Source organism: Chryseobacterium luteum (genome assembly GCF_000737785.1).
Taxonomy (GTDB): Bacteria; Bacteroidota; Bacteroidia; order Flavobacteriales; family Weeksellaceae; genus Chryseobacterium; species Chryseobacterium luteum.
On the sequence record NZ_JPRO01000016.1, the window covers coordinates 57,672 to 100,977 of the forward strand.

Sequence of the window (43,306 nt, forward strand, 5' to 3'; positions counted from 1 at the left end):
GATATTCTGATGAGTTTTATCCGACCTCTACCGGTGATAACTTTATAAAAGCAGGAATGCCGACTATTTTATTTGAAGGCGGGCATTTTGTGGACGATTATACAAGAAAGGGAACCCGGAAATATTATACACTTGCTTTATATTATGCATTAAAAGCAATCAGTGAGCTGAACTCTGATATTGAAGGCTGGGAAAAATATCTTGAAATTCCGGAAAACCAGGAAACGCATTATGACATTATTTACAGAAATGTAAAGTTGAATACAGGCCACGAGTGCATTCTGGACGTTGCAGTTCAGTACCGCGAAATGATAGAAAAAGGAAAGGATGAAATATCTTTTGTTCCTTTTGTAATGGAAGTGGGAGATGTGAAAAAAAGAAAAGGCTGGTTGGAAATAGACTGTACAGGAAAGAAATTTGTAGCCGCTACCAAATATCCGAAACTGGATTCTCCCGCAGAATTTACAATAGAAGATTAAATATTTTTGTTACGAATAACCGAGCTCATATTTTCCTCACAGATTTTGAAAATAAGCATATAGAAGATAATAAACGCATCTGCTCAATCAGAGCATAAAACAAAACGTCCTCAAAAAGCATTACTCTTTGAGGACGTTATTATTTTTATAGAAAACTAGTTCACTACTTTGATTCCATTGGCTACAAACCTGATCTCTTCTTTGGGAGCCGTGATGGCATCAATTTCAGCCTGAGGCTTCTTGGCATCCTCGGCGTAATGTTTCTGCTCGTCCACTGAAGTTACCTTTCTCTCTGCAGTGCCTTCCAATACAACATTTTTACCTTTTAAAGCTGTCGGAACAAAGAATGCATAATCCTTCATTTTCACGAAAAACTGAGAATTGTCTTCAGTTTGGATAGTAAGCCAGCATCCCTTTTTCTCGCATACATCAGTTACTTTTCCTTTAACAGCTATGCCTTCCACTTTTTTATTGTCTTTCTTAAGCTTTTTACTCAGCTTATCTACGGTGATGGCTTTAGACTCCGAAGTTACTCCAGCTCCATATGCATCACCCACAACGGCATTTCCTGTTGGTGGTCCGGATTTTTCCTGTGCGAAAGCTAAAGCAGAAATACTTACAGCTGCCGCGAATAATATAGCCTTTAATTTCATTTTTAATATTTTTTTCAAAAGTACTAATTAAAATTGAATAACAATTCGATAAAAACTTGATAAAAAACAGTTGGTGCGGTAAATTTTAAACAAATTTCAGAATCAGTCTCAGATTTGTTTATATTTGATGTCTATACTTGACTATGCAGAAAAAACTGAAACTTTGGGATGCCATTATGCTGGTAATGGGATCAATGATCGGGAGCGGAATTTTTATTGTAAGTGCCGATATGATGCGGAATCTGGGATCGGGTTTCTGGCTGGTCATAGTCTGGATCGTTACCGGAGTGATGACAGTAGCAGCGGCAATCAGCTATGGAGAACTTTCAGCCCTGTTTCCAAAAGCAGGCGGGCAGTATACCTATCTTAAAGAGATCTTTGGAAAAAGAATGGGATTTCTTTACGGATGGGGCCTGTTTACAGTGATCCAGACGGGTACCATTGCGGCAGTAGCGATGGCTTTCGGTAAATTTACAGCTTATCTTGTTCCTTCATTGAATGATGCATCACCGCTTTTCCAGAGCGGAGAATTCAAAATTACCTGGATACAGATCCTTGCCATTGCGGTTATCCTTTTACTTACATACATTAATACCAGGGGAGTACAGAGTGGAAAACTGCTTCAGAATGTATTCACCGGGTCAAAAATTATAGCCTTGGTAGGCTTGATCGCTGCCGGATTTATTCTGGTTGATTTCTCGCATCTGTCTGAAAATTTCAGTCTTGGTTTTGATTCATTCAATAATTTTAAAAAAGACCTTAGCGGTAATTTTCTTAAAGAAGGCTGGGAGCCGATCGGTGGAATGGCCTTGCTTGGAGGGATTGCAGCGGCTATGGTAGGCTCTGTTTTCAGTTCTGTGGCCTGGGAAAGTGTCACTTTTGTTTCCGGAGAAGTGGAAAACCCGAAGAAAAATATTGTTAAATCCATGATCTATGGAACTTCCGCAGTTATGATCCTTTATCTGGCGGTCAATTATGTATACCTGAATGCCCTGGATAGAGACAGTATTGCTTTTGCAGCGAATGACAGGGTTGCTGTTGCGGCATCACAGAATATTTTCGGAAATGCGGGTACAGTTATTATTGCAGTTCTTGTAATGGTTTCTACATTCGGGTGTAACAACGGACTTATCCTGGCAGGAGCCAGAGTATTTCAGACCATGGCCAAAGACGGAATGTTTTTTAAATCAGCAGAGAAGAATAATAAAAATGAGGTTCCGGAAAATGCATTATGGATGCAGGGAATCTGGGCATCGGTATTATGTCTTAGCGGGCAGTACGGTAATCTCCTGGATATGATTTCTTTTGTAATCGTCTTGTTTTATATGATTACCGTTTTCGGGGTTATCTATTTAAGATTTAAAAAACCGGATCTTGAAAGACCTTATAAAACCTGGCTGTATCCGGTAACTCCTATTATCTATCTTCTGATAGGGACAGGATTTTGCGTGCTTCTTCTGATATACAAACAGCAGTATACCTGGCCCGGATTTTTAATGGTGCTCCTGGGACTTCCGGTGTATTATTTTATCAACAGGAAAAAACAGACGGATCAATAGGATAAAATTTGATTGTATCTATATTACTTTAGGGCTCCCGCACGAATCGCGGAGCCCTTTTTTTCAATAATATTTTAATGTCTTTTCCCTTTTATTTCATGAAAATGCGTATTTTGGTATTCTTTTTAAGTAATACCGGATTATGAAGTAAAATAAGAAGCTGACTATGGATACACCAAATTACAGAATGCCTTTTGTGCCTTCAACATTAATGACAGAAGGAGGAAGCATTGATACCTGCGACATGGGCGAAAGCATTGCGCACAATATCATGCTCCTGATCACCACCAAAAAAGGCGAAAACAGATATGATGAAAATTATGGAAACGACGTTTGGAATCTGGAATTCGACAATGGAGTCACCAGTGCCGTCTGGGAGAGCGTTTTCATTAAAAGCCTCAGAAGGCAGATTCAGGAATATGAGCCCCGCATCGTAAATCCACAGGTTGATGCCCACATTCAATTTGTAGAGCACAGCTACGATACCAAAGAACATACAGAAATCAAAAAGAAAGTAAGAATTGCCATCAATGCAAAAATGGAGGCAACAGGAGAGCGTTTCAGCTTTTCTACAGAATTATTTTTAAGTCCGATGTCTATTGACTAATTGTTTTTTTAACTGCAAGAAAAATTTATGAACTTAGATCAAAATATATATTCCAAAGAATCTGTAAAGGCAAGAATGCTTCAGAATGCCACCAAAGTATGGGGACTGAAAAGCCCACAATCTCTGGACCCTTTTGTAAAATTGCTGATAGACGCATTCAGCACGGAAGTTTTTAAAGCCAATAACGAGATTCAGACGGTTAATGCAAGAATACTGGAGAAGCTGGCCAAACTTCTGACACCCTCTATTTATACCCATCCGATTCCGGCCCATGCGGTGGCTTTTACACTGCCTTATGAATCTTCGGAAGTCCTGTTGGAGCATACGGAGTTTTTTTTCAGGAAACAGATGACATCAACGGTAAAATCCGAATCGGACAAACAGCTTAATATTCCTTTTACGCCTGTAGGGAATGTAAGAATCAATAAAATACAGACCGCATTGATGTTTGTAGGAAATACCTGCTACAGCATCGATGACAGTCTTAATAAAATCCCAGTAGCAAGATTCCAGGGAAGACCTGAAGATTACAGAAAGGTCACGATCGGGGTGGATGTCAGCAGATACGTAAGTGAAAATTTTCCTAAATATATCAGTGTATTCTGCTCAAATCCTGCATTTGAACATATGGATTTTGTTTATAAACTTCTTCCTTACATTACAGTTACCAGTAACGGAAATCCTCTGTTCGTAAGAGAAGGTCTGAGCTACCTCAGCAACAGCCAGCAGGACGGATATGAGCAGATGTTTAAGGAGCAGTCGATCCGGAATAAAGCTATTGAAGATATTAAAAGCATTTACCGGCATAAATTCATTGAGATCACAGGACTTTCCGGCAGCCTGTTTTCGGAACCCGGAGTACTTCCGCAAAATCTGGACTTTCTTAACGGAAAAGAAGACATCAGAAAACAGCTTGGAGACAAGCGGTATCTATGGCTTACCTTTGAATTTCCACCACAGTTTTCTGCTGAAATCCTGGATAATTTCTCCTTTGTAATGAATGCTTTCCCTATTTACAACAGAGGCTGGAAAAAAACAGAATACAGCCTGGATATTATGGGAAACAATATCCCTCTGGTTACAGACGAAGGAGAGCATTTCCTGTATGTAGATGAAGTTCAGGATGGAGACGGAAGAAGATATACGGAAATCCCTTTTACTCCTACGGATGATCTTAAAAAAGGTCTGTATACCGTAAGAAAAGGTGGAATGGAACGTTTTACCAATAGAAATGCTGTAGACATGATCGCCAATGTACTGGAACTTACAAGAGATGAGATTGCTGCATTTTCGCTTTTAAACAGGGATAATGTAAAAGGAGTCCTCAGTGAAATGTCCGACAAAATGAAAACGATGGTGCAGAAAGTGAACAACGCGAAAAGAAACATCAGGCAGGAACTGAATTATGTAATCATGGAGCCTGTAGAAAAAACAGACCATACTTATGCTTCTTTCTGGGTTACACACTGCACGCTGGCCAATCATATGCGTCCGGGAACAGAGCTTTCTAATCAGCTGAAATCACAGACCGTGGTACTTCTTACAGAAACTATAGGCGGCTCCGAGGAACAGAAAGGAACAGACAGCATTCAGGCTTACAGATATGCCCTAACCACAAGGGACAAGATCATTTCTCTGGAAGACGTTAAAAACTACTGCAGAATGGTCCTGAAGGATGAGGTGAAAGAAGTAAGGGTAAGAAGAGGAACTATGATCAGCAACCGTCCAAAAGAAGGTTTTGTAAGAACCGTTGAGATAGAAATCATTCCACAGAACTATTCTTTCTACGGAAGAGCTTACTGGGAAAACATGGCCAATATCCTTAGAAACCAAATCATTTCAAAAGCTATTGACGGCATCGAATATGTAGTGAAAATAAGCAATGAAGATATTGATCTTGACGAAATATAAATTACAACTAAACCTAAACTATAAAATATGAGAAAGATTATCGTCCTTGCAATGGCCCTGACCTTTACATCAGTCAGTGTTATCAGCTGTAAAAAAGACGGCAGCAAACTGGGGAAATCCATTTTGAATCTTGGTGGAGCAGATGAAGCGAATACTATCATTGATTTCAACAACAACTTTTTAGATTCTTACAAGAGCACATCTAAACATATAGAAAGCATCCTGAGATATGCAGATGGAGCCGTAGCAAAAGCAAAAGGAGGAACTGCCATGATAATGCCTGTGATCGGTTCTATGGATTATGCATTCAGCAAAATCAAAGAAGTGCCGTCAGGTTTTGGAAAAGACAAGGCTGCAATAGAAGCCGATTTTAATACCTATAAAGCCAAAAAAGATATTATAGAGAAAAAGTTCGAAGAGCTTAAATCCTATATGAATTCTGAAGACTATAAAGATGACAAAGGTGCAAAAGCTGATGCCATAACAAAGGATATTGAGACTGAAGCCCAGGCTCTGTTTACTTCAGGAGAAAATATTATAGCGAAGATTAAGCCGGCAACGGATGCTGCGGAAGAAGTAATTCTGAAAGATCATCCTATGAAAGAGTATATCATCTCTTCAAAAAACGTGATGAACTCTCTGGATTCTAATATTAATGTTCTGGACAAACAGTATTCAGGAAAGTTCGACGAAGCGGAAGCCCAGAAAAAATATGACGAGCTTGCCAAAACGGTAGAAGCCAATTCAAAATTAAATTTCAGTGTGAAAGATCCACAGTATTCTTACAAGAAATCACAGTTTGAAAGCTTCAATAAAGCTTCTTCCAGCTTTTTGGATACCTATAGGAAACTGATCCGTAATGCTAAAGGTGCGGGAAAAATTTCTGACAGTGATATCCAGCAGATCGATTCCTCTTATGAATCTGTTCTGAACTCCTACAATTCATTCGTGAAATAAGGATTGAAATATAGCTGTAACAAAAGACTGATGCAATGTATCAGTCTTTTTATTTGCAGTAAATGAAATTATATAAGCTATTAAGCAATATCATCCGGAGCACAAAGATTAATTATATCAGAAATACTTAAAAATTTAACTAAAATTAAACTTTAATAAAAATTTTCCACCTCATACAATTCCATAAAATTCCGTAATTTTGCACATTGTGATTTTCAGGCAGAATCACTCCAAATTATGAGTAAATCGACAGAATATATAGAAGTTTACGGAGCACGTGAACACAACCTTAAAAATATCAATGTCAAGATCCCGCGCAATGAACTGGTAGTGATTACCGGGCTTTCAGGCAGCGGGAAATCATCTTTGGCTTTTGACACCATCTTTGCCGAAGGACAGCGTCGTTATATCGAAACCTTTTCGGCTTATGCACGCCAGTTTCTGGGCGGTCTGGAACGGCCGGATGTAGATAAGATAGAAGGCCTTTCACCTGTAATTGCCATTGAGCAGAAAACCACCAATAAAAATCCGAGATCTACCGTAGGAACCGTTACCGAGCTGTATGATTATCTGCGTCTTTTATATGCAAGAGTTTCCGATGCATATTCTATGTCCACAGGAAAGAGATTGGTAAGCTATACGGAAGACCAGATTTTAGATACAATCAAAGAAAATTACAAAGGCGAGAAAATAATGCTTCTTGCACCGGTAGTGCGGTCCAGAAAAGGTCATTACCATGAGCTTTTCGTGCAGATGGCAAAAAAAGGCTACGGCCAGGCAAGAATTGACGGAGAGTTGCAGGATATCGAATACGATCTGAAACTTGACAGGTACAAAACCCACGATATTGATATTGTGATCGATAGATGGATCATCGGTGAAAATGCCTCAGAGACCAGAATGGAAAAATCCCTTCGCACCGCAATGGAAATGGGTGAAGGAGTTATCGGGATACAGAAGCTGGGAAGCACCAACATAGAATATTTCTCGAAAAACCTGATGGATGCGGAAACAGGACATTCACTGGCACTTCCGGAACCCAATACATTCTCTTTCAACTCCCCTAAAGGAAGCTGTCCGGAGTGTAAAGGTTTGGGAACGATCAAAAAGATCAATACAGATTATTTTATTGAGAATCCTAAACTGTCCATCAATCAGGGCGGACTGCTGCCATTGGAAGACATTAAATCCAACAAATGGATTCTTTCGCAGATTAAAAATATTCTCGAAATCTTCGGACTGAGCATGGCAACCCCTATGCAGGATATTCCGGAAGAAGCTTTGGACTATATCTACAACGGATGTCACAAAGAATTCAATAAAGATCTCAAATACGCAGGAATTACCAAAAAGATAAAAATAAGCTTCGATGGCCTTATTACCTTTATGGAAGAAATCATTGATGAGAGGGAATCCTACGAGGCAGTATTGCTGGAAAGGCACTTCACCACTGAAGAAACCTGCCCGGAATGCGGTGGAACCCGTCTTCAGCCTGCAAGCTTAAGTTTTAAAATAGACGGGAAAAATATTGCTGAAGTAAATGCTTTAAGTTTATCTGATTTAAAAGAATGGTTATCCGATATTAAAGATAAATTCTCAGAAAAACATAAAATCATTGCCTACGAAATCTTAAAAGAGATTGAAACAAGACTTCAGTTCCTTCTGGATGTAGGGTTGGATTATCTTAGTTTAAGCAGAAGCTCTAAAACCCTTTCAGGAGGAGAATCCCAGAGAATCCGTCTCGCTACCCAGATCGGGTCGCAGCTTGTGAATGTATTGTATATCCTGGATGAACCAAGTATCGGATTGCACCAGAGAGACAATGAAAGACTCATCAGCTCATTGAAGAACCTTAGGGATATAGGTAACTCAGTTATTGTTGTGGAGCATGACAAAGATATGATTCTGGAAGCCGATGAGGTGCTGGACATCGGTCCCAGAGCAGGAAAATTCGGTGGAGAAATTCTGTGGCAGGGAAAACCGAAAGACCTGTTAAAAGCAGATACCATCACGGCACAGTATATCAACGGAAAAAGAAAAATAGAAGTTCCTGCGGAAAGAAGAGCAGGAAACGGTAAAAATATCCTGTTAAAAGGGGCTACAGGAAATAACCTGAAAAATGTTACCCTTGATGTTCCATTGGGAAAATTAGTGGTGGTAACGGGAATTTCAGGAAGCGGAAAATCTTCCCTGATCAATGGGACTCTTTATCCAATTCTTAACAAGCATTTCTACAGGGCAGTTCAGGAACCTCTTCCATATAAAAAGATCGAAGGTCTTGATAATATTGATAAAATTGTAGATGTAGACCAGACTCCGATCGGAAGAACGCCACGCTCAAACCCTGCAACCTACACAGGAATGTTTACAGACATCCGGAACCTGTTCGCAGAACTTCCGGAGAGTAAGATCCGCGGTTATAAGCCGGGAAGGTTCTCTTTCAACGTAAAAGGCGGAAGATGCGAAACCTGCCAGGGCGGAGGACTGAAAGTCATTGAAATGAACTTCCTTCCCGATGTATATGTACACTGCGAAACCTGTAACGGAAAACGTTTCAACAGAGAAACCCTGGAAGTACGTTACAAAGGAAAATCTATTTCGGATGTGCTGGATATGACCATTGATGAAGCGGTAGACTTTTTCCAGCCGATCCCTAAGATCTTTGCCAAGGTAAAGACCCTTCAGGATGTCGGATTGGGATATATTACCCTGGGGCAGCAGTCAACAACACTTTCAGGAGGAGAAGCACAGCGTATCAAGCTTGCTACAGAACTTTCAAAAAGACAGACCGGAAATACATTGTATATTTTAGATGAACCGACAACCGGACTTCACTTTGAAGATGTAAAGATCCTGATGGAGGCCATCAACCAGCTTGTGGAATTAGGAAACTCATTCATCATCATCGAACATAATATGGATGTCATTAAACTCGCCGACCATATTATTGATGTTGGTCCGGAAGGAGGAAAACATGGTGGTCAGATCGTAGCCCAGGGAACTCCTGAGGAGATTGTGAAGTCTAAGAAGAGTTTGACCGGGAAGTTTTTGAAGAGGGAATTAGAATAAATAATTAAAAATAGAATATAGAAAGCCACAATGTATGTTGTGGCTTTTTACTTATTCAGTATTTCATTAAAGATATTTTCCAGCTGGATCCAGTAATCTTCCTGCATCCAGCTATATTTTTTATAACTGATGCTGATCAGAATACGATGCAGTCTGTTTCCCTTTCTCAGATGATCCGTAATGGCTTCGATGAGCCACTCTTCATTAAATCCGGCCCATTCACCTGCAGGCTGTAGCAGATTGGGCTGCAGAACAGGAAATACTTCGTACATATTAATAGTTTTGACTTCCTCAAAAGGATATGGGCTCTCAATAATAGTTTTGGCAATATATCGAAAATCCGAATCCTGAAGTTCTGTGTCCGGATAAAAATCAGAAAGAGCGATCCATACAGGTTTTCGCTCTTTAATATTGATGGGTTTTATCATCGATCGTTCTTTGGCTAATGAATGATCAGGCCAATTATAGAGAAGATATATAAACTTCTATTTTTGTACCGTCATAGTTAAATGTTCCATCCGGATTACGTTTGCCAAGAACCCATTTCATGTCTGCCGGAACAGACCATGCCGTTCCTAGCGAAAATCCGTTCACAGACCGTATCTCTGCACCGTTTCCTGTCGTAATGGCGGAATGAAACCATTTTTTATCCCGGATTCTGTAAAAGCCAATTGCCTTTCCCTTCGGAATAATAGAGTAGCCGTTCCATTTTTCTCCTGCCGGATAGTTGAATTTATTCAGCCAGCCGGATCCGCGCAGGCCGGCCAATTCGTCTGCACTTATGGACGCACCCCGCATATAGAGGGCATACGCTACCACATCATGGCATATTCCTGTGCTGTAATTCATAATATCATCCTGGCCGGAGAGAAGACCATTGGAAATCAATGATTTTTTTATAGGTTCCAATTGCCCGGCATGGGCTCCCTTTGCTGTGATAATTTCCATATTTTTATTTATTTGGTGTGATGTTTTTGGTAGTTGAAAGATACAGAATAATTTCTAAATACTGTTTTCGTTATAATTTACAGTGCTTTCGGGACAGATATATCTTCACATAATCTAAAAATAATGAAAATTCTGATCATTAAATTGTAATAAAAACCTGGGAAATTCGTTATACATTTATCAAACATAAAATTAAAACAGTATGAAAAATTTAAAGAAACTGACAAAAGCAGATTTAAAGTCTGTATACGGTGGCCAGCCCAAGAAATACTGCGTATACTGTGAACGCATGAATAAGCTGGTATGTAGTGAAGTTCCAATTGCTCAATGTCCTTAAAAAAATGAAGCTGCCTCAAAGCAGCTTTTTTTATGACATAATTTCGTTCTCTATTTTGGGTAAATTTTTCACACGTTTTCAGTTAATTTGAATTCCTAAACGGTCAAATCCGATGTTATCCCTGGCTTTATTTTGCTAAATAAAATTGATCGGTCCATATGAATTCAGGACACGCATCTGATGAGGTGGCGGAAGACTTTATTACAGCAGATTTTATTTTGTAAGTATTTTCCACTCATACCATAAAATTTTATACATTTGATTATAAAATATGATCCGTGAATCCCATTCTTGATGTCGTAGTACGCTCCCTTTGCGTTTACCTTTTTATGGTGATTGCCATCCGTCTCTTCGGTAAAAACCAGCTTTCCCAGCTCAATGCAGGAGATGTCGTATTGCTTCTCCTTATTTCCAACGCCGTTCAGAATGCAATGGTAGGCCCGGATACCTCTTTGCAGGGTGGTCTTGTTGCAGCACTTGTCCTGTTTGCGGCTAACTTTATTCTCAAAAGGCTTATGTTTTCCAACCGTAAATTCGAAACATTTATGGAAGAAGATCCCGTGATCCTGATCAGGGACGGAGTCATAGATCAGACTGCTTTGAACAGGGTAAAGATCACCCGCGACGAACTCGAAGAATCAATAAGAGAGCACGGCGTGGAAAATATAAGAGATGTAAAACTTTCTATTCTTGAAGTAGACGGCAATATAAGTGTAATTTCAGAAGATGAAAAAGAAAAACAGACCCACTATTCAAGAATCAAAAGAAAGAACAAAAGAAAATACCATTAAATAGTATGAATTACGAACTAAGAGAAATGCTTCCCGGCGATGAAACAAAAGTACTGGAAATTTACAGGCAGGGACTGGATGGAGGGATGGCCACCTTTGAAACAGAAGTTCCTACTGCCGAAGCATTGAATATGGATTATTTCAACGACTGCCGCTGGGTACTGGAAAATGAAAACAGCGAAATAGTAGGATGGTGCGCCTTGAAGCTGGTAAGCAAAAGAGAATGTTATAAAGGAGTAGCTGAAGTGAGCATTTATTTCGACAATTTGTACCAAGGGAAAGGGTTAGGATCAGTTCTGCTGAAAAAGATGATTCTTGACAGTGAGAGCCACGGCTTCTGGACTCTGCAGGCCAGTATCTTTCCCGAAAATGAAGCTTCCATAAGATTCCACCAGAAAAACGGTTTCAGAACTGTAGGAATCAGAAAAAAGATCGGAAAGCTCAACGGACAATGGAAGGATGTTATCCTCCTTGAAAAACGAAGCGAAAGTCTGGATTAAGTACCAAAATACTGAATAATTAAACCTTAAAACTCTATACCCTCTAACCCTCCAACCAAAAAAAACTCCGCCACATTTTTGGCATTAACCTTGTTATTTCCATACCGAAATTTGAAAAAGTGGAAATTAATGAAAGGTTTAATTAAAATTGCAGGAGTGGCAACCGTCCTGCTTATGATGACATCGTGTGTAGTGCATGATCATCATCCAGGGAGACTTCCGCCGGGGCATGCAAAAAAAGTGCATGGAGGAAGCGCAAGGCATTATGCACCGGGACAGGTGAAAAAAAGAGTGTATTATTATGATAACGACGACAGAGGTCACCGTCATAAGCACAGAGGACACAAACATCACAGAGATTGAAAAAATAAAAAAGCCCTGAAAATTTTCAGGGCTTTTGATTGATATTTAAAATCTAGATTTTTTAGGGTTCAGAAATGTATTGAAGATCATTACTTCCGTACCGAACTTTTTCTCAATTCTTTCAGAAATATTCAGCATTTCACTTTTGATAAAATCTTCCCTGATATCATCATTATCAAACATCAGAAGAAGGTTATAATTTTTACCCTCTTCAATATAATCACTGTGCACATCAGAAAGAATATATTTATTCACGTCCAGAAGGTTTTCTGCCATCAGGATCAGTGTATCGTCGATATAATTTTCCCATTCTTCAATATTGTTTTTCGTACAGTGGAAAGTTATACTCAATAAGCTCATATTTTATGAATTTTTAAGATTTTGTGGATAAATTCTAGCACAAAAATCGGTAAAAATTTCGTAAATTAGCCCGTTAATAAAAATTGGAGATAAATAATTTTCAGACGCACAGCTAAAGGTCTGACTGTCATTATAATAAAATTTGTTTATGCAAAAAGAAGGAGAAAGACTGATTCCTATCAACATTGTTGATGAAATGAAATCGTCTTATATCGATTATTCGATGTCGGTTATCGTTTCAAGAGCGTTGCCGGATGTAAGAGACGGCCTGAAACCGGTCCATAGAAGAGTACTTTACGGTATGTATGGATTGGGGGTTTTTTCTAATAGAAAATATTTAAAATCTGCAAGAATCGTTGGGGACGTTTTGGGTAAATATCACCCGCACGGAGACTCCTCAGTATATGATGCAATGGTGAGAATGGCTCAGGAATGGAGCCTTCGTTATCCTCAGGTAGACGGGCAGGGTAACTTCGGTTCAATGGACGGGGATCCGCCTGCAGCAATGCGTTATACCGAGGCAAGGCTGAAAAAGATCTCTGATGAGATTCTTTCAGATCTGGACAAAGAAACTGTTGATTTTCAGAATAACTTTGACGACAGTATGACGGAACCTACCGTTATGCCTACAAAAGTTCCCACTCTATTAGTAAACGGAACATCGGGTATCGCTGTAGGTATGGCGACCAATATGGCACCGCATAACCTTTCGGAATCCATTGATGCGATCACTGCTTATATCAATAACAGAGAAATCACGATCGATGAATTAATGCAGCACATCACAGCACCGGATTTCCCTACGGGAGGTATTATATACGGTTACGACGGTGTAAGGGATGCCTTCCATACAGGAAGAGGAAGAGTAGTGCTGAGAGCAAAAGTGAATTTCGAAGAAATCGGAAACAGAAATGCCATTATCGTTACCGAAGTTCCTTACCAGGTGAATAAGGCAGACATGATCGCCAGAACCGCTGAACTTGTAAAAGATGATAAAATTGTAGGTATTCACGAGATCAGAGACGAATCGGACAGAAATGGTCTGCGTGTCGTTTATGAACTGAAAAATGATGCCATTCCTAATGTTGTCTTAAACTTACTATATAAATATACAGCGCTTCAGACTTCTTTCAGTGTCAACAATATTGCATTGGTTAAAGGAAGACCTGAACAGCTGAATTTAAAGGATATCATTCACCATTTCGTGGAGCACAGACACGAAGTGATCGTGAGAAGAACTCAGTATGAGCTTAAGAAAGCCAAAGAGAGAGCTCACATCCTGGAGGGTTTCATGAAAGTGATCGGGTCTCAGGATTCTTTAGACAGAGCCATTTCTATCATCCGTCACAGTGCTAACCCTCAGGCTGCCAAAGAAGGCCTGATCGAGGCATTTGAACTTTCTGAAATCCAGGCTCAGGCTATTCTTGATCTTAGACTGGCACGTCTTACAGGAATGGAGCTTGATAAGATCCGTGACGAATATGACGCGATCATGAAAGAGATCATGAACCTTGAAGATATCTTAGCGAACGAACCGAGAAGATTTGAGATCATCAAAGAAGAATTGCTTGAAATCAAAGAAAAATACGGAGATGAAAGAAGAACTGCCATTGATTTCTCAGGAGGAGAAATGTCTATTGAGGACATTATTCCGAACGAAGCAGTAGTTCTTACCATTTCACACGCAGGATACGTTAAGAGAACCTCACTTTCCGAATACAAAATTCAGAGCAGAGGCGGTGTGGGCAACAGAGCGGCAACCACAAGGGATGAAGACTTCCTTGAATATATTGTTTCTGCGACCAACCACCAGTATATGCTGTTCTTCACAGAAAAAGGAAGATGTTACTGGCTGAGGGTATTTGAAATTCCTGAAGGGTCAAAAACATCCAAAGGAAGAGCCGTACAAAACCTGATCAACATCGAACAGGATGACAAGATCAAAGCCTATATCAGAACCAACAACCTGAAAGACGCTGAATACGTAAACCAGATGAGCGTAGTGATGGTGACCAAAAACGGAACCATCAAGAAAACGTCTCTTGAAGCTTATTCAAGACCTAGGGTTAATGGGGTTAATGCTATCGAGATCAGAGATAATGACCAGCTGCTAGGTGCATACCTTACCAATGGTACGTCTCAGATCATGATTGCGACCAAGAATGGTAAATGTATCCGTTTCCCTGAAGAAAAAGTAAGAGAAGTAGGTAGAGGATCTATCGGGGTGCGTGGTATCGCTATGGATGAAAATGATGAAGCAATTGGTATGATTGTTGTGAATGATGTGGAAAAAGAAACCGTTCTTGTCGTTTCCGAAAAAGGATACGGTAAAAGAACTGCGGTAGAAGACTACAGAATCACCAACAGAGGAGGAAAAGGAGTTATTACCCTGAACATTACCGAAAAAACAGGAAATCTGATCGCCATTCAGAATGTAACAGACGAAGACGGATTGATGATTATCAACAAGTCTGGTGTTGCCATCAGAATGAATATGGATGAAATGAGAGTAATGGGAAGAAATACTCAGGGAGTGAAAATGATCAACCTTAAGAAAAATGACGAAATTGCAGCCATTGCAAAAGTAGAAATGGATAAAGATGTGGTAGAAGAAGGTTCTGAAGAAAATGAAGAAGGAACAGGAATTGTAGCTGATAACCCGGAAAACAGTACAGAAACTCAGGCTGAAAAAGAAAACCCGGCTGAAGAAAATGAGAATTCTGATTCTGAAGAATAAAATTACAATTAATATAATATAGTTATTATGAAGAAACTCATTTTAGGTATAGCCATCGTAGCTTCTGCTTTCGTTTTCGGTCAGAAGGGCGATGTGAATGCCAAGCTGCAGGAAACGAACAAAGCTGCAATGGATGCATATAATGCAAAAAACTATACCGTTGCCGCACCTAAGTTTTTAGAAGTTTATAACTTATTGAAAACAAGTGGGCAGGATGATAAGATATATATGTATTACGCAGGGCTAAGCTATGCTTTGGCAAATAACAGTGATGAAGCCATCAAAATATATACAGATCTTATCAATTCCGGTTTTACAGGTGTTCAGACAACGTATACTGCAAAAGAGAAAAAATCCGGTAATGTGATTCCTTTGGACAAAACGACCTGGGATCTTATGAAAAAGAATGCTGATTATTCAGACTTCAAGACTGAGCAGACAGCAAGTGTTGAACCGGATCTGTATGAAACATTAACGACTTTGCTTATGAATGCAAAGAAGCCTAATGAAGCATTAGTGATCATTGAAAAAGGATTGGCAAAATTTCCAAATAATGCTAAACTTAAAGAAGCTCAGGCTACAGCTTACTATGATTCCGGAAATACAGAAAAATTCATCGGAGCACTTAAAGAGCAGCTGGCTAAAAACCCTACTGATGCTACCAACTGGTACAATCTTGGAGTAATGCAGTCTAAAAATCCTGCAACAGTGGAAGATGCAATTGCGTCATTCAAGAAAGCTATCGAGATTAAACCTGACTTTGACAACGCTTACCAGAACCTTGTTTATATAGTAATTGGAGACGATTCAAAAACTGTAGAGCAGATCAATGCCACAAGAAAGGAAAAGCCTGAAGAAGCCACTAAGCTTATCGATGCAAGAAAAGAAAGATTTGCTAAGGCACTTCCATATGCTGAGGCATGGTACAAAGCTGCACCGGAAAATCTTGATGCCCTTACTGCATTGAAAGAGACCTATATTATAACAAAAAATATAGATAAAATTAAAGATCTGAAAGCTAAAGAAGCTGAGCTTAAAGCAAAAGCAAAATAATAATTCTTTAGTTAAATCATAAATGAAACCGGAGCAGAAATGTTCCGGTTTCTTTGTTTTTAAAATTGAAAATACATCTCTCTTGTTTACCTTCATTATCCTTAAATTTCAGCTTAAAAATTCTCTGTAATTCCGTATCTTTGAGAAAAATTTTTACAAGATGATTGAGTGGAAAACCGCTAAAGAATACGAAGATATTACCTACAAAAAATGTAACGGGGTAGCAAGAATTGCTTTCAACAGACCGGAAGTAAGAAATGCCTTCAGACCCAAAACAACTTCAGAACTGTACGACGCTTTTTACGACGCTTATGAAGACTCTTCCATAGGAGTTGTCCTGCTTTCAGGAGAAGGACCAAGTGCCAAAGACGGAGGCTGGGCTTTCTGCAGCGGAGGAGACCAGAAAGCAAGAGGTCATCAGGGATACGTAGGCGAAGACGGAAGACACCGTCTGAATATTCTTGAAGTTCAGCGTCTGATCCGTTTCATGCCGAAAGTAGTGATCGCTGTTGTTCCCGGATGGGCAGTAGGCGGAGGACATTCGCTTCATGTGGTATGCGATCTTACTTTAGCGAGTAAAGAGCACGCTATATTCAAACAGACCGATGCTGATGTAACGAGTTTTGACGGAGGTTACGGATCTGCCTACCTTGCAAAAATGGTTGGTCAGAAAAAAGCCCGTGAAATATTCTTTTTAGGAAGAAACTATTCCGCTCAGGAAGCTTTGGACATGGGAATGGTGAATGCCGTGATCCCGCATGCAGAATTAGAAGATACAGCCTACGAATGGGCTCAGGAAATTTTAGCTAAATCTCCATTATCCATCAGAATGCTGAAATTCGCAATGAACCTGACGGATGACGGAATGGTTGGTCAGCAGGTATTCGCAGGAGAGGCAACCCGTCTGGCTTATATGACGGAAGAAGCTCAGGAAGGAAGAAACGCATTCCTTGAAAAAAGAAAACCGGACTTCGGAGAAAATCAGTGGATCTCTTAAATATCAGTGATGAGTAATAAGCAACCGTCAATATTTTTACCGTTACTTATTACCCATTACCCATTACTTATACATTATGTCGGATTGGATAAAAGCCGCAAGGCTAAGAACTTTACCGCTTTCCTTAAGCGGAATTATCATGGGAGCCTTCATTGCAAAATGGAGACTTTACGGAGAAGGTGGAACATGGGACTGGAAAATTTTTGCTCTGGCACTTCTGGTAACCCTTTTGTACCAGATTTTATCAAATTATGCCAATGACTACGGTGACGGCGTAAAAGGAACTGATGCCAAAAGAATCAATGAAGCGGAATCAAGGGCTGTCGCGTCAGGTAAAATTACGGCAAAGCAAATGAAAAATGCGGTGATTCTTTTCTCTGCATTATCCTTTATTGCCACCATTGCACTTTTATATATTGCTTTCATCCCGCATCATATGAATGAATTTTATATTTTCATAGGATTGGGAGTGGCCTGTATTTTGGCGGCAATTGGCTATACAGTTGGAAAAAAACCTTACGGATATATGGGATTGGGAGATCTTTTTGTATTTATATTTTTTGGTTTGGTTTCGGTTTGCGGGAGTTATTTTCTCTTTACCAAAACCTTCAGCTGGGACATGCTGTTGCCCGGAACAGCAGTAGGAATGATGAGTATGGCTGTTCTTAATCTCAACAATATGAGGGATATAGAAAGCGACAGGCTGTCAGGGAAAAAGAGCTTCGCATTGAGGATAGGTTTCAAAAATGCAATGATTTATGAGATGGTCCTGTTGCAGCTTCCATTGGTCTTAATTCTTATATTTTTAGCATTAAACGGTTTCATACAGTCTCAAAACTATTACGTTTTCATTGTGATGATCTTACTGATTCCTTTTGCTAAACTCAGAAGGAAAATCATGTCTGTAAAAGAGCCTAAAGAACTGGATCCATTCCTGAAACAGGTGGGGATTCTCACCTTTACAATGGCGGTTCTTACAGCAATTGGACTTAATTTTTTTAAATAAATTCCCGTTGCTATGAGTTCAGATATTTACGTTGAAGCTCAGATGCTTATCAGAAAACCGGTTAAAGATGTTTTTGAAGCATTCATCAATCCTGAAGTCACCACTAATTTCTGGTTTACAAAATCCACCGGAAAATTACAAGAAGGTAAGACGGTTATCTGGGAGTGGAAAATGTATGGAGCCAAATCTGAAGTAAAAGTTCACCAGATTGCTCCAAACAGGCTGATAAAAACAGAGTGGGGCGATCCGGCAGTTCAGGTGGATTATGAATTTAAAGAAATGGAGAAAGGAACTTTGGTGGTCATTAAAAGCTATGGATTCAGCCAGACGGGTGAAGATCTTTTAAAAATAATTAATGACAATACAGGTGGTTTTACAACAGTTCTCGATGGTTGCAAAGCCTATTTGGAACACGGAATTAATTTGAAATTGATTGAGGATAAATTTCCACAGAAATAATCTGACATAAAACCTTGCTGAGTATTAACGCCTTTGCGAATTTAAAAACATTTAGTTTATTAAAAAATCTTAGCACTCTTTGCGTTTAAATAAAACACAAATAACACCAATATTTACACAAATTTTCACTAATATTTTATAGTGTTATTCGTGAAAAATATTTGAACTATTTGTGTTTAAATGTTTAAAAATTAATTAAAAAATCAATTAAAAATGAAAATACAATTTTTAGGACAAAACTGTTTTTTGTTTACGTACAAAGACAAAACAATTTTAAGTGATCCTTTTTACAATTACAAAAAGGTGGAATCCGGCTTTGATATATCGGCTCAGAAGATCGATTATATCCTACTGACCCATGCTCACGGCGATCATATTGCCGATGTGGAAGAAGTACTGCAGTTCCATCCGGAAGCAACAATTATAGCTGTTCCTGAGATCTGTGCGTACTTTAAAACTGCAAAGAATAAAGATGATGTAAACTTAGGAGGATCGGCAAAAATCGACGATCTTAAGATTTCTATGGTGCCGGCTCATCATACAAGTTCGTTCCCGGATGGAAGCTATGGAGGCGTTCCTGTAGGATATATTTTCAGACTTCCCGAAGGTAAGAACATCTATATGGCCGGAGATACCGGAGTAATGGCAGATATGGAACTTTTCCCAAGACTTTTCGGGAATATTGACCTGTCTATCCTTCCCATCGGAAGCCACTACACGATGTGTCCCAGAAAAGCCTCTTTTGCAGCAGCAGAATTATTGAAGACTCCAAAAGTAATCGGCTGCCACTTCGATACATTCCCTGCTATTGAGATCAATCATGAAAGTGCATTAAAGCATTTTGCTGATAAAAATGTAGAACTGGTTCTTCCTAAACTGGGAGAGGCGTTTGAATTTTAAATAAAAATGAAGGGTAATCCGGAAATTAGAATGAAAATGCTGAAAAGTATAGAAACAAAAAAAGATAATCTTCCAATTACCTTACTTCAACTTAAATCAAAAAAAATGGCAAGCTACCTAAATCACACCGCTACGACCAATTACCTTTGCTGTGTTCCCACCCTGGAGGGTTCTCAGGAGCTGGTTGTTTAGGACTTGCCGTTGCAAAGGTAGGAATAATTTATAAACTTCAAAATATAATTAAAGAAAATTAGTCGAAAAAATGCAGTAATAAAGCTAAACAGCTGGAATTTAGAGCAATAATTTTTCAACTTTTTCTAAAAAATCTAACATGACGAAAAGTCCATCAACATTAGGAATTATACTTTTTATCGCTACAATGATCATTTTTTTTGTAGCCTATTACTTTTTCTCAGGAATCAGTTACTTTGATATCTCTTTGAAAATCAATGCTTTTGTTCTTCCCATTTTATATGCCGGAGGCGCCTTTTGGTCCGTAAAATCGTTCTGGAACAAAAACAGGGTGGTAACTTTTAAAGACGCGTTCTCAAGAGCATTCATCCCGATGTTTATCGGAGGAATTCTTTCCATTTTCAGCATCTATGCCTTCCTGAATTTCGCAGATCCGGATGCTAAAAAACTGCTTAACTACCAGTATGTGCAGAGACAGAAAACAGAATTAGACACCGAATATCACTCTGCAAGAAAGATCATGAAACATCAGAAAGACATTGACGAATTAGACAAAAAATACAAGGAAAGACTGCCCAGCTTTTCTCCGGAAGCTGTTAAAGGGAAAGATATGCTTACTGCAAGTCATTTTTCAGGATATTTTGCGGCAATTCTTATATTTTACGTAGTTTTGTCAGTGTTTTTCGGAGCGTTTTTCAGAACGAGAACCGTGTACCAGGAAACAGAAAATCAAGAATAATTTTTATTAAAATTAAATGAATTTATCTATAGTTATTCCGTTATTAAACGAAGAGGACTCTCTGGAAGAGCTTTTTTCAAGGATTGATAATGTCTGTTATTCCAACAGCTTATCCTATGAAATTTGGTTTGTGGATGACGGAAGTACAGATCTGTCGTGGAGCATTATCGAAAATATGAAGGTCCAGTACCCTCAGATCCACGCCATAAAGTTTTCCAGAAATTACGGAAAATCCCAGGCACTTCATGCCGCTTTTGAAAGAACCAACGGGGACGTGGTCATTACCATGGACGCTGATTTACAGGATTTTCCTGAAGAAATTCCTGAGCTTTACAAAATGGTGACTGAAGATAATTACGACATTGTTTCAGGCTGGAAAAAGAAGCGTTTTGATAATGTAATGACGAAAAATGTGCCGTCAAAACTGTTCAACGCAGCTGCAAGAAAAGTTTCAGGAGTTTATCTTCATGATTTCAACTGCGGGCTTAAAGCATATAAAAGACAGGTCGTAAAATCAATCGATGTGTATGGAGATATGCACCGTTATATTCCCGTATTGGCTGCCAACGCCGGATTCAGAAGAATTACGGAAAAAGAAGTACAGCATCAGGCAAGGCCTTACGGAACCTCAAAATTCGGAACCGAAAGATTTATCCGGGGTTTTCTGGATTTGGTAACCCTTTGGTTTGTAAGCCGGTTCGGAGGAAGACCCATGCATTTCTTTGGGGCGGTAGGAACTGTAATGTTTATCGTAGGATTTCTTTCTGCGCTTTGGTTAGGAATTTCAAAACTAATTGATGTGGCAAGAGGAATTTACGGACATCTGATCACCAATAATCCGTGGTTTTTTATCGCTTTGACGATGATGCTTATGGGAACATTGCTTTTCATAGCCGGATTCTTAGGCGAAATGATCATCAGAACCAACAGGGAACATAAGAATTATAATATTGATGAAGTGATTTAATTCATCAAACAGATAATTATTTGCATAAAAAATCCCCGGGAGTTCTACACTTTTCGGGGATTTTTTTGTTCCGTTTTCTTTATTATAAATATGCACAAATTAAAACCTCTTCAAAAAATAAAAATCAATACACGATCAATTTTATCGCAGATAAAATCTTTGCGCCTTAACAGCATAAAGCAGATAAAAACCTTGCGTCCTTGCGAAGAACCAATACATTGCCATTTTCTAAAGAATAAAATTGAATATTGTGAGCATTTTGTCATCGGAACAGTAAGCCTGTTAGGAATTTTAATCCTATTTTTGTTTAATGATATGGTAAGTCTTATCAGTCTGTGGATACCTGTAGAGAAGATTTCGGTATTTTTAGACAAAGCGTTATTTATTCTTTTCATTCTCTTTCCGGCAGTTACGTATTGGAATGCATTTAAAATTCATTCTCAAAACCGACCTGTTTGAAGAGCATCAGTACTTTATGATTTGATGCGAATGGAAAGTCTTGCCATCATTACGGTTTTATATAAAGTATTTTTAAATTGAACATGAAAAAAATAGGGTACGCATGCCTGCTTGTAGTGGCAGTTTCCTGCGGAAAAGTTTCTCCGAAAGGAAAGATTGAAAGGAAAGATGTAGATGTTTCAGAGTTTGTGAATCTGGATCTGGAAGGGAAATTCCGTGTATTTTATGCCAGGGGAAATAAGAATTTTGTAGAAATCGAGACCTATCCCAATGTGGCTGATAACCTGGATGTTGATGTTAATGACAAGACCCTTTTTATCAAAGAAAAAAGAGGCACAAAAGGGGTGGATTTCTATAACGTGACAATCTATTCCAAATATAACCTTGAAAAAGTTTCGGTTGCAGATTCTGTAGAAATGAATATTTCAAGTGAAATTAAGACCGATAATTTTAGGCTTAATTTAAAAAATTATGCTACTTTTATGGGTTCAGTGAACACAAGAAGAGCAGAAGTGGAGATGCAGAACAGAAGCCGGGCCAATTTTTTGGGACTGACTAAAGATGCGATGATAAAGATCTCAGACACAGCAAGTTTAATTGCCCCTTACTGGAAAATAGAAAATCTGAATATTGATTCTAAAAACGGAAACTATGCAGAAGTTAATGTAAAAGATTCTTTAAAAGGACATGTGCAGAATACAGCAAAATTTGTTTATTATAATGACCCGATTCGTGCATTTAAAATAGATAAGACGACTCGTGTGGAAAATAAGAAATTAGAGTAATTAGCAGGAAGAGGGAAGTTATCATAAGAAAAGAAATGAATGAGTTTCAAATTTGAGAAATTGATTATCTGCCAAAAATCTATGGATTTCAAAATAAATAAAAAGTAAATAGTAAGTGGAAAGCTGAAATTGAGACATAAATTTCTCCCATCTTCCAAACAAAATATAAAAAACAGAACAGTAAAATAAAAGCAGAAAATATAAATTTGGAATGAGACTTCCTTCCATCTTCAGACTTCCTGCTTCCAAACCTAAATACAAATATGACAACATTAGAAAAAGCGAAACTTTGGTTAAGTAATACATTCGATAAGGAAACAAGAGATGCGGTACAGGTTCTGATAGACGGTAATTCTCCGGATCTGGAAGATTCTTTCTACAGAGAACTTGAATTCGGAACAGGAGGGATGAGAGGTGTCATGGGAGTAGGAACCAACCGCTTGAATAAATATACATTAGGACAGGCTACACAGGGATTGGCCAATTATATGCTTCAGCAGTTTAAAGGAGAAGAGATCAAAGTGGCCATCGCTTATGATGTTCGCCACAATTCAAAAGAATTCGGGAAACTGGTTGCGGATGTTCTAACAGCAAACGGAATTAAAGTGCTTCTTTTCAAAGATCACAGACCGACTCCTGAATTGTCTTTCACTGTAAGAGACAAAAAATGCAATGGGGGAATTGTATTAACAGCATCCCACAATCCGCCTGAATACAACGGTTATAAAGTTTACTGGAATGACGGGGCACAGATCGTTCCGCCACACGATGAAGCGATTATCAAAGAAGTATATTCTGTGAAATTCGACGAAATTAAATTCGACGGAAATGACGATCTGATCGAATGGATCGGAGAAGAACAGGATGACGTTTATATCGATGCCTGTATTGAAAACTCAACGTATCAGAACGTTGGAAAAGAAAATTTGAATATTGTTTTCACCTCTATCCACGGAACAACCTATACCACAATTCCGAAGGCTTTGGAAAAAGCAGGATTCAAAAAAGTAGATCTGGTAAAAGAACAGATGATTCCTAGCGGTAATTTTACCACGGTAGAATCTCCGAATCCGGAAGAGCCGGCAGCCCTGGAAATGGCTATGGATCTGGCAAGAATTACCAACGCAGATATCGTTATCGGAACAGACCCGGATGGCGACAGATTGGGGATTGCGGTAAGAAATCTTGACGGAGAAATGCAGCTTCTGAACGGTAACCAGACCAATACAATTCTTACTTTCTACATTTTAAACGAGTGGAGAAAGCAGGGAAGAATTACAGGAAAAGAATTTATCGGATCTACGATCGTGACTTCGGATATTTTCTTTGATATTGCACAGAAATTCGGAGTTAACTGCAAAGCAGGACTTACAGGATTCAAATGGATAGGAAAAATGATCCGTGAATCAGAAGGAAAAGAAAAATTTATCTGCGGCGGCGAAGAAAGTTTCGGTTTCATGACCGGAGATTTTGTCCGTGATAAAGATTCTTGCGGAAGTATCGTTTTAGCCTGCGAAATTGCAGCATGGTGTAAATCTAACGGTAAAACAATGTACCAGTACATGATCGAAATCTATGAAGATCTCGGAATGTATTACGAAGGCCTGGTAAACATCGTCAGAAAAGGAAAAGAAGGTGCTGAAGAAATCCAGAATATGATGAAAAATTTCCGCGAAAACCCACCGAAAGAATTGGCCGGATCATTAGTGGAAGAAGTGAAGGATTTTAAAGAACAGACCAGTTTTTCCATTTCAAAGAACGAAACAAAAGTAATGAACGATATTCCGAAATCGAATGTACTGATTTACTATACCCAGGATGGAACCAAAGTCTGTGTAAGACCTTCAGGAACAGAACCGAAAATTAAATTCTATATTTCTGTAAAAGATACCGTTACTTCTGAAGCCGATTTTATAGATAAATTAAAATCATTAGAAGCAAAAATCGAAGAAGTAAGAAAAGATCTGAAATTAGACTAATCTGAAAATGATAAAAAAGAGCTTGGCAGTATGTATGCTTTCTGTACTTGTTTTTTCCTGCAAAAAAGAAGCTCCTGAAATGCCGGAAACGAAAATGGCACATGATTCTATTGCAAAGACGGAAGTAAAAGAAGATATCTTTAAGCCAATTGATACAGCTTATTCTCCTGCCTATAAAACGGAGGATTACATGAAGGCACTGCAGTATTACCGGACTGAAGCAGAAAAAGAAATAGCAGCCGGAAGCCCTGAACAGAATAACAAGGTTTATGAAGGTTATGTTGAAGTAAGAAATAAATATATTCAGGGTCTCAGCAGACTTCATACCGATATTCTGGATAAATACGTCAATTATTATGACTCTGACAGTGAAAGCTACAAATTTCCGGAACAGATAAAAGACTTGGCAGCCCGGTTTAAAAAAGAAGGACTTGAATTTAGAGAAGTAGGAGAAGGGATGACGGAAATTTGGTCGGTTCCCAATTACTATTATTTAATATTTAAGAATAAAGTCACTCCCGATTACAATGCCTATATTGCTCAGATGGCAATAGAAGCAAAGGATAATTATGCTGTAGATGCCGGACTGGTTATTAGTTGGAAAGAATTGGGAAACAGACTGATATTCTGGGAGAATTTCATGAAGAAATACCCTCAAAGCCCACTGCTGAAAACCGTTAAGAAAGATTATAATAACTATCTGTACGATTATCTGTATGGGATGGACAATACTCCGACCTATGAAAGAGCAGACGGAAAGTTATACGATGAAAACAGAAATGAATACAACAGGATTATAAAAAAATATCCCGGTTCATATACCGCAAAAAGAGCTCAGGAATTTCTGAATCTTTTCGATTCCAAGATCCCTGTGGATCAGATTCGTGAGAAAATGAATGTGGTAAGCAATTATTAGTAAATTTAAATAAAAATAAAGTGAAAGTTTCAAAATTAGCGGCGAACCTGATTGGTTCCGAAATTGTAAAAATTGGTAATGAAGTTAATGATTTAAAAGCAAAAGGAGCGGAGATAGCTAATCTTACTATTGGTGACCTGAATTCTAATCTATATCCTATTCCGGCACTGCTGAAGGAAGAGATTCAGAAAGCATATCAGAATAATCTAACGAATTATCCGCCAGCCAACGGACTTTTATCTTTAAGAAAAGAAGTTTCTAAAGACCTGAAAAACAGATGGAACCTGGATTACTCTCCCAACGATATTTTAATTACTGCCGGATCAAGACCATTGATCTATGCGGTTTATAAAACCATCGTAGACGAAGGTGACAAAGTAGTATATCCTACACCATCATGGAACAACAATCACTATGCTTACCTTACTTCAGCAGAAGCAGTAGAAGTGAAGACCACTCCTGAAAATAATTTTCTTCCGACAGCGGACGATTTAAGACCACATTTAGGAGGCGCAGTTCTTTTAGCCCTTTGCTCACCGCTGAATCCTACCGGAACAATGTTTACCAAAGAACAGCTTTCAGATATCTGCGAACTGGTTCTTGAAGAAAACAAAAAAAGAGGGGAATATGAAAAACCATTGTACCTGATGTATGATCAGATCTATTCTAACCTTACTTTCGGGGCACAGCACGTAGATCCGGTTTCTCTTTTCCCTGAACTGAAAGAATACACCATTTATATCGACGGGATCTCTAAATGCCTTGCTGCAACCGGAGTACGCGTAGGTTGGGGATTCGGTCCCGCTCATATTCTGGATAAAATGAAAGCTCTTCTGACACACGTTGGAGCATGGGCACCTAAGCCGGAACAGGAAGCTACCGCAAAATTCTTTGAAAACCCTGACAATGTGAATGTTTTCGTAGAAGACTTCAAAGGAAAGCTGGAAGAAAGTTTAAAAGTTCTTCACAGCGGAATCCAGGATTTAAAAGGAAAAGGACTGGCAGTGGAAAGCATCGAACCGATGGGAGCGCTGTATCTTACGATCAGATTGGATTATATCGGAAAAACAAAACCTGACGGATCTGTTATTGAAAGCTCTTCTGATCTGGTATTCTACTTAATTAATGATGCAGGAGTTGCTTTAGTTCCATTCTCAGCGTTTGGAGAAGCAAAATCTGAGCCTTGGTTCCGTGCTTCTGTGGGAGGTTTAGCGGTTGACGAGATCAAAGTAATGCTTCCGAAGCTTGAAAATGCATTGAACAATCTTAAATAGTTTTAATGTAACTGTATAACAATGTATCAATGTAACAATTCCGGTACTTACACTATTGGTAAACTGTTAGATTGATACATTGTTACATTAAAAATAAAATATAAATCGGGTTAAATGAAATTTCCCAAAAGACTATTTCTGGAAACCAAACTTTTAAGCTATTCAACATAACTTATAAATTATAATCAATGAAAATCATAGCTGTTATTCCTGCCCGTTACGAAGCAAGCCGTTTTCCGGCAAAACTGATGCAGATGTTAGGTGAAAAAACAGTAATCATGACAACCTATCAGAACGTTGCAGAAACAGGACTGTTTGATGAAGTATTTGTCGCTACGGATTCTGAAATTATTTTTGATGAAATCGTTAAGAATGGTGGAAAAGCCGTCATGACCGGACAGCATGAAACAGGGAGCGACCGCATTGCGGAGGCCGTACAGAACATCGACTGTGATATTGTGATCAATGTTCAGGGAGATGAGCCTTTCCTCAAATTAGAGCCTTTAAAACAGCTTATCAACGTTTTTAAAGAAGACGACAACCAGGAAATTTCATTGGCTTCCTTAAAAATAAAACTGACAGAAAAAGAAGAAATCGAGAATCCGAATAATGTCAAAGTAATTACGGATAATAATGGCTTTGCATTGTATTTCAGCCGTTCTGTGATTCCTTTCCACAGGGAAGTTTCTTATGATGTAAGTTATTTTAAGCATATCGGAGTGTACGCTTTCAGAAAACACGCATTACTTCAGTTCTCCAAACTGGAAATGAAACCACTGGAAATATCAGAAAAGATAGAATGTATCCGTTATCTTGAATATGGAATGAAAATCAAACTGATAGAAACCAATTTCATCGGAGTTGGAATTGATACTCCCGAAGATCTGGAGAAAGCACGGAAATTAATTTAAAAATACAAGTGAAAAGCATGACTATTGCTCACCGCTTTTGTTTTTTTGCCCAATTCCCCTTATATTTGAAGTAATATACAAGCTATAAATGAGGATCTTATTTTTAATATTGATATTTTGCTGTTCAAATCTGAAATGCCAGAATTTGAATAATAAAAAATTCTATGCCGAAATAAAGCACGGGTGTATTGCAACAACAAATAGAGCCATCGATGTCTATACATTTTTTGTGCTGGAATTTAAAAATAATAAAATATATCCATCGTATCTCGTCATATCATCCAAACAGCAGATTGTAGAAGACCCTGTTAATTATAAATTTGAAAATAAAATACTATATCTTGCAAAACCATTAGAGCTTGAAGAAGGTCTGGTATCAGTTTTAACTTACGTCAATGGAAATCTGGTATCCAAAAAGAAACAAAATGAAGCACAATATGTTTTTAAACCTTCTTTAGACCATTATTTTAAAAGAAATAAATGAAAAAAATAATATATCTGGTCCTTTTAACGTTCGCAGCCTCATTGTACTCTCAGACTGCAAAAGAAATTATAGACAAAAATATAGAACTGTCGGGAGGATTAACGAATTGGAAACTCTTGAATTCAGTATTGCTGCAGGGCAAAGTGATCCTGGGAGTCAAAGATGAATACCCTATAAAAATTTACCAGCAGCGTCCCAATCTTACCAAAACAGTGATCAGCATCAGTGGAAAGGAAACGGCAATTGAAGGCTTTGACGGAACCAAAGGATATGCAATGAATTATGCAGCCAACAAACTTCAGGTGTACCCTGAATATGTACCTGAAAGCTTTGATAATGATTTCATTGACTGGGAAAACAAAGGTTTTGATGCCAGATACCTGGGAAAAGAAAAAGTAGGCGAAATCTACTGCCACAAAGTAGAGCTTACCAAAAATGTAAATAAAAACATCTATTATTTTGATGTGAAAAGCTATATGCTTTTAAAAGAAGTCAAAAAGGATGAAACATTGGTGTATGCCGATTACAAGAAAGTAGGAAACCTTTCAATGCCCTTTAGGATTGAATCTTCAAGTACTAAAAAGGATGGCGATTTCGTTATGATCTTAAACCGGATAGACGCTAATAAAGTTTTCCCGGCCAATACATTTAAATTTTAATCAATAGAGAGATAATGCCTGTTTAAAGCATTCGGGGATTATATTTTGAAAATAATTGCGGCAAAACCGCCAACCAAAATTTATAAGAATGAAAAAGATTTTCTTATTGCTGCTTTCTTTTGTGGCATTTTTACAGAACTGTACCAACCAGAAAAGTGAGATTTCTCAATCTAAAACCAAAGAACTTATGGGAAAAACAATATATGATTTCAAAGTTGAAAGCCTGGATGGCAAAGAGATCAATTTTGCAGATTTTAAAGGAAAAAAGATCCTTATTGTCAATACGGCATCAGAATGTGGATTCACACCGCAGTATGCAGATCTGGAAAAAGTGTATGAAGAATACAAGGACAAACTGGTTATTGTAGGATTTCCTGCCAATAATTTCGGAGGTCAGGAGCCCGGAACCAATACCGAGATAGGTGCTTTCTGCCAGAAAAATTATGGAGTAACATTTCCTTTGGCGGCTAAAGTTTCTGTAAAAGGCGATGATACAGCTCCAATATTTAAATATTTAACGGAAAAAGATTTAAACGGGGTAAAAAATACTACTATCCTTTGGAATTTTACGAAATTCTTAATTGATGAAAACGGAAAACTGATCGATACCTTCGTAAGTACTACAAAACCTACGGATGAAGCGATTACCAAGTATTTGAAATAAAATCAAAAATATATTTTTAAAAAAGTGGGTAATTATTACCCACTTTTTTTATTGGTATTAAAAATATAACCTACAATTATTATATTAAATTATGAGCCAGGGAAAATTCATACCAGAAGAATCAACAGATTATTATTTCTTTTCTGTAAATTATTGGGGATATTTCTTTGTTGTGGAATTATATTTTTAATAACCCTATTTGTATTTTTAAAAAGAAACAAAAAATAATTAAACTGAATTAATTGTATTACTCATTACTTTTCTCCGCAAAACAGAATATATTCCCCAGCTTGATACTGGAATAGCCATTACTTTTTATCTTGGAAGAATTGATCATCGCTTTAGCTAAAACCTCTGTAGGCAAAGGTTTCTGACTTTCCAGAAGTCCCAGCTTATTGGCAAATTTTATAATCCTGCTGCCCAGAACTTCCCCTGTTCTTTCAGAGTCTTTTCTTTCCAGCATTCCCGGTTTAAAAATTGTGATCTTATTGAAGTGAAGCTGCTTCACAGCCTCTTCCAACTCACCTTTCATTTTAGAATAGAAAATTTTAGATGCGGGATTGGCTCCATAAGCTGAAACCAGCACATAATCTTCCACGTCATTTTCCTTCGCTGCTTTGGCAAATTCATACTGATAATCGAAATCCACTTTTCTTTGAGCTTCCTTACTTCCGGCATCTTTCAGTGTTGTTCCCAAACATGAAAATGCAATGTCGCCCTTCACTTTATCTTTCCATTCTTCAGGCTTTTCAAAATTGACTACATGAACTTTCAGCCTGTCATTCTGTATATCCACAGGTTTTCTTACAAAGATATCGACTTCCTCAAACTCCTTGTCGTTAAGCAGTTGCTTCACCAGATCTTTTCCTGTAGCGCCCGTCGCGCCAATTACCAAAGCTTTCATAATAGTTGTGATTTGTGTGGATCGTATTTTCTTTCTTAAATTTACTAAATTTGAATTAAAGTTTAGTGTTTAAAGAAGGAAAAGATATTTCCTTCAATATATATACATTATTCAAAAATCACTTATTGCCAATTACTTATTACTTATAAAGATATGGATGCCAACGAAATTTTAGACTACTGTCTTGCCAAAAAAGGAGTTACAGAAACTTTTCCCTTTGATAACGAAACCCTTGTGATGAAAGTAGGAACGAAAATGTTTTTATTAATAGGACTTGAAAGGCAGCCGTTGGGGATCAACGTAAAGACCGATCCTGAATGGAGTGCAGAACTCCGCGAACAGCATCCACAGATCACAGGCGCGTTTCATATGAACAAAACCCATTGGAATTCCGTATTGCTGGAAGGCTTAAAAAGAGACCTGATCTTTAAATTAATAGACCATTCTTATGAATTGGTGTTTAATTCATTAACAAAGAAAGCGAAAGAAGAAATTGTAAATAGCTAGAATTGAAACTCCCGGGTCAGTCTTTTATCTTCATCCAATCGTTCGATCAGTTTTTCAAGACCTTCAAATTTGATTTCGTCATGAAGAAAGCCCCTGAACTTCACCGTGATCTTTTCATCATAAATATCGCCTTCAAAATCAAGGATATAAACTTCAACGGTTAGTTTTTCTCCGTTCACGGTAGGATTCGTACCGATGCTAAGCATTCCTTTATACTGTCTGCCTTTCACTTCGGTTTCTACAATATAAGCACCCTTTTTAGGAAGAAGTTTAATAGATTCGGTTTCAATATTGGCTGTAGGATAACCAATTGTTCTTCCAATTTTTTTACCGTGAACAACGGTTCCGGAAACAGAGTAGGAGTAACCAAGCATTTCATTGGCTTCCTTGATATTGCCTGCCAGAAGAGCATTGCGTACTTTGGTGGAGCTGATATTGTTTTCGTGGATATTGATGGCTTCCATCTGTTCAACAACAAAATCCAATTCTTTTGAAAGTTCCTGAAGCAGCTCAAAATTTCCGCTTTTATTTTTTCCGAATGAATGGTCGTAGCCTATAATAAGGTATTTTACGTTCAGTTTATCAATCAGGATCTGGCGTACAAACTCTTCCCCCGTAAGGTTTCTGAATTCTTCATCAAATTCTTTCAGGAATAAATGATGAATGCCGTATTTTTCCATCAACTGTTTCTTTTCATCCAGCGTATTGAGAAGCTTGAGATCTTCATTCGGGTTAAAAACAAAACGCGGATGTGGCCAGAAAGTAAGTATCGCTGTTTCCAGATTATTCTCTGAACCTGCATTAATCAGCTCATCGATGATACTTTTGTGCCCGAGATGTACTCCGTCAAACATTCCTAAAGATAATGCTAAAGGCTTTTGAGAGGAATAATCTTTAAAATTCTTGAAAACTTTCAAAACGGAAAAATTTGACTGCAAATATAGAAATAATGTAACAATATAACAATGTAATAGTATAACAATAAAATTGCCTATTATACTGAGTTATTATTGGTAAATCGCTATATTGTTATATAGCTGCATTTTTTAAAAAAGTATGATAAAAATCTTTTTTTTACCAATTGTAGGTTTATGAAGAATCATTATATTTGCACCAAGAAAAAATTTAGCAATGGCAAACCAAATTAAAGGTAAAATTTCTCAAATTATTGGTCCGGTAATCGACGTTGTCTTCACAGATGTGGAAGCAATTCCAAGTATTTATGACGCGTTAGAAATTACAAAAGGAAACGGTGAAAAAGTAGTCTTGGAAGTAGAGCAGCATATTGGTGAAGATACAGTAAGATGTATCGCAATGGATGCTACAGACGGTCTTCAGAGAGGGCAGGAAGTAATCGGATACGGAAATCCTATTACAATGCCAATTGGTGAAGCTGTAAACGGAAGACTATTCAACGTTGTTGGGGATGCTATCGACGGACTTCAAAATATTTCTAAAGAAGGTGGTCTGCCAATTCACAGACCAGCTCCAAAATTTGATCAACTTTCAACTTCTGCAGAAGTTTTATTTACAGGTATCAAAGTAATCGACCTTATCGAGCCTTACGCAAAAGGAGGTAAGATCGGATTGTTCGGTGGTGCAGGTGTAGGTAAAACAGTATTGATCCAGGAGTTGATTAACAATATTGCAAAAGGACACGGAGGTCTTTCAGTTTTTGCCGGAGTAGGTGAAAGAACGAGAGAAGGAAATGACCTTTTGAGAGAGATGCTTGAATCAGGAATTATCAAATATGGTGATGATTTCATGCACTCTATGGAAAACGGAGGTTGGGATCTTTCTAAAGTAGACATGGAAGCTATGAAAGAATCTAAAGCTGCATTCGTTTTCGGACAGATGAACGAGCCGCCGGGTGCAAGAGCTAGAGTAGCCCTTTCCGGTCTTACATTAGCTGAGTACTACAGAGACGGTGGTGAAAGCGGACAAGGTAGAGACGTACTTTTCTTCGTAGATAACATCTTCCGTTTTACACAGGCTGGTTCTGAGGTGTCTGCACTTCTTGGCCGTATGCCTTCAGCGGTAGGTTACCAACCGACTCTTGCTTCTGAGATGGGAGCGATGCAGGAAAGAATTACTTCCACTAAAAACGGTTCAATTACTTCAGTACAGGCGGTTTACGTACCTGCGGATGACTTAACTGACCCGGCTCCTGCAACAACGTTTGCCCACCTGGATGCCACTACGGTACTGGACAGAAAAATTGCTTCATTAGGTATTTATCCAGCAGTAGATCCATTGGCTTCTACGTCAAGAATCCTTGCTCCGGAAATTATCGGTGCTGAACATTATGACTGTGCCCAGAGAGTAAAAGAAATTCTTCAGAGATACAAAGCGCTTCAGGATATCATCGCAATTCTTGGTATGGAAGAACTTTCTGAAGAAGATAAATTGGTAGTTTACCGTGCCAGAAAAGTTCAGAGATTCTTATCTCAGCCTTTCCACGTAGCAGAACAGTTTACAGGTATTCCGGGATCATTGGTAGATATCAAGGATACTATCAAAGGATTCAACATGATCATGGATGGTGAATTAGACCATTTACCGGAAGCTGCTTTCAACCTGAAAGGAACTATCGAAGAAGCTATTGAGGCTGGACAAAAAATGTTAGCTGAAAACGCATAACTAGATAAATAGAATAAAGAAAAAAGAGTAAAGACACTGTCTCTTTCTTTTTTCTTTTCTCTTTTCTCTTTAATCTAAGAAATATGAATATAAAAATTTTAACACCAGAATACGTAATTTTTGAAGGAGAAGTAGACTCTGTATTGTTGCCGGGAAAAGGTGGTGAATTCCACATTATGAAAAACCACGCAGCAATTGTTTCTTCTTTGATCGGCGGTAAAGTAAAGCTTTTCACAACTTCAGTTGGGGAACCGTATGCTAAAAACTTTACCAAAGAAAATGAGAAAGACTCTGTTTTTTCTTATCCTATCAAAAGCGGTGTTGTAGAATTTAATCATGATAAAGGAATCATCCTTTGTGAATAATTAAATGAAAAGCTAAATATATTTTCAAGAAAGTGTAACTTTGGTTACACTTTTTTTATGTTGTGTAAAAGTCTGATTGTATGAAGAAAAGCATAATCATATTCTTTACCCTTCTGGGAATCCTTTGTAATGCCCAGGGCTTCAAAACCAAAAGAGGTATCATAAGTCTCGAAGGTGTTCATGTTGCCAAGATCTCCAACAAATCCAGTGTCTATACATTCATGGATCTGAATGATACTCCGATATATACTATAGAGTTTGTAGATAAAAGTATAGTAGACTCTGTAAGAGACAGTTATATAAAGTTGAACAGGGTGTACAACCGTGAGAAAACAATAGAGATGGACTATATTTCCCCGTCAGCATTTTCCGGAGAAGAGAAATCTGCGGTATATACTTCCATAAAAGGGTTGAAGATCATAGATAACAAAGGAATTAATATAAAGAACCTGGACGAAATTTTCAAAAACGTCCCGAAAAGGAAGCTGGATACCAAAACTAAAGATGCCTATACCACCCGGAGTAAAATTGATAAAATGAATATTGAGGTCAATAAGGTAGGAGAGATCATAAGTAACGGCGTTCCTGTTGGATACTTTACCAACCTTCCCGTAAGTTTCGGTTCTGAAGATACCATTACAGACAAAACTTTTGTAGATATCGAAATATATGATGCTAAAAGTAAATACATTGGGAAATATATTACGACCACCAAGCAGATTAAAACAGCCAACGGAAAAGTTTTTACCATCTACAGAGAAATGTCCGGCAGGGCTTCATTATTAAAATTTCCGACCTATAAAGCTATTGCGGAACGAATGGCAATTTTGGATCCTAATTTTATTAAAGTTCAGGAAAAAATAATTGTGGGTGATGTGGTGAAAGACAGTGCCGGAAAATAAAAATTATTGAGTTTAGATAAAGTTATAAATCCTGAAGATTTAATTTTCTGGATTTTTTATTAATACATTTTAAAAATTACAGACTGAGTATCACTCCGTTTTCCTTAAGCTGCTGAATAGGTTTTGAAAACCAGAATAATTCAAAATCTTCAAAATTTTCTTCAAATTGATTCTTAAGCTGCTGGGCTGTAACTTTTTTCGGGTTTTCTATAGAATTTTCTTTCAGTACATTCATCAGCCATTCTGCTTTATCCTGCTCCAGATCTATCTTTACAATATTGGTTTTTAAGTGGAATGTAAGGAGTGTATACGGGCCAGAGTATTTTTTTTTATTTTTTAAGCGATTCTCAGCGATTACGTTTTTGGTTAAAAAAACAACCTTGGAATTACCTTTAAAGCCGAATTGTGCATCATCCAGAAGACAGTCATGAATATAATCAGGATGAATGGTAGTTCGCGGAATTTTAAAATCAAACCATTTCTGAAGCGGAAATTCAAAATTGATTCCGTGCATATAATTGAAAAGAGATTTTTTTAAACCAAAGCTGAATTGACTGTGATCGATTCCGGTTTTGTCTTTAAAATCAATATCGTTGTTGGCAAACAGAATTTCTTCCTTCACAGGAATCACTCCGAATTCTTCAGGATTAATTCCGACAGGCGAATGTGCCGTCATAGCAAACTGGTGCCAGAAAGCACTTTGCAGAATTCCCATTTCAAACATCTGTCTTACCATTTCCAAAGAGTCCACGGTTTCCTGGATAGTCTGGGTTGGGTAGCCATACATCAGATAAGCGTGAACCATAATTCCTGCTTCGGTGAAGTTTCTTGTTACTCTGGCAACCTGGTCTACGGAAACCCCTTTGTCTATCAATTGTAACAACCGGTCGCTGGCCACTTCAAGTCCTCCGGAAACCGCAACACATCCGGAAAGTTTTAGGAGGTAGCATAAATCGCGGGTGAAACTTTTTTCAAACCGGATATTGGTCCACCAGGTAACGACCAGGTTTCTGCGGAGAATTTCCAGTGCGACTTCCCGCATCAAGGCCGGGGGCGCAGCTTCATCCACAAAATGAAATCCTGTCTCACCGGTTGTTCTGATGAGCTCTTCCATTCTGTCGACCAGGATTTTGGCAGAAACAGGTTCATAAATTTTAATATAGTCTAAAGAAATGTCACAGAATGTACATTTCCCCCAATAACAGCCGTGAGCCATTGTCAGTTTGTTCCATCTTCCGTCACTCCATAAACTGTGCATCGGATTGGCAATTTCAATCACCGAAATATATTGATCCAGTTTTAAATCCGTATAATCCGGTGTGCCGATATCTGCCTGTTTATAATCGTGTCTTTTAGAATTATTTTTATAAGTAACTTCTTGGTTTTCGATTAAGAATGTTCTCTTATAATCTGCAGTTTCTACTGAAGTATTCAAACTTTCGTAAAGAAGCTCAAGAGGAAGTTCACCGTCATCAAGAGTGATAAAATCAAAGAATTCAAAAACCCTTTTGTCCTTTACTTCCCGTAATTCCGTATTGGGAAACCCTCCACCCATTGCAGTTTTGATGTGAGGATAATTTTTTTTAATGAACTGAGCACATCTGAAACCGGCATATAAATTTCCGGGAAAAGGAATTGAAAAGCAGACCAGTTTTGGCTGGACCAATTCTAAATTTTCCTGAAGAATTTTCAGGGTAAAACTGTCAATAAAGGTTTGATTATCTGATAGTTTTGAATACAGTTCATCAAAAGAATTCGCGCTTTTTCCAAGACGTTCCGCATATCTGCTGAATCCGAAATCCGAATCAACATTTTCTATGATATAATCTGAAATATCCTCTAAATATAGGGTGGCCAGATGTTTAGCTTTATCCTGGAGTCCCATATTTCCGAATGCAAAATCCATATCATCCAGCTGGTTGAAACGGGAGGCTTCAGGGAGAAAGTTCATGCTGCAGATCTGCCTCGCCAGGGTGGGATTTTTCCCCTGTAAAAAGGGAATCACCTGATCTATTGTTTTTAAATACTCCTCTCTTAGTGCATAGATTCGTTGTGAATTTTCAGATATTTCCTGGAGATTTACTTTTGTATTGAAAATTTTCTCAATTCCGGTTTTCGAGAATAACTCCAAAATAACATCAAGCCCCAGGTCAATCTGGTAGCTGGAAATTTTTTTGGTATTCAGAAAGCCTTTTATATAAGCTGTTGCCGGATAGGGAGTATTGAGCTGGGTAAAAGGTGGAGTAATGAGAAGAAGATCTTTCAAAAGTAATTTTTTGCAAATTTATGGGTTTAAATGGAAAAGAAAGAAAGTTTTCGAATGATTTAAGAAATTAAAATTTAAGATTTTTTAATTGGTGTATACTTGAAAAGTGCAGTTTAAAAAGTTTGTTTAATCTTTTGCCACGAATACACAAATATTATTTTTGTAAGCATTAAAAAAATTAGTGCATTCGTGGCAAAAGATTGAACAAAAAAACCGCTAGAAAATCCTAACGGTTCTTATTATATTTAAATGAAAATCGAAAAATGCTATTATTGAAAAGAATCAAAATGGTTTTAATTCTGTGTTTGAAACACAACTGAGCCACAAAATGAAGATTAGAAAATTAACTACTGAATTGTACCCGATAATAAGTTTTTAATCAGATGCAGTTTAAAAAGTTTGTTTAATCTTTTGCCACGAATACTCAAATATTATTTTTGTAAGCGCTAAAAAAAATTCGTGCATTCGTGGCAAAACGCTGAACAAAAAAACCGCTAGAAAATTCTAACGGTTCTATTATATTTAATTGAAAATCGAAATTACATTTGCTTGTACTCGATATTCATTTGTTTTTCCATTTCTGCATATACACCTGAAACTAATTTTTCTTTGATGCCTTCAAAAGCTGCCAAAGTTTCATTAATTTCCGAATCAGTGTGTGAAGCCGTCGGGATTAATCTTAACAGGATCATACCTTTAGGAATCACCGGGTATACCACAACTGATGTGAATACACCGTAATTTTCTCTTAAATCTTTCGCTAAAAGGGTAGCTTCAATCGTAGTTCCCTCTATGAAAACAGGTGTAACGCAAGTATTGGTATTTCCAAGGTTGAAACCTCTTTCCTTCAGACCATTTTGAAGCTTGCTTACATTTTCCCATAATTTAGCTTTAATTTCGGGACGGGTTCTTAGAAGCTCCAGTCTTTTTAAACCTCCGATTACCATTGGCATTGTTAAAGATTTCGCAAAGATCTGAGAACGAAGATTGTATTTTAAGAACCGGATGATAGTTTCATCTCCTGAAAGAAATGCTCCGAAACCTGCCATAGATTTCGCGAAAGTAGAGAAATATACATCAATCTGATCCTGACAGCCCTGCTCTTCACCTGCTCCGGCACCGGTTTTACCCAAAGTTCCGAAACCATGTGCATCATCTACCAAAAGTCTGAAATTGAATTTTGATTTTAAGTCACAGATTTCTTTCAGTTTCCCCTGCATTCCTCTCATTCCGAAAACACCTTCGGTAATCACTAAAATTCCACCTCCGTTTTCTTCTGCTACTTTGGTTGCTCTGGCTAAGTTTTTTTCTAAACTTGCAATGTCATTATGTTTGAAAGTAAAACTTTTTCCCATGTGAAGACGAACTCCGTCTACAATACACGCATGAGAATCGGCATCATATACAATTACGTCATGTCTCGTAACCAATGCATCAATAGCTGAAACCATTCCCTGATAACCGAAATTCAGTAAATAAGCAGCTCCTTTCTGAGTAAATTCTGCCAATTCTTTTTCCAGCTGCTGATGCTGCTGGGTTTCACCGGACATGGCTCTTGCACCCATCGGATAAAACATTCCGAATTCCGCAGCGGCTTTTGCATCGGCTTCCAGAACTTCCGGATGGTTGCAAAGCCCTAAATAATCGTTTGCACTCCAGAAAATTACATCTTTACCTTGAAATTTCATTCTTGGGCCAATTGGACCTTCCAGTTTTGGGAAAACAAAATACCCTTCAGCATAATCAGCGAATTGTCCCAATGGACCTGGATTTTGTTTGATGCGGTCAAAAATATCTAACATTTTGTATAGTAATTTTTAAGTGAAAAAGTCTTTTCTGCAAAACACAAAAGACTTTATTTGTATCGTGATTTATTTATTTCTACTTGATAAATTCAGTTTTGAAAACTTCATCGTAGTTATGTACGCAGTTATTTACAAAACCCTGTTCGGCCATCCATTTGTCGCTGTATACCTTAGTAATATACCGTGATCCGTGGTCAGGATAGATCAGGACAACAATGTCATCCTTGGTTAGTTCATGGGACTGTGCATACTGGATCAGCGCCTGAGTTACGGCTCCTGTGGTATATCCTCCCATGATAGCTTCTTTAAGGGCTATTTCACGGGTTCTGTAGGCAGACATTTCATCATTTACTCTTACAAACTCATCTACCTTGTCAAAAAGCAGGGCAGAAGGGATTAAATTTTTTCCCATTCCTTCAATCTGATAAGGATGAACATCTTCTTTATGGATCTCACCTGTTTCATGATAGCTCTTCAGGATAGAGCCGTCAGCATCCACACCGATAATCTTGATATCCGGGTTTTTCTCTTTTAAGAATTTACCCGAACCGGACAATGTTCCACCCGTTCCAGTGCAGGCAAAAAGGTGGGTAACCTTACCTTGTGTCTGCTCCCAAATTTCAGGACCGGTAGTCTGGTAATGCGCATCAATATTCAATTCATTAAAATATTGATTGATGTAAACTGAATTGGGTGTTTCTGAAGCTATTCTTTTAGCTACTTCATAATAAGATCTCGGGTCATCTGCAGCCACGTTGGCAGGACAAATGTATACCGTAGCCCCTAACGCCTTCAAATAGGCAATTTTTTCGGACTTCGTTTTGTCGCTTACCGCCAGAATACATTTATATCCCTTAATAATACAAACCATTGCTATAGAAAATCCGGTATTTCCTGAAGTAGTTTCTACAACTACAGAATCTTCCTTTAATAAACCTTTTTGTTCAGCATTTTCTATAATATGAAGTGCTATTCTATCTTTTGTGGAATGTCCAGGATTATATGATTCTAACTTGGCATAAACGGTTGCAGGAATATCTTTTGTAACAGTATTAAGCTTCACCATAGGAGTATTTCCTATTAGGCCAAGAATATTATCGTAAACATTACTCATTATTTGTTATTTTCAATAAAAATCTGACCGCAAAAATACAAAAAAATAAATAATTACTAAACTTTTGTTTGATTTCAAGCCAGCGATTCAGCAAAATTTATTTTCTGATTTGCAATCTTAGCTGAAGTACAATCGCAAATACTACGCCAAATTTTTTAAATTTTGTTAAAAACACCACAGAATGGTATAAAAGCCTTATTTTCGCGTAATTGATTTAATACTATGAAAAATTGGACTTTTAGGCAATGGAACACCGTTTTGGGATGGGTGATTTTCGTCATTGCATTTTTCACGTACTTATCGACTATAGAACCTAATTTCAGTTTCTGGGATTGCGGTGAGTACATTTCCTCTGCTGTAAAACTTGAAGTAACGCACGCTCCCGGAGCCGCCTTGTTTCAGATTGTGGGTGCCGTGGCAGCCATTTTTGCTTTAGGAAAAGGTGAAAACTATTCTATCGTAATCAATGCAATGTCTGCATTGTTCAGTGCGTTAACGATTTTATTTCTGTTCTGGACGATTACCCATTTTGTCAGAAGACTTTTGAATAAAGACTTTGATGAAATTACAAAGCACCAGGAAATCTCCATTCTCTTTGCAGGAGCTGTAGGAGCGCTATGCTTTACATTCTCAGATACATTCTGGTTTTCTGCGGTAGAAGGGGAAGTATACTCTATGGCTTCCATGTTTATTGCGCTTCTTGTCTGGCTGATCACCAAATGGGAAAACGAATACCTGGCGAAAGACAGCGAAAGGTGGATCATCCTTATTTTCTTCGTATTAGGACTTTCTGTTGGAGTACACATGATGGGGATGCTTGCAGTACCGGCCGTATGTCTGGTATATTATGCAAGAAACTACAAATTTACCTGGAAAAATTTTATCTGGGCCAACGCAATTACGCTGGGAATCCTGATTATTGTTTTCAAAATTATTTTCCCATTGATCATGACGATGTTCGGAAGACTGGAAATATTCTTTGTGAACGGACTTGGACTTCCTTTCCACTCCGGAACCATAGTCGCATTTATTTTAATGACTGTAGCATCTTTCCTTATTATTAAATATGCCAGAAGAGCTAAGAAAAATATATACCAGACTGCTGCATTATCGGTAGTTTATATGATCATCGGTTTTTCATGCTGGATGGTGATTCCCATCAGAGCAAATGCGAATCCTCCGATGAACCTGAACGATCCTGACACAGCTATTGGTATGCTGGATTATTATAACAGGGAGCAATACGGTGACTGGCCAACCATTTACGGCCAAAACTATACCGCCTTCCTTGATGCGAACGGAATTGAAAAGAATGAAGACGGAAGCTTCAAGACCAAAAAAACCGGTGAGATTTACGAAAAGGATGAAAAAACCGGAACATACAGAAAAACAGGGGACAGGTTCAATTATACATTCAGCCAGTCTCAGATCAGCTTAATGCCTAGAATGTTTAATGAAGACAAAGACGTTATGGCCAACTACATTTCCATGTACGGTGCTCCTGATTTTACCTTTAATTATGCTAACAAAGATGTGGCAGACAATCCTCAAGCCAAACAGATCTTTGATGAACTGAGAGGGAAGTATGAAGACAAAACCATTACGGCAGCAGACTACCTGAAAGTTAAACCTTACAACCTGATCAATGTTCAGAAGCCTTCTCTTGCCCAGAATATGGATTATTTCATTACGTTTCAGAATGGATATTACTTCGTAAGATATCTGATGTGGAACTTCGTGGGAAGACAGAACGACCTTGAAGGAAATATGGAAAACACAAAAGGAAACTGGATCTCCGGGATTCCTTTTATAGACAATGCTTTACTTGGAAACCAGGATAAAATGCCGGCGAAATTCAAGAATGAAAGTACGGTAAAATTCTTCTTTTTACCATTGATTTTAGGACTGATCGGTTTCTTTTTCCAGTTGAACAGGGACTTTGGAAGGTTCTATGCGCTGCTTTCATTATTTGTTTTAACAAGTGTCGGAATTATCTTCTATACGGGGGTGAAACCTTTCGAGCCGAGAGAAAGAGACTATGCGATGGTAGGTTCCTTCTATGCATTTGCAATCTGGATAGGAATGGGAGCTGGAGCTATTTTATGGTTCGTGCAGTCTAAAATAAAATCCAATGGAGCTAATATTGCTTTAGGGGTGATTTTGTTGGGAGTACCTTTTATGATGGGCTTCCAGAACTATAATGTCCATGACAGAAGCAACAGGTATACAGCTTACGATTATGCCTATTCCGTATTAAAATCACTTCCGAAGAACGATATTTTATTCGTTTACGGAGATAATGATACGTATCCTGTATGGGCCATCCAGGAGACTGAAAGATTCAGAGATGATGTGAAGGTGGTTAATTTTACCCTTGCCTCAACTCCATGGAATTTAGATCAGGTAAAAAGAAAAACATATAATGCAGCGGGAATTCCGAGCGAGCTTACTCACGAGGACTACAGGGATGGAGTCAACGACCAGATCTATATGATGAAAAAAGAAGACTGGGAAGGCGTTTTCTCTATGTTGAAAGAACAGGGTGTTCCTGATACCCAGTTCGGGGCATTCAGAAAATATCTTACACAGGATTCACTGACATTAAAAGAAGCTGTTAATTTCATTAAATTCAAGTCTCCTGAAAAAGATGAGCTTTTGAAAATGTATTTCGGAGAAGAGAAGTTTGAAAAGTACAATATCCTTCCGGTAAACAAATTCATTCTTCCGGTAAACAAGGAAAATGCTTTAAAAGCAGGGATCATCACGCAGGCAGACCTTCCTAATGTAGTGAACCAGATCATGATCACCTACAAAGGAAACACCCTTTATAAAAATAACCTGATCATGCTGGATATGCTTGCGAATTTCGACTGGAAACGTCCTATCAACTTCTCATCAGGAGGAATCTACGACAGCGAAAACATCTTTTATCTTGATGAATACCTTCAGTTCGACGGATTCAGCTACAGGCTGGTCCCTATCCATACCGTTCAGAACGCAGATGGAGATATGGGAAGAGTAGATACCCATTCTTTATATAATGTTGTAAAAAACTTCAGATGGGGGAATTTTAAAGACTTAAATACTC

40 protein-coding genes and 1 other RNA gene (1 of these 41 running past the window's edge) are annotated in these 43,306 nt (G+C 38.1%); 31 read left to right on the forward strand and 10 right to left on the reverse strand.

Annotated elements, in window-relative coordinates:
- A protein-coding gene (locus IX38_RS16415) for a M14 family zinc carboxypeptidase (RefSeq protein ID WP_034706794.1) crosses the window boundary here: on the forward strand, window positions 1-479 show its 3' portion. Its footprint begins 631 nt before the window's first position; 479 of the gene's 1,110 nt are visible here — the last part of the coding sequence; its start codon lies off the left edge, out of view; its stop codon occupies window positions 477-479.
- 155 nt (window positions 480-634) lie between these two features.
- Here the strand turns inward: IX38_RS16415 and IX38_RS16420 are convergent, their stop codons facing one another.
- A complete protein-coding gene (locus tag IX38_RS16420; protein WP_034706796.1) occupies window positions 635-1,132 on the reverse strand; it encodes a DUF4920 domain-containing protein in 498 nt (165 codons plus the stop codon).
- A 143-nt stretch (window positions 1,133-1,275) separates the two neighbouring features.
- Between IX38_RS16420 and IX38_RS16425 the strand changes: the two genes are divergently transcribed.
- From IX38_RS16425 to uvrA, 5 genes are all read left to right on the forward strand, one after another.
- Window positions 1,276-2,691: an APC family permease gene (locus IX38_RS16425; protein ID WP_034706798.1), complete on the forward strand. Its 1,416-nt coding sequence runs from the start codon at window positions 1,276-1,278 to the stop codon at window positions 2,689-2,691.
- Between the two features lie 166 nt (window positions 2,692-2,857).
- The gene (locus tag IX38_RS16430) at window positions 2,858-3,298 is read left to right on the forward strand and encodes a GPW/gp25 family protein (RefSeq protein WP_034706800.1); all 441 of its coding nucleotides are present in this window, start codon (window positions 2,858-2,860) and stop codon (window positions 3,296-3,298) included.
- A gap of 27 nt (window positions 3,299-3,325) precedes the next feature.
- Window positions 3,326-5,209 (forward strand): type VI secretion system baseplate subunit TssF, encoded by a 1,884-nt coding sequence (locus IX38_RS16435; protein ID WP_034706802.1) that lies wholly within the window; start codon window positions 3,326-3,328, stop codon window positions 5,207-5,209.
- A gap of 27 nt (window positions 5,210-5,236) precedes the next feature.
- Window positions 5,237-6,166, forward strand: coding sequence for a DUF6845 domain-containing protein (locus tag IX38_RS16440; RefSeq protein ID WP_034706803.1), 930 nt, complete (start codon window positions 5,237-5,239; stop codon window positions 6,164-6,166).
- Window positions 6,167-6,403: 237 nt separating this feature from the next.
- Complete coding sequence (uvrA, locus tag IX38_RS16445) at window positions 6,404-9,235, forward strand: excinuclease ABC subunit UvrA (RefSeq protein WP_034706804.1); 2,832 nt, start codon at window positions 6,404-6,406, stop codon at window positions 9,233-9,235.
- A gap of 47 nt (window positions 9,236-9,282) precedes the next feature.
- Here uvrA and IX38_RS22060 read toward each other — a convergent pair whose 3' ends face one another.
- Both IX38_RS22060 and IX38_RS16455 read right to left on the reverse strand, forming a co-directional pair.
- Window positions 9,283-9,663, reverse strand: a complete 381-nt coding sequence (locus IX38_RS22060; protein WP_051884830.1) for a DUF7079 family protein — start codon at window positions 9,661-9,663, stop codon at window positions 9,283-9,285.
- 34 nt (window positions 9,664-9,697) lie between these two features.
- Complete coding sequence (locus tag IX38_RS16455; protein ID WP_034706806.1) at window positions 9,698-10,183, reverse strand: hypothetical protein; 486 nt, start codon at window positions 10,181-10,183, stop codon at window positions 9,698-9,700.
- Window positions 10,184-10,385: 202 nt separating this feature from the next.
- Between IX38_RS16455 and IX38_RS23575 the strand changes: the two genes are divergently transcribed.
- The 4 genes from IX38_RS23575 to IX38_RS16470 all read left to right on the forward strand — a co-directional run bounded on the left by IX38_RS23575 (window position 10,386) and on the right by IX38_RS16470 (window position 12,174).
- Window positions 10,386-10,520 carry a bacteriocin-like protein gene (locus IX38_RS23575; RefSeq protein WP_084680301.1) on the forward strand — a complete coding sequence of 45 codons (135 nt, stop codon included), beginning with the start codon at window positions 10,386-10,388 and terminating at the stop codon, window positions 10,518-10,520.
- A 278-nt stretch (window positions 10,521-10,798) separates the two neighbouring features.
- Window positions 10,799-11,311, forward strand: coding sequence for a DUF421 domain-containing protein (locus IX38_RS16460; RefSeq protein WP_034706809.1), 513 nt, complete (start codon window positions 10,799-10,801; stop codon window positions 11,309-11,311).
- 5 nt (window positions 11,312-11,316) lie between these two features.
- Complete coding sequence (locus IX38_RS16465) at window positions 11,317-11,811, forward strand: GNAT family N-acetyltransferase (protein ID WP_034706811.1); 495 nt, start codon at window positions 11,317-11,319, stop codon at window positions 11,809-11,811.
- A gap of 129 nt (window positions 11,812-11,940) precedes the next feature.
- On the forward strand, window positions 11,941-12,174 hold the full coding sequence (locus IX38_RS16470; RefSeq protein WP_034706812.1) for a hypothetical protein: 234 nt from the start codon (window positions 11,941-11,943) through the stop codon (window positions 12,172-12,174).
- Between the two features lie 45 nt (window positions 12,175-12,219).
- On the opposite strand, the gene IX38_RS16475 is transcribed toward IX38_RS16470, so the two are convergent.
- Window positions 12,220-12,534, reverse strand: a complete 315-nt coding sequence (locus IX38_RS16475) for a DUF4286 family protein (RefSeq protein WP_034706814.1) — start codon at window positions 12,532-12,534, stop codon at window positions 12,220-12,222.
- Window positions 12,535-12,682: 148 nt separating this feature from the next.
- Here IX38_RS16475 and gyrA point away from each other — a divergent pair, with 148 nt between their 5' ends.
- From gyrA to IX38_RS16505, 6 genes are all read left to right on the forward strand, one after another.
- Window positions 12,683-15,271 carry a DNA gyrase subunit A gene (gyrA, locus tag IX38_RS16480; protein ID WP_034706815.1) on the forward strand — a complete coding sequence of 863 codons (2,589 nt, stop codon included), beginning with the start codon at window positions 12,683-12,685 and terminating at the stop codon, window positions 15,269-15,271.
- 27 nt (window positions 15,272-15,298) lie between these two features.
- Window positions 15,299-16,324, forward strand: a complete 1,026-nt coding sequence (locus IX38_RS16485; protein ID WP_034706816.1) for a tetratricopeptide repeat protein — start codon at window positions 15,299-15,301, stop codon at window positions 16,322-16,324.
- A gap of 160 nt (window positions 16,325-16,484) precedes the next feature.
- The gene (locus IX38_RS16490; RefSeq protein ID WP_034706818.1) at window positions 16,485-17,321 is read left to right on the forward strand and encodes a 1,4-dihydroxy-2-naphthoyl-CoA synthase; all 837 of its coding nucleotides are present in this window, start codon (window positions 16,485-16,487) and stop codon (window positions 17,319-17,321) included.
- A gap of 76 nt (window positions 17,322-17,397) precedes the next feature.
- On the forward strand, window positions 17,398-18,327 hold the full coding sequence (gene menA / locus IX38_RS16495) for a 1,4-dihydroxy-2-naphthoate octaprenyltransferase (RefSeq protein ID WP_034706821.1): 930 nt from the start codon (window positions 17,398-17,400) through the stop codon (window positions 18,325-18,327).
- A 12-nt stretch (window positions 18,328-18,339) separates the two neighbouring features.
- A complete protein-coding gene (locus tag IX38_RS16500) occupies window positions 18,340-18,786 on the forward strand; it encodes an SRPBCC family protein (RefSeq protein ID WP_034706822.1) in 447 nt (148 codons plus the stop codon).
- A gap of 213 nt (window positions 18,787-18,999) precedes the next feature.
- Window positions 19,000-19,686: a metal-dependent hydrolase gene (locus tag IX38_RS16505; protein WP_034706825.1), complete on the forward strand. Its 687-nt coding sequence runs from the start codon at window positions 19,000-19,002 to the stop codon at window positions 19,684-19,686.
- 103 nt (window positions 19,687-19,789) lie between these two features.
- On the opposite strand, the gene ffs is transcribed toward IX38_RS16505, so the two are convergent.
- Window positions 19,790-19,887, reverse strand: an RNA gene (gene ffs, locus IX38_RS22435) — signal recognition particle sRNA small type.
- Between the two features lie 130 nt (window positions 19,888-20,017).
- Between ffs and IX38_RS16515 the strand changes: the two genes are divergently transcribed.
- The 10 genes from IX38_RS16515 (at window position 20,018) to IX38_RS16570 (ending at window position 29,715) form a co-directional block, all read left to right on the forward strand.
- Window positions 20,018-20,617, forward strand: a complete 600-nt coding sequence (locus IX38_RS16515) for a DUF4199 domain-containing protein (RefSeq protein WP_034706828.1) — start codon at window positions 20,018-20,020, stop codon at window positions 20,615-20,617.
- 16 nt (window positions 20,618-20,633) lie between these two features.
- Window positions 20,634-21,584: a glycosyltransferase family 2 protein gene (locus tag IX38_RS16520; protein WP_034706830.1), complete on the forward strand. Its 951-nt coding sequence runs from the start codon at window positions 20,634-20,636 to the stop codon at window positions 21,582-21,584.
- A 542-nt stretch (window positions 21,585-22,126) separates the two neighbouring features.
- Window positions 22,127-22,828: a GIN domain-containing protein gene (locus IX38_RS16530; RefSeq protein WP_034706834.1), complete on the forward strand. Its 702-nt coding sequence runs from the start codon at window positions 22,127-22,129 to the stop codon at window positions 22,826-22,828.
- Window positions 22,829-23,091: 263 nt separating this feature from the next.
- Complete coding sequence (locus IX38_RS16540; RefSeq protein ID WP_034706837.1) at window positions 23,092-24,807, forward strand: phospho-sugar mutase; 1,716 nt, start codon at window positions 23,092-23,094, stop codon at window positions 24,805-24,807.
- A 7-nt stretch (window positions 24,808-24,814) separates the two neighbouring features.
- Entirely contained in the window at window positions 24,815-25,723 is a 909-nt protein-coding gene (locus IX38_RS22065; protein ID WP_131368696.1) for a hypothetical protein, read from the forward strand.
- 20 nt (window positions 25,724-25,743) lie between these two features.
- Complete coding sequence (locus tag IX38_RS16550) at window positions 25,744-26,997, forward strand: pyridoxal phosphate-dependent aminotransferase (protein ID WP_034706866.1); 1,254 nt, start codon at window positions 25,744-25,746, stop codon at window positions 26,995-26,997.
- A 188-nt stretch (window positions 26,998-27,185) separates the two neighbouring features.
- Window positions 27,186-27,908: a 3-deoxy-manno-octulosonate cytidylyltransferase gene (gene kdsB, locus IX38_RS16555; protein WP_034706839.1), complete on the forward strand. Its 723-nt coding sequence runs from the start codon at window positions 27,186-27,188 to the stop codon at window positions 27,906-27,908.
- Between the two features lie 145 nt (window positions 27,909-28,053).
- Window positions 28,054-28,392, forward strand: coding sequence for a hypothetical protein (locus tag IX38_RS16560; RefSeq protein WP_131368697.1), 339 nt, complete (start codon window positions 28,054-28,056; stop codon window positions 28,390-28,392).
- Window positions 28,389-29,051: a hypothetical protein gene (locus tag IX38_RS16565; protein WP_034706841.1), complete on the forward strand. Its 663-nt coding sequence runs from the start codon at window positions 28,389-28,391 to the stop codon at window positions 29,049-29,051. Before IX38_RS16560 ends, IX38_RS16565 begins: the two co-directional genes overlap by 4 nt.
- Window positions 29,052-29,139: 88 nt before the next feature.
- The gene (locus tag IX38_RS16570) at window positions 29,140-29,715 is read left to right on the forward strand and encodes a glutathione peroxidase (RefSeq protein ID WP_034706842.1); all 576 of its coding nucleotides are present in this window, start codon (window positions 29,140-29,142) and stop codon (window positions 29,713-29,715) included.
- A 247-nt stretch (window positions 29,716-29,962) separates the two neighbouring features.
- Here IX38_RS16570 and IX38_RS16575 read toward each other — a convergent pair whose 3' ends face one another.
- Complete coding sequence (locus tag IX38_RS16575) at window positions 29,963-30,619, reverse strand: NAD(P)H-binding protein (protein ID WP_034706844.1); 657 nt, start codon at window positions 30,617-30,619, stop codon at window positions 29,963-29,965.
- 153 nt (window positions 30,620-30,772) lie between these two features.
- Here IX38_RS16575 and IX38_RS16580 point away from each other — a divergent pair, with 153 nt between their 5' ends.
- Window positions 30,773-31,126 (forward strand): MmcQ/YjbR family DNA-binding protein, encoded by a 354-nt coding sequence (locus IX38_RS16580; protein WP_034706845.1) that lies wholly within the window; start codon window positions 30,773-30,775, stop codon window positions 31,124-31,126.
- Here IX38_RS16580 and IX38_RS16585 read toward each other — a convergent pair.
- The gene (locus IX38_RS16585; RefSeq protein ID WP_034706846.1) at window positions 31,123-32,043 is read right to left on the reverse strand and encodes a bifunctional riboflavin kinase/FAD synthetase; all 921 of its coding nucleotides are present in this window, start codon (window positions 32,041-32,043) and stop codon (window positions 31,123-31,125) included. The genes IX38_RS16580 and IX38_RS16585 overlap by 4 nt on opposite strands.
- A 214-nt stretch (window positions 32,044-32,257) precedes the next feature.
- Here IX38_RS16585 and atpD point away from each other — a divergent pair, with 214 nt between their 5' ends.
- The 3 genes from atpD (at window position 32,258) to IX38_RS16600 (ending at window position 35,033) form a co-directional block, all read left to right on the forward strand.
- Entirely contained in the window at window positions 32,258-33,766 is a 1,509-nt protein-coding gene (gene atpD / locus IX38_RS16590; RefSeq protein WP_034706847.1) for a F0F1 ATP synthase subunit beta, read from the forward strand.
- Between the two features lie 83 nt (window positions 33,767-33,849).
- Window positions 33,850-34,131, forward strand: a complete 282-nt coding sequence (locus tag IX38_RS16595) for a FoF1 ATP synthase subunit delta/epsilon (RefSeq protein WP_034706848.1) — start codon at window positions 33,850-33,852, stop codon at window positions 34,129-34,131.
- 80 nt (window positions 34,132-34,211) lie between these two features.
- Window positions 34,212-35,033 carry a hypothetical protein gene (locus tag IX38_RS16600; protein ID WP_034706850.1) on the forward strand — a complete coding sequence of 274 codons (822 nt, stop codon included), beginning with the start codon at window positions 34,212-34,214 and terminating at the stop codon, window positions 35,031-35,033.
- A 76-nt stretch (window positions 35,034-35,109) separates the two neighbouring features.
- Here IX38_RS16600 and IX38_RS16605 read toward each other — a convergent pair whose 3' ends face one another.
- The 3 genes from IX38_RS16605 to IX38_RS16615 all read right to left on the reverse strand — a co-directional run bounded on the left by IX38_RS16605 (window position 35,110) and on the right by IX38_RS16615 (window position 40,218).
- Window positions 35,110-37,299, reverse strand: coding sequence for a B12-binding domain-containing radical SAM protein (locus IX38_RS16605; protein ID WP_034706852.1), 2,190 nt, complete (start codon window positions 37,297-37,299; stop codon window positions 35,110-35,112).
- A gap of 539 nt (window positions 37,300-37,838) precedes the next feature.
- Complete coding sequence (locus IX38_RS16610) at window positions 37,839-39,101, reverse strand: aminotransferase class I/II-fold pyridoxal phosphate-dependent enzyme (RefSeq protein WP_034706854.1); 1,263 nt, start codon at window positions 39,099-39,101, stop codon at window positions 37,839-37,841.
- Between the two features lie 79 nt (window positions 39,102-39,180).
- Window positions 39,181-40,218: a PLP-dependent cysteine synthase family protein gene (locus IX38_RS16615; protein WP_034706855.1), complete on the reverse strand. Its 1,038-nt coding sequence runs from the start codon at window positions 40,216-40,218 to the stop codon at window positions 39,181-39,183.
- 222 nt (window positions 40,219-40,440) lie between these two features.
- Between IX38_RS16615 and IX38_RS16620 the strand changes: the two genes are divergently transcribed.
- Window positions 40,441-43,306: glycosyltransferase family 117 protein (locus tag IX38_RS16620; protein WP_034706857.1), on the forward strand; the 2,866-nt coding region annotated here is incomplete at its 3' end.

Excerpts from the sequence above, each read along its gene's own strand:
- IX38_RS16490 (WP_034706818.1), top strand. The coding sequence starts at position 16,485 with ATGATTGAGTGGAAAACCGCTAAAGAATACGAAGATATTACCTACAAA.
- IX38_RS16570 (WP_034706842.1), top strand. The coding sequence starts at position 29,140 with ATGAAAAAGATTTTCTTATTGCTGCTTTCTTTTGTGGCATTTTTACAG.
- IX38_RS16565 (WP_034706841.1), top strand. The coding sequence starts at position 28,389 with ATGAAAAAAATAATATATCTGGTCCTTTTAACGTTCGCAGCCTCATTG.
- kdsB (WP_034706839.1), top strand. The coding sequence starts at position 27,186 with ATGAAAATCATAGCTGTTATTCCTGCCCGTTACGAAGCAAGCCGTTTT.
- IX38_RS16580 (WP_034706845.1), top strand. The coding sequence starts at position 30,773 with ATGGATGCCAACGAAATTTTAGACTACTGTCTTGCCAAAAAAGGAGTT.
- IX38_RS16505 (WP_034706825.1), top strand. The coding sequence starts at position 19,000 with ATGAAAATACAATTTTTAGGACAAAACTGTTTTTTGTTTACGTACAAA.
- IX38_RS22065 (WP_131368696.1), top strand. The coding sequence starts at position 24,815 with ATGATAAAAAAGAGCTTGGCAGTATGTATGCTTTCTGTACTTGTTTTT.
- IX38_RS16465 (WP_034706811.1), top strand. The coding sequence starts at position 11,317 with ATGAATTACGAACTAAGAGAAATGCTTCCCGGCGATGAAACAAAAGTA.
- IX38_RS16430 (WP_034706800.1), top strand. The coding sequence starts at position 2,858 with ATGGATACACCAAATTACAGAATGCCTTTTGTGCCTTCAACATTAATG.
- IX38_RS23575 (WP_084680301.1), top strand. The coding sequence starts at position 10,386 with ATGAAAAATTTAAAGAAACTGACAAAAGCAGATTTAAAGTCTGTATAC.
- IX38_RS16595 (WP_034706848.1), top strand. The coding sequence starts at position 33,850 with ATGAATATAAAAATTTTAACACCAGAATACGTAATTTTTGAAGGAGAA.
- IX38_RS16485 (WP_034706816.1), top strand. The coding sequence starts at position 15,299 with ATGAAGAAACTCATTTTAGGTATAGCCATCGTAGCTTCTGCTTTCGTT.
- uvrA (WP_034706804.1), top strand. The coding sequence starts at position 6,404 with ATGAGTAAATCGACAGAATATATAGAAGTTTACGGAGCACGTGAACAC.
- IX38_RS16600 (WP_034706850.1), top strand. The coding sequence starts at position 34,212 with ATGAAGAAAAGCATAATCATATTCTTTACCCTTCTGGGAATCCTTTGT.
- IX38_RS16470 (WP_034706812.1), top strand. The coding sequence starts at position 11,941 with ATGAAAGGTTTAATTAAAATTGCAGGAGTGGCAACCGTCCTGCTTATG.
- IX38_RS16540 (WP_034706837.1), top strand. The coding sequence starts at position 23,092 with ATGACAACATTAGAAAAAGCGAAACTTTGGTTAAGTAATACATTCGAT.
- IX38_RS16520 (WP_034706830.1), top strand. The coding sequence starts at position 20,634 with ATGAATTTATCTATAGTTATTCCGTTATTAAACGAAGAGGACTCTCTG.
- IX38_RS16500 (WP_034706822.1), top strand. The coding sequence starts at position 18,340 with ATGAGTTCAGATATTTACGTTGAAGCTCAGATGCTTATCAGAAAACCG.
- menA (WP_034706821.1), top strand. The coding sequence starts at position 17,398 with ATGTCGGATTGGATAAAAGCCGCAAGGCTAAGAACTTTACCGCTTTCC.
- IX38_RS16420 (WP_034706796.1), bottom strand. The coding sequence starts at position 1,132 with ATGAAATTAAAGGCTATATTATTCGCGGCAGCTGTAAGTATTTCTGCT.
- IX38_RS16440 (WP_034706803.1), top strand. The coding sequence starts at position 5,237 with ATGAGAAAGATTATCGTCCTTGCAATGGCCCTGACCTTTACATCAGTC.
- IX38_RS16435 (WP_034706802.1), top strand. The coding sequence starts at position 3,326 with ATGAACTTAGATCAAAATATATATTCCAAAGAATCTGTAAAGGCAAGA.
- IX38_RS16455 (WP_034706806.1), bottom strand. The coding sequence starts at position 10,183 with ATGGAAATTATCACAGCAAAGGGAGCCCATGCCGGGCAATTGGAACCT.
- IX38_RS16575 (WP_034706844.1), bottom strand. The coding sequence starts at position 30,619 with ATGAAAGCTTTGGTAATTGGCGCGACGGGCGCTACAGGAAAAGATCTG.
- IX38_RS22060 (WP_051884830.1), bottom strand. The coding sequence starts at position 9,663 with ATGATAAAACCCATCAATATTAAAGAGCGAAAACCTGTATGGATCGCT.
- gyrA (WP_034706815.1), top strand. The coding sequence starts at position 12,683 with ATGCAAAAAGAAGGAGAAAGACTGATTCCTATCAACATTGTTGATGAA.
- IX38_RS16610 (WP_034706854.1), bottom strand. The coding sequence starts at position 39,101 with ATGTTAGATATTTTTGACCGCATCAAACAAAATCCAGGTCCATTGGGA.
- IX38_RS16530 (WP_034706834.1), top strand. The coding sequence starts at position 22,127 with ATGAAAAAAATAGGGTACGCATGCCTGCTTGTAGTGGCAGTTTCCTGC.
- IX38_RS16425 (WP_034706798.1), top strand. The coding sequence starts at position 1,276 with ATGCAGAAAAAACTGAAACTTTGGGATGCCATTATGCTGGTAATGGGA.
- IX38_RS16475 (WP_034706814.1), bottom strand. The coding sequence starts at position 12,534 with ATGAGCTTATTGAGTATAACTTTCCACTGTACGAAAAACAATATTGAA.
- IX38_RS16515 (WP_034706828.1), top strand. The coding sequence starts at position 20,018 with ATGACGAAAAGTCCATCAACATTAGGAATTATACTTTTTATCGCTACA.
- IX38_RS16615 (WP_034706855.1), bottom strand. The coding sequence starts at position 40,218 with ATGAGTAATGTTTACGATAATATTCTTGGCCTAATAGGAAATACTCCT.
- atpD (WP_034706847.1), top strand. The coding sequence starts at position 32,258 with ATGGCAAACCAAATTAAAGGTAAAATTTCTCAAATTATTGGTCCGGTA.